The organism is Candidatus Hydrogenedentota bacterium (assembly GCA_019695095.1).
GTDB lineage: Bacteria > Hydrogenedentota > Hydrogenedentia > Hydrogenedentales > SLHB01 > JAIBAQ01.
Genome location: JAIBAQ010000018.1, coordinates 1 through 55,281, shown reverse-complemented (window position 1 = coordinate 55,281; position 55,281 = coordinate 1). Strand labels below are relative to the sequence as shown.

General features: G+C 57.1%; 45 protein-coding genes, 1 tRNA gene and 1 pseudogene. 15 read left to right on the top strand and 32 right to left on the bottom strand.

The annotated features are described in order from the left end of the window. The 7 genes from K1Y02_05270 to K1Y02_05240 form a co-directional block, all read right to left on the bottom strand. Positions 1-818, bottom strand: an 818-nt coding sequence (locus K1Y02_05270; GenBank protein MBX7255749.1) for a hypothetical protein, incomplete at its 3' end; no start/stop codon positions are given. Positions 819-1,560: 742 nt separating this feature from the next. Continuing rightward, on the bottom strand, positions 1,561-2,793 hold the full coding sequence (locus K1Y02_05265; GenBank protein ID MBX7255748.1) for a PQQ-binding-like beta-propeller repeat protein: 1,233 nt from the start codon (positions 2,791-2,793) through the stop codon (positions 1,561-1,563). Positions 2,794-2,964: 171 nt separating this feature from the next. Next, complete coding sequence (locus K1Y02_05260; GenBank protein MBX7255747.1) at positions 2,965-4,779, bottom strand: metallophosphoesterase; 1,815 nt, start codon at positions 4,777-4,779, stop codon at positions 2,965-2,967. A 234-nt stretch (positions 4,780-5,013) separates the two neighbouring features. Continuing rightward, on the bottom strand, positions 5,014-6,222 hold the full coding sequence (locus K1Y02_05255; protein MBX7255746.1) for a hypothetical protein: 1,209 nt from the start codon (positions 6,220-6,222) through the stop codon (positions 5,014-5,016). A 543-nt stretch (positions 6,223-6,765) separates the two neighbouring features. Further along, positions 6,766-7,230: a hypothetical protein gene (locus K1Y02_05250; GenBank protein ID MBX7255745.1), complete on the bottom strand. Its 465-nt coding sequence runs from the start codon at positions 7,228-7,230 to the stop codon at positions 6,766-6,768. Next, positions 7,227-8,528: a PQQ-binding-like beta-propeller repeat protein gene (locus K1Y02_05245; protein ID MBX7255744.1), complete on the bottom strand. Its 1,302-nt coding sequence runs from the start codon at positions 8,526-8,528 to the stop codon at positions 7,227-7,229. The genes K1Y02_05250 and K1Y02_05245 overlap by 4 nt, the downstream gene beginning before the upstream one ends. Before the next feature lie 101 nt (positions 8,529-8,629). Beyond that, a complete protein-coding gene (locus K1Y02_05240) occupies positions 8,630-8,887 on the bottom strand; it encodes a helix-turn-helix domain-containing protein (GenBank protein ID MBX7255743.1) in 258 nt (85 codons plus the stop codon). 143 nt (positions 8,888-9,030) lie between these two features. Between K1Y02_05240 and K1Y02_05235 the strand changes: the two genes are divergently transcribed. The 3 genes from K1Y02_05235 to K1Y02_05225 all read left to right on the top strand — a co-directional run bounded on the left by K1Y02_05235 (position 9,031) and on the right by K1Y02_05225 (position 10,500). Further along, positions 9,031-9,264: a thioredoxin family protein gene (locus K1Y02_05235; GenBank protein ID MBX7255742.1), complete on the top strand. Its 234-nt coding sequence runs from the start codon at positions 9,031-9,033 to the stop codon at positions 9,262-9,264. A gap of 61 nt (positions 9,265-9,325) precedes the next feature. Further along, complete coding sequence (locus K1Y02_05230) at positions 9,326-9,814, top strand: hypothetical protein (GenBank protein MBX7255741.1); 489 nt, start codon at positions 9,326-9,328, stop codon at positions 9,812-9,814. Beyond that, positions 9,811-10,500, top strand: coding sequence for a cytochrome c biogenesis protein CcdA (locus tag K1Y02_05225; GenBank protein ID MBX7255740.1), 690 nt, complete (start codon positions 9,811-9,813; stop codon positions 10,498-10,500). The genes K1Y02_05230 and K1Y02_05225 overlap by 4 nt, the downstream gene beginning before the upstream one ends. Before the next feature lie 65 nt (positions 10,501-10,565). Here K1Y02_05225 and K1Y02_05220 read toward each other — a convergent pair whose 3' ends face one another. The 9 genes from K1Y02_05220 to K1Y02_05180 form a co-directional block, all read right to left on the bottom strand. After that, positions 10,566-12,068: an FAD-dependent oxidoreductase gene (locus K1Y02_05220; GenBank protein ID MBX7255739.1), complete on the bottom strand. Its 1,503-nt coding sequence runs from the start codon at positions 12,066-12,068 to the stop codon at positions 10,566-10,568. Continuing rightward, on the bottom strand, positions 12,056-14,542 hold the full coding sequence (nuoE, locus tag K1Y02_05215) for an NADH-quinone oxidoreductase subunit NuoE (protein MBX7255738.1): 2,487 nt from the start codon (positions 14,540-14,542) through the stop codon (positions 12,056-12,058). Before nuoE ends, K1Y02_05220 begins: the two co-directional genes overlap by 13 nt. Then, positions 14,535-16,316, bottom strand: coding sequence for a PQQ-binding-like beta-propeller repeat protein (locus K1Y02_05210; GenBank protein ID MBX7255737.1), 1,782 nt, complete (start codon positions 16,314-16,316; stop codon positions 14,535-14,537). The genes nuoE and K1Y02_05210 overlap by 8 nt, the downstream gene beginning before the upstream one ends. A gap of 3 nt (positions 16,317-16,319) precedes the next feature. Continuing rightward, complete coding sequence (locus K1Y02_05205) at positions 16,320-17,594, bottom strand: 4Fe-4S binding protein (GenBank protein MBX7255736.1); 1,275 nt, start codon at positions 17,592-17,594, stop codon at positions 16,320-16,322. Beyond that, positions 17,581-18,201 carry a ferredoxin gene (locus K1Y02_05200; protein MBX7255735.1) on the bottom strand — a complete coding sequence of 207 codons (621 nt, stop codon included), beginning with the start codon at positions 18,199-18,201 and terminating at the stop codon, positions 17,581-17,583. Before K1Y02_05200 ends, K1Y02_05205 begins: the two co-directional genes overlap by 14 nt. Further along, a complete protein-coding gene (locus K1Y02_05195) occupies positions 18,194-18,397 on the bottom strand; it encodes a hypothetical protein (GenBank protein MBX7255734.1) in 204 nt (67 codons plus the stop codon). The genes K1Y02_05200 and K1Y02_05195 overlap by 8 nt, the downstream gene beginning before the upstream one ends. After that, positions 18,369-19,382, bottom strand: coding sequence for a hypothetical protein (locus K1Y02_05190; protein MBX7255733.1), 1,014 nt, complete (start codon positions 19,380-19,382; stop codon positions 18,369-18,371). The genes K1Y02_05195 and K1Y02_05190 overlap by 29 nt, the downstream gene beginning before the upstream one ends. Positions 19,383-19,400: 18 nt before the next feature. Further along, positions 19,401-20,873 (bottom strand): PQQ-like beta-propeller repeat protein, encoded by a 1,473-nt coding sequence (locus tag K1Y02_05185; protein MBX7255732.1) that lies wholly within the window; start codon positions 20,871-20,873, stop codon positions 19,401-19,403. Between the two features lie 357 nt (positions 20,874-21,230). Continuing rightward, positions 21,231-21,971, bottom strand: a complete 741-nt coding sequence (locus K1Y02_05180) for a hypothetical protein (protein MBX7255731.1) — start codon at positions 21,969-21,971, stop codon at positions 21,231-21,233. Positions 21,972-22,218: 247 nt separating this feature from the next. Between K1Y02_05180 and K1Y02_05175 the strand changes: the two genes are divergently transcribed. Beyond that, positions 22,219-22,443 (top strand): hypothetical protein, encoded by a 225-nt coding sequence (locus K1Y02_05175; protein ID MBX7255730.1) that lies wholly within the window; start codon positions 22,219-22,221, stop codon positions 22,441-22,443. Positions 22,444-22,539: 96 nt separating this feature from the next. Here K1Y02_05175 and K1Y02_05170 read toward each other — a convergent pair whose 3' ends face one another. The 4 genes from K1Y02_05170 to K1Y02_05155 all read right to left on the bottom strand — a co-directional run bounded on the left by K1Y02_05170 (position 22,540) and on the right by K1Y02_05155 (position 28,394). Then, the gene (locus tag K1Y02_05170) at positions 22,540-24,264 is read right to left on the bottom strand and encodes a hypothetical protein (protein MBX7255729.1); all 1,725 of its coding nucleotides are present in this window, start codon (positions 24,262-24,264) and stop codon (positions 22,540-22,542) included. A 481-nt stretch (positions 24,265-24,745) separates the two neighbouring features. Next, positions 24,746-26,329, bottom strand: coding sequence for a Gfo/Idh/MocA family oxidoreductase (locus K1Y02_05165; GenBank protein MBX7255728.1), 1,584 nt, complete (start codon positions 26,327-26,329; stop codon positions 24,746-24,748). A 296-nt stretch (positions 26,330-26,625) separates the two neighbouring features. After that, entirely contained in the window at positions 26,626-27,021 is a 396-nt protein-coding gene (locus K1Y02_05160) for a YciI family protein (GenBank protein MBX7255727.1), read from the bottom strand. Between the two features lie 110 nt (positions 27,022-27,131). After that, complete coding sequence (locus K1Y02_05155; protein ID MBX7255726.1) at positions 27,132-28,394, bottom strand: RNA polymerase sigma factor; 1,263 nt, start codon at positions 28,392-28,394, stop codon at positions 27,132-27,134. 414 nt (positions 28,395-28,808) lie between these two features. Here K1Y02_05155 and K1Y02_05150 point away from each other — a divergent pair, with 414 nt between their 5' ends. Further along, a complete protein-coding gene (locus tag K1Y02_05150) occupies positions 28,809-29,552 on the top strand; it encodes a phosphatase PAP2 family protein (GenBank protein MBX7255725.1) in 744 nt (247 codons plus the stop codon). Positions 29,553-29,700: 148 nt separating this feature from the next. On the opposite strand, the gene K1Y02_05145 is transcribed toward K1Y02_05150, so the two are convergent. Further along, positions 29,701-30,852, bottom strand: coding sequence for a glycosyltransferase (locus K1Y02_05145; protein MBX7255724.1), 1,152 nt, complete (start codon positions 30,850-30,852; stop codon positions 29,701-29,703). A gap of 932 nt (positions 30,853-31,784) precedes the next feature. Beyond that, entirely contained in the window at positions 31,785-32,144 is a 360-nt protein-coding gene (locus K1Y02_05140) for a transposase (GenBank protein MBX7255723.1), read from the bottom strand. A 1,175-nt stretch (positions 32,145-33,319) separates the two neighbouring features. Between K1Y02_05140 and K1Y02_05135 the strand changes: the two genes are divergently transcribed. Next, positions 33,320-34,360: a LacI family transcriptional regulator gene (locus tag K1Y02_05135; protein MBX7255722.1), complete on the top strand. Its 1,041-nt coding sequence runs from the start codon at positions 33,320-33,322 to the stop codon at positions 34,358-34,360. Positions 34,361-34,587: 227 nt separating this feature from the next. Here the strand turns inward: K1Y02_05135 and K1Y02_05130 are convergent, their stop codons facing one another. The 9 genes from K1Y02_05130 to K1Y02_05090 all read right to left on the bottom strand — a co-directional run bounded on the left by K1Y02_05130 (position 34,588) and on the right by K1Y02_05090 (position 47,094). Next, positions 34,588-36,588, bottom strand: coding sequence for a hypothetical protein (locus K1Y02_05130; protein MBX7255721.1), 2,001 nt, complete (start codon positions 36,586-36,588; stop codon positions 34,588-34,590). Between the two features lie 42 nt (positions 36,589-36,630). Next, positions 36,631-37,587 carry a glucosamine-6-phosphate isomerase gene (locus K1Y02_05125; protein ID MBX7255720.1) on the bottom strand — a complete coding sequence of 319 codons (957 nt, stop codon included), beginning with the start codon at positions 37,585-37,587 and terminating at the stop codon, positions 36,631-36,633. A 20-nt stretch (positions 37,588-37,607) separates the two neighbouring features. Then, entirely contained in the window at positions 37,608-38,660 is a 1,053-nt protein-coding gene (locus tag K1Y02_05120) for a Gfo/Idh/MocA family oxidoreductase (protein ID MBX7255719.1), read from the bottom strand. Positions 38,661-38,670: 10 nt separating this feature from the next. Beyond that, positions 38,671-40,056 carry a hypothetical protein gene (locus K1Y02_05115; protein MBX7255718.1) on the bottom strand — a complete coding sequence of 462 codons (1,386 nt, stop codon included), beginning with the start codon at positions 40,054-40,056 and terminating at the stop codon, positions 38,671-38,673. 24 nt (positions 40,057-40,080) lie between these two features. Continuing rightward, positions 40,081-41,382 (bottom strand): DegT/DnrJ/EryC1/StrS family aminotransferase, encoded by a 1,302-nt coding sequence (locus K1Y02_05110; GenBank protein ID MBX7255717.1) that lies wholly within the window; start codon positions 41,380-41,382, stop codon positions 40,081-40,083. Continuing rightward, the gene (locus K1Y02_05105) at positions 41,379-42,602 is read right to left on the bottom strand and encodes a hypothetical protein (GenBank protein MBX7255716.1); all 1,224 of its coding nucleotides are present in this window, start codon (positions 42,600-42,602) and stop codon (positions 41,379-41,381) included. Before K1Y02_05105 ends, K1Y02_05110 begins: the two co-directional genes overlap by 4 nt. Before the next feature lie 65 nt (positions 42,603-42,667). Then, on the bottom strand, positions 42,668-44,734 hold the full coding sequence (locus tag K1Y02_05100) for a hypothetical protein (protein ID MBX7255715.1): 2,067 nt from the start codon (positions 44,732-44,734) through the stop codon (positions 42,668-42,670). A gap of 43 nt (positions 44,735-44,777) precedes the next feature. Next, entirely contained in the window at positions 44,778-46,586 is a 1,809-nt protein-coding gene (locus K1Y02_05095) for a hypothetical protein (protein ID MBX7255714.1), read from the bottom strand. A gap of 277 nt (positions 46,587-46,863) precedes the next feature. Further along, positions 46,864-47,094, bottom strand: a complete 231-nt coding sequence (locus K1Y02_05090; GenBank protein MBX7255713.1) for an HNH endonuclease — start codon at positions 47,092-47,094, stop codon at positions 46,864-46,866. A gap of 1,449 nt (positions 47,095-48,543) precedes the next feature. Between K1Y02_05090 and K1Y02_05085 the strand changes: the two genes are divergently transcribed. The 9 genes and pseudogenes from K1Y02_05085 to K1Y02_05045 all read left to right on the top strand — a co-directional run bounded on the left by K1Y02_05085 (position 48,544) and on the right by K1Y02_05045 (position 54,909). Next, positions 48,544-49,317, top strand: coding sequence for a hypothetical protein (locus K1Y02_05085; protein ID MBX7255712.1), 774 nt, complete (start codon positions 48,544-48,546; stop codon positions 49,315-49,317). Between the two features lie 212 nt (positions 49,318-49,529). After that, a complete protein-coding gene (locus K1Y02_05080) occupies positions 49,530-49,754 on the top strand; it encodes a helix-turn-helix domain-containing protein (GenBank protein MBX7255711.1) in 225 nt (74 codons plus the stop codon). Further along, positions 49,751-50,161, top strand: a complete 411-nt coding sequence (locus K1Y02_05075; protein ID MBX7255710.1) for a hypothetical protein — start codon at positions 49,751-49,753, stop codon at positions 50,159-50,161. Before K1Y02_05080 ends, K1Y02_05075 begins: the two co-directional genes overlap by 4 nt. Then, complete coding sequence (locus K1Y02_05070) at positions 50,158-50,712, top strand: DUF669 domain-containing protein (GenBank protein MBX7255709.1); 555 nt, start codon at positions 50,158-50,160, stop codon at positions 50,710-50,712. The genes K1Y02_05075 and K1Y02_05070 overlap by 4 nt, the downstream gene beginning before the upstream one ends. Next, complete coding sequence (locus K1Y02_05065) at positions 50,705-51,676, top strand: DNA primase (GenBank protein ID MBX7255708.1); 972 nt, start codon at positions 50,705-50,707, stop codon at positions 51,674-51,676. Before K1Y02_05070 ends, K1Y02_05065 begins: the two co-directional genes overlap by 8 nt. Beyond that, a complete protein-coding gene (locus K1Y02_05060; protein ID MBX7255707.1) occupies positions 51,673-52,599 on the top strand; it encodes an AAA family ATPase in 927 nt (308 codons plus the stop codon). Before K1Y02_05065 ends, K1Y02_05060 begins: the two co-directional genes overlap by 4 nt. A 107-nt stretch (positions 52,600-52,706) precedes the next feature. Beyond that, positions 52,707-52,973, top strand: a complete 267-nt coding sequence (locus K1Y02_05055) for a helix-turn-helix domain-containing protein (GenBank protein ID MBX7255706.1) — start codon at positions 52,707-52,709, stop codon at positions 52,971-52,973. Positions 52,974-53,357: 384 nt separating this feature from the next. Continuing rightward, a complete protein-coding gene (locus tag K1Y02_05050) occupies positions 53,358-53,567 on the top strand; it encodes a hypothetical protein (protein MBX7255705.1) in 210 nt (69 codons plus the stop codon). Positions 53,568-53,571: 4 nt separating this feature from the next. After that, positions 53,572-54,909, top strand: a pseudogene (locus K1Y02_05045) (site-specific integrase). Between the two features lie 249 nt (positions 54,910-55,158). Here the strand turns inward: K1Y02_05045 and K1Y02_05040 are convergent. Beyond that, positions 55,159-55,235 (bottom strand) — tRNA-Pro (locus K1Y02_05040). Positions 55,236-55,281: the final 46 nt, after the last annotated feature.

Genomic DNA, 55,281 nt, shown 5'->3' with positions numbered 1-55,281 from the left:
AACTGCTTTGCCCCTTTCATCCACGTCCAATCGCCAGTCGAACAGTCATATTTCCATACGTCGTTAAGCGCGCCCATTTGGCTGTTCTCGTCGATGCCATACCCACCGAAGATCCAGAAAACGTCCGCTCCATCAGTCCAGGATACGGCGCCCCGACGTGAGCCGGGCGTGTTCGTTTCACCGGCCTCACCCAATTCACCGTAGACCCCAGCTTGTTCCGCGTTGCTCCTCCCCTTCATCCACGCCCAGTTGCCGCTATCCGGATCGTAACGCCACAGGTCGTTGAGGAGGTGTTGAGTCGTCGATCCGTATCCAGTCCCTCCGAATAGCCACAGGCGACCGCTTTCGTCAAACCAGGTCACCGCGTCCACGCGTCCACCTGGACGATTGCCCGTTGCGGCGACGCCCTGAGTACCATAGACGCCGGGTTGATTGATCGACGAACTGCCCTTAATCCATGTCCATCTTCCGCTTGCCGGATCAAACTTCCACAGATCGTTGAGATATCCCGTGCCTCCGCTCGCTCCATAACCGAATCCGCCGAACAACCACAGTGCGCCCGTAGCATCTCGCCACGTGGCAGCCCCGCGGCGGGCTCCGGGTGTGGTCGTTGCACTGCTCTCCCCCAGCGTCCCGTAGCTACCGTAGGCATTGACGGAATTGGATCCGTGCATCCAAGTCCATTGCGCGGCCGACGACGCTTTACCCAAAGATCTTGCTTCAGGAGCATCCAGGCCCTCCGCAGAACCACATACCATCGCAAACACACTGAACACCACAACGAAAAGACTGAGAAAGGTTCGGAATGAGAATCGCATGGCCTACCCCTCTTGCGATGGAAGTAACCATGGCCTTTCAGTCCCGCGAAAGCCTCATCTGCTTTGCGCGACAACTTGCAGCGCCCCATGCCGTACGCAGAGCCACTATGGCGTCGGGCGATTCATCCCAAGTAGATGCCCAACATCGCGGACATACTTCTGCAATCGGCTACCACGTCACGACTACACCTGGCTTCCCCCATCATTACGACGTGAATGAGTACCATTTTTGGATAATTCTAGGTGAATTGTCAATTCCTACGCAGAGGGGTGTACGTTATAAATGCGGAATCGACGATTAAGGCCAGGTAGCTTTAGACGTCCATATCCAATTGGGTTGGCGACGAAATGGGCAGGCTGTTGAGTTCATTCAGCATTTCTGGAGCGGCTCAAAGCTGCGTGAATCGGTATTGTGTACCGATCTGGGACTTGATAGACCTCAAGCCGGGTCCTGGTGTGTCGATTCTCGTTTCGAACGCGAATCTCACCCCAGTCTGGAGTCTACCGTGCCTACGGCACTCCAGAGAAGAGGTTGTCTGAGAGATTGTGAACGAAGTACAGGGAATATTGCCCAATGCCTTGTGAAGGCTGTCCAGTTGTCTTTTGTTTATACAACTGAAACCCGCGCTCGCGCGGTTCCCGGCTCAGGATGACAGTCTGGTTGCCAAGCGACACGGCTTTCTACTTGCCGTGCTTCTTCCTTCGCGACACATACCCGCAGTAGAGATTAGGACAGCGAGTACTACTTGGCCTTGACGTCGTAGGCTATCAGTGCATCGCCGTGGCGGACGTACAGACGCCCGTTGGCTATCGTTGGATGGGCCCAGTGCTGGTCGGTGCCGTCCGTCACGTCGAACCGGCCGGTACGTTCAAACGCGCTGGGTGTCGCCTTCACGAGATTCATCACGCCCGCCTTCGGCCCTTCGTAGGCGTACAGCATGCCGTCGGCGTAGACAACGGACGAAAGCTTCACTTCTTCCGTACTCCACACCAGCTTTCCCGTCGCCATTTCCAGACACACCAGCTTGCCACCGCCTTTGTAGCCGGCTCCATAAAGGTATCCATCTACGAGCACGACTCCGTGATGCAGGCAATCAAGGCTGGTGTCCGTCCACTTCGGAGTCACCGATGTGCCATCCGCCGAAAGCTCCAATGCCCCGCCGCCATAACCGTCGCCGGCCACATAGTAGAGCAGTCCATCCTTGTAGATCGGCGTCACCCCGTGAATGTCGTAGGGGGCTTTCTGCGCGAACGACCACAATAGCGCGCCCGTTTCTGCATCCGCGCCAATAAAGTGCAGCCCAAGCGCCGTCGTCACAATGCGACGGCCGTTATGAACGATAATCGTTGGCGAACAGTACGACGTTTTGTCCTCAGGTCCTTTCGTCGCCCAGATGGTTTCGCCCGTCATCTTGTCGAGCGCCACCAGAAGACCATCCTTGCCTCCCGGCGTGCAGATGATGCGGTTGCCGTCAACCAAGACCGACTCCGCGACATTCCAGATGTTGTTCTCGGCCCCGAACCGCTCCAGCACGTTCACGTCCCACATCTTCTCGCCCTTGACGAGATCGATGCAGCACAACAAACCCAGGCCCGAAATGACGTACAGCCTGTCTCCGTCGATGGTCGGTGTTGACCGCGTACCCGGGGCCTGCTTTTCTTCCGTCTCCGGCCCAAAGGGTATCTTCTTCTCAATGACGCCGTCGTTGTTGAGCACGAACACGTAGCCGGTCTTGTCGTCCAACATTCCTGTGACGTAGATCTTTTCCCCGACGACCGAAGCCGAGGAGAAGCCTCGACCCAGGCCTGTCGCGACCCACGCTTTAGCCGGTCCTCCTTCAGGCCACGTTTTTAAGAGGCCCGTCTCATCGAAGTTACCGTCCCGATGAGGGCCTCGGAACTGCGGCGAATCGCCCGCGTAAGCGGCGGTCACCATCAACACCAACACGCCTGCTACACACATGAACGCTCTCATCAGCACGTCTCCATCGTCTATTTGAATTCAATACCCAGAAAAACCAATTCAGACATCTCCTGCCTGCTGCCTTTTTCAATCCACGAAGGACTGGTAGTGGCCGCGCGAGAGCGGACGCACCGTGAGAACAGCCTGTGCTTCTTGTGTTCTATTTCGGCAACTCTGCGGCGCTTATTCTACCAGTTCAAACTCCATCTTCGGCTTCGGCCCGCCGTTAACGGGCTTCTCTGGCACGAGTTGTAGCCAATGCCGCTTCGCTTCAGGCCCCGATTTATCGAAGTCATTCATGAGCGCGTTGTATCGGAAGCGTTCTCCGGTTTTCAGCATCAGCGGCGTAAGACGATTCTTAGGAAAGGCGGCTTCGTAGACGGTCTGCGTTCCCTCGCGTTTTACCGCCAGTTTCACTTCCGTACTGACTTCTGTGCCGCCCATGTCCACGCCCCAGTACAAGAAGACTTCCGGACCCTTTTGCGTGAGTGTAATGCCCCAACTCCAATCGTTAAGGAACATTTCCACGTTGTCCGCCGACCACACCGTGTCGCCCGCAAACGGCTGATAATGCTCGTTGTCCTCGGCGCGCACTGCCAGATATAGCCAGTCCTCATCCCACATGAAGCCAAGCTCGCTGTCGAGGTCCTTCTTGTTTTTCCCATCGAATTGGGCCGGATATACCATGCGCACCATCTGCGCATCGCCCCACTCTCCAAGGTCGGCATCGATATTCACCGTGGCTTTCGCGCGAATGGCTTTTGCCGTCGGCACCAGCCGCATATCCTGCTTCACGTCCACGGCGGGACCTTCCTTCGCATTAGCATACTGCGTAGTGAAGAATGGGACGGGGAACTGCGTCTCCTCCGATTTCACGCGAAAACGCAGTTCCTGCGAGGACTTTCCGGCCACCTCATACTCCAACTGCGCGGGGCTTACACTCCACCCCGGGGTCATCTCCCACGACAACGAGGATTTCAGAGGGTTGTCAAACGGATTCGAGACCGTCACAACAAGCTCTTGATCGGCCGCGCCTCTCACAGGCACCGGCAATTCCGCCGCATGTATCCACTTGTTGCGAATGTTGTACAACTCGTCGACACGAGCCGCCGTGGCAACACGTGACGAAAACACCGACTTCGGACGAATCACCGACCAGTCCACGTTCGTGCCGCGAACTCGTACGAGCAAATAGTGATTGAAGTACCCTTCTTCTTCCGAACCGTCCATCTTGTACACCGACGACCCGCCACAGATTGTGTATCTCACACCGTCGCGCGTTCCGCAATCGCGATACAAATGCCAGTGCCCCGAAAAGACCCCGCGTACTGGATGTCCACGAAACACTTCCGCCATATTCGACCACTGCTTCTCCCACGTTTCTTCCGCCTTGTCGGGATCGCCCTCGTGAGCGAAGTATGGCTTGTGCACGAACACGAATACGTTTGCGGCATCCGATTTATCCAACTGCTCTTTCGCCCACGCGGCCTGACCGTCCGAAATCCGCGATAGCGCTCCCTGCTCTTCGCTATTCAGCAGAAGAAACAACGAATTCCCGTACCGGAATGCGTAATGTGTAGGTCCGATTCGTTCTTCCCAGATCCGTTCCGTTGCCGCGTCCGTGATATCGTGGTTACCCGGATTCGGAAAGAACGGCGGCTGAAGCTCCGAAATCGTCTTGTCGAATTCGTCCCACTGCACGGACAGATCCTCCGCGGCGCCGCCCAAGATCATGTCCCCCACATGCATCACGAGACTCGGCTGCAAGATATTGAACTCGCGGATGCACTGCCGGAACACTTCCGACTGCTCTACCGGCTCCAGCGTGTTCGAGTCACCGACAATGATGAAATCAAAGCTATCTGGCGATATCGGCGGCGACGCTTTGATCTTATCCATCGATTTCTCGATCAATGTCTTTTCGCCCCATGCCATGGAGGCAAGAACCGTTGCAGCCATTAGGGCCGACACGCCCAAGCGATAGCGATTCGCTCTCATTCATCCATCCTTTCGCGAGGTATGTAAGAAGGACCTATTTGCATCGGGGAAAGCCCGCAGCAACCGTCCCCATGATATGCGTTGAGCCGGATGAAGAGTCAATACAGACCGAGGGTTCTCGAAACGACAATGCCGAATCACCACGCGATATAGTACACGAGACGACAATTGAATTACCCAATATGCTGCGGGCAACGTCGTATCACAAGCATCCACGCCGATATGCGACAGGTACTAGGTCGCCTCGACGGAAGGCTCAAATCGTTCGGGCGAATGGATCACTTTGATTCGGTACAATTGGCAAAATGCTTCCAGAATGGCCCGGTGATCACCATAGTACATCACTTGGTGAGTGCCAAGCTTTGTGCGAACATCCTGCATTCTATCCATAGTCAACGCTACGCTTGTCCTGCATCCGCCGTCCGTGGTTGTGTCTATATTATCCACTACCGTGCCCGAATCGATAAGCATTTCCGTGGGACTCAGGAACTGCGCTACCGTGACTGGCTGACCTTTGCGCCAAATGACTTGTGTCGCTACGGCGGAACTCGTTTCCGCATGCGATCTTATGATTAACGGCTCCGGTGGCGAATTGAACCCGTTCAGACGCGTTGCACAAGTGCAATGCGCCAAGATGAGTTGGTTCTTGTAGGTCTCGGGAATGGTATTGCATATGTAGCCAGGTCTCTCGAGCAGGGAGATTCCAAGCATGAGCGAAAGAGCGCTGAGCAAATCCTTATCGCAGGCAAACGAGATTCCATTGTCCAGAAAGATTGTAGAGGCCAAGCATGGGAGCGCCTCCATAGCTTGCCTCCAATCGTTCAACATTTCGAGACAATATGGTGCTATAGCATTCGCCGAATTCTTCTGCATGACTTTCTTGCATGCCACGAAGAATCTGGCCGCATCGAGTACATCTTTCCTGGAAGGCTCTACAACTTTTGCCGCGTTTTTCCAAATGGAATGCGCCACATCCTTGGCTTCTCGCGAATTTGACAAGGCCAAGTAACTCTGAGAAAGCTCGGTTAGCGGCTGGTGGAGAACCTTCGCGCCAAGTGATTCGACGGTCTCCTCTTTTTCCTCCTTACCCTCGAGCAACAAAAATCGCGACTCTTCATAGAGCCGCTTGGACTGGACCATTCGAAAGGCATGTTCCATTGGCGCCGCTTCCGAAGAAGATATCGCATGGGCCCCCGGCCGCATCGAGAATCCCTGCATGAGTGCCGTCACAGCCGTGCCAATCGGCGCAAAGGCAATAGTGGGTATTCCGGTATCTGCGATGATTCCTGCTGAGCTCCAAGCCCAAATGTCCTGAAGATGCAACAGTATGGCATGGGGTTTCTCGCTCGCCATCCGCTTCGCAAACGCGGTAACGCTGTCTTCATCAGTCAACAAGTCAGGCGACATCTCCAATCCCACGCCCACCTTGCGCGCTATGTCCATGAACGCTTTCTCGTATGCTTTCTGTTTGCCAGCGAAATCGTACCCAAGTCCAGGCCATCCCGACCGAGCTTTTGGAAGTACTACAGCTCCCACTATTCGGACTTTAGGTCGGATTCGAAAACTCGAAAGGTCAACGTAGTCTTCACGGTCATTTGATGAACAAGCGGCCAACGATCCGGCCAGAACCGCCGCCGACGCTGATTTCATGAAACGGCGGCGCGACATACGACAACCGCCACAAGCATGCTTGTCATGACATGTACACATTGATTCCCCCTGATTCCGAGGCCTATTTCAGACTTCGCCTCTCCTGATGGACCGCTGTGATGCTTGCATCTAGAGACATTACGCGATCACTACCTCGACTTGAGACTTGCCCCCGGCTCTCTTGCCCCCAAGATCAAACGTGTGGCATTCACTTTCTCACTGAGTAAGCCATGGCAGCCCCCCCCTTCAATATAGTCTGCCACTGACCGACTTTCTTGTCAAAGGGGCAAGACTGTCTTTTGGGGGCCATTCGGTGTACAAGTGTCCCAAATGGCGTTACTCTGACCTCGCATCTAGTATTGGCGTCACCGCTTTCACGACCTTTGCCTTCACAAAGGTCAACGCGTCAAAACGATTCGCAATCCACCAACCTGCGTCGCGCTGGCTCTCGAGTTCACGCAGCGCCTCGTTAGCGGACGTGATTATCGCCGTTCTCATAGTCTCTTCTTCGGCGGCGACTTTCTTGCTCCCAACAAGTTTTTTGACGTAGTCACGGTTATGCTCCACAACCTTCAGCCGGATGACGGCCGCCCACGGCTTGTCTTGTTCAGATCCCTCCAGCTCTGGAAGATTCAATTCCTGGCTTTGATCCGCGGCTAGGGTTGACTCCTGTGCTCGCCAGCAGGCCTGACAAGGGCGTCCTTGCAGCCACTCCTTGCGCTGCTGAAGTGCCTCCTCAGGTCCCGTGTAGGCGTGTTTCGATTCATGGCCGCAGGTGTGTTGTACGGTGAACGTGCTCACGATGCGCCCTGCTCCGGCGGACTGGATCCAAACGCTGTCACGGACCCGTCTTCGCCACCTACAATGACCATGCCGTTGATTAGAGAAGGCGACGTGATTGCGTCGCTCACTTCGTAGCTCCAGATTGACTCGCCGGTTTTTGCGCTCAAGAAATGAAGCGTTCCATTTACACTCACGGCTATCTTGTCTCCCGCCGACACGGGTGACAATGGATTACCGTCAGTTTTGAATTGCCACTTCTGCTTGCCCGTCTCTGGGTCCAATGCGTAGACAGTGCCATCCTCGGACCCAAAGACGACCACGCCAGAGCACAGCGTCGGCGTACTGAATATGTCCTTCTCGCTATCTTCGTTCTGCCAGACTACACTTCCCACCCGAGCGTTAACTCGATAGAAATGTCCGCTGCGGCAACCGGAAAACACTTCATCGCCCACAAGCGCAATCCCCGCCGCGACCTGACAGTCTCCACACAGAGCCACGCTTCGCATGAGGCGTCCGTCGTAAATGGAGTAGACATGTATGGCCGCTTCGCAGCTTCCAAAAACGACCATATCGTTTCCCACCACGGCCGACCCATCTGTCCGGTTGATGGGGTCCGTACGCCATACCCTACTCCCGGTTTCGAAGTCGATGCAGTGCAACGCACCTTCCGCGCGCTCGATAACAAAAAGTCGCACGGGGTCGGCCTCGTTCGCAGGCTCGTACGCGGTCACCGTCCCAAGCACTTCGCCACCTACGTCGTACTTCCATCGTTCCGCGCCGGTCTCGCTATCCAGCGCGTAGACAATGCCCGCCGTGGACCCGATTAGGACAGTTGAACGGATGCAGGCCACTGGTGCTTCGAAGCGTTCGGGCATTTCTGCCCCGTCGGCCGGGTTGCGCCGCATTACCTGCTTGGTCCAACGCACGTTGCCGCTGAAATCGAGACCGACGACTGAGCCGGTCCGGGTAGCGACATAGACTCCACGCGCGTCACCCACGGGAGGCTGCCTTATCGCACCCTCGCCAAGATATTGCCAGACGCGCATGGGTTTTTCCGGTAGCACAGCACTTGACGTTCCTCGCAGGTCATAGCTTCCATGATAAAGTGGCCACGTATCCGTAGCATTGGTCTCTTGAACAGGCGCCTGAACATTGGCGGGGGGTGCAGCGGTCTTTTCTTCGGGGAGCGCAATGGGCGGCGATGGGGTTTCTTCATCGGCGGGAAAGAGCCACTGCTGCGCTGCCAAGTAAGAGAGCGTGATGATGCCGATTGCGGCAAAGGGCGCATAGGTACTGAGTTTCTTAATCCGAATCATATTGGAACCAAGGGGGTCCCCACGTCACTTGCGATCTCGATGGCCACTGCGCAGTCAGCCTTCCACGGGGCCGACAATCCGGATTATGGTACGCGGGAGTCCTAACAGCAACAACCTCGCCGCGACCCTGAACCATCGGCTGCAGGCGAACCCGGACTGCAACACATCTCAGGCGGGCAACATGACATGGCCAGCGGCGCGCCATCCACAAAACTCAACAACGCCCGTTTGGTCGTGCGCCACTGACCGCCAATAGTCCGGCCGACAAGGTCGCTGGACTTCAGCAAGTCCGCTACGATTTCCGGGGAGACTTTCAAGAGCTTGGCCGCTTCTTCTATCGTTAGAATCTCATCTTCCATGGCGAGTTGCCCTTGTTTAGCGTAGCCCAATTCCATAACATAAACCCGGCGAATGACTATTCCCTCCGCCAGCGGCCTTGCCCACGTATTTGGGCCTTAAACGTCCTGGACCTGAAAGAATTCCACCAGTCGGAGGTGTTTCTATGAAGAAGCTGCAGGTGCTCGGTACGGGCTGCCCTTCCTGCAACAGGCTTGCGGAATTGGCGACCCTGGCGGCTACCGAGTTAGAACTCGAATTCGAATTGGAGAAGGTCTCTGAAATTGACCGCATTCTCGCATTTGACGTTCCCGGCACTCCGGCCCTTGTTGTGGACGGCGAAGTGCGAGTTGTTGGCCGTGTACCATCCTTTAACGAACTCAAGGAGCTGATTAAGTAATCTTGCGAGCTATCGCAAACCAGGATGTCGCATGCCAGTCGACACCAATAACGAGAGCCCCATGAACGCACGGAACTGGATACGGAATCTGCTTCTCCTCTTTGCGGTGGGAAGCGTGTTCGTTTTCCTGGGGCGCGAAGCTGTGGACCGGCAGACTACCCGCAAGATGAACAATCCGTCCGATATTTCCACAGACGATCTCCCCGTTTCGGCGAAGCTCATTGTCTATTACTTCGACGAAGGCAAGGACTGCTCCACCTGTCTCAACATCCCGGAGTTCACAAAGGACGCGCTCGACACGCACTTCAAAAACGAGTTGTCGTCCGGCGATATCGTATGGCGCGCGGTCGATGTCGAAGAATCTCGAAATGCGCACTTCATCACCGACTACAGCCTCTACACAAAATCGGTAGTTCTCGTGCGCGTCAATGACGGAAAGCAAGTCAGATGGAAGAATCTCGACAAGGTGTGGGACCTCGTCTACGACAAGCCCGCGTTTCTTGACTACATTCGTGAACAAGTGCGCGAAGACTTGGACACTCCGCCATGAGGGAATTCGCGTTCGCAATTGGCGCCGCGTTCTGGTTCGGCTTTCTCACCTCGATCAGCCCCTGCCTTCTCGCCACCAACGTTGCCGCCATCTCGTTTCTCGCGCGCAGAATGAACAGCCTGCGCCACGTTTTGTTCTCGTCCCTCTGCTATATCGTCGGGCAAGCGGCGGCCTTCGTGATTCTCGCGATGTGCCTCGTGAACAGTCTTCTTTCGGCTCCGCTCGTGTCGCACTGGCTTCAGAAGTATATGTTTCGACTGTTGGGCCCTATTCTCATTCTCTGCGCTCTCTTTCTGCTGGAACTAATCAGCGTCCAATTCGGCTCAGGCAGGCTGAAAGCGTGGGCGCACCGGCATTCCAACGCGGGGGGATTCTGGATTGCGGCCTTGCTTGGCATTGTCTTTGCCATGTCCTTCTGCCCGACCACAGCCGCCCTCTTCTTCTTCAGTCTCTTGCCGCTCGCGATAGCGAATGAGTCCGCTTTGATTCTGCCCGCAGCCTATGCCGTCGGTGTTGCACTGCCGGTGATGCTATTCAGCATTCTCATCGCGACAATGGCCCACAAGGTGGCTGCCATCTTCGCTCAAGTCGGTCGCGCCGAGCGCTGGGCACGCTATGCCACCGGAAGCATCTTCTTGATTGTGGGAATCTACTTCACGCTCGCGTTTACGCTCGGCCTCGTCTGACAGGAAGCTGAAATAAACTGGCGGAGAACGTCCGCTGTCAGTAGATCAGCGAGCGGCACTGCATCTCAAAGCTCGATCCACGTCGTGGTGTGACAGCCTACGATGTCTTCCTTGTTGCGGAATGAAATAGCAGCCGTCGGACATGCGGCTACGCATTCTTCGGCAGATTTCACCAGCGCTTCGTCGAAGCTGTGATCGAACGGTACGCGAATCTCCAGGTCGAATCCGCGCCCGATGAACGCGAGACCGATATCCTCGCCGTGCTTTTCGGCAATCGCCACGCATAGACCGCAGCGGATGCACTTGCCCGGCTCGAACATCACATTCCCTTTGCCGATGATTCGGAAATCGCGCTCCTCGGTGGTGTTGTACTTGCGCTTCTCTGCGCCGTAGAAAGAGGACCATTTCCGTAGTCCGCACGACACGCGCTTCCGGCAATCGCAGTGCAGGCAACGTCCCGCTTCCTTCCGCAAATCGACACGCGGTCCGTCGATAGTGGCAACCGGCATGGATTCTTTGTTTTCGTTGTGCACCCGCAAATTCTCGAGCTCGAACTTCTCCATCTTTCCGATCTTGCTCTCGAACAACTCCGGTTCGGCGGGGCCCTCGATACTGTTCAGATACTTGTCCACCCAAACCGCCGCGGTCTTTCCATTGCCAACCGCGCGTACATTCAGCTTGTGCTCCTTCGCCTCGAATATCTTCCCGCCCGGCTTGCCAACGCCGTTACACGCGAGTATTACCGCGTCGAATTCCGCCTGAATGTCGGCCAACTCGCCATTCACTTCCTGCCCGTAGCGGAACTCCACACCCAGGCGCCGCACATTCTCAATCTCGGCGTCGAGCACTTCTTTCGGCAACTCTTCTTCCGTGAGCTTGCGCAACTTGCCGCCCGCCACAGCCTCCTTCTCGAAGAGCACCACGGCGTGGCCCCTTTTACGGAGCACCCACGCCGCCGCCATCCCCGCCATGCCACCACCGACGATTGCAATCCGCCGCCCTGTATCCGGCGGACACTCCAACAACTCGGGATTCTCTTTACGCGCCTTCTCCGCAACATTCCTGTGAAGGAAACGTATTTCCATGGTCTGGTCGTACGATTTGCGCCTGCACGGGTTTTCGCACGGGGCCGGGCACACGTGTCCGAGCGTGCCCGGAAACACGAGTCCGTTGGTGACCGTGTATGCCGCGGCATCGAAATCGCCTTCGTAGATTTGCCGCATCATCACCGGAATGTTCATCGAAGCGGGGCACGTGTGCGTGCAAGGAGCCTCACAGTCGCCGATGTGTTCACTGATGATGAGTTCCAGCACTTCCTTGCGCGAAGAGCAAACGTCTCCCGTGTCGGTCTCGACCGTCATGCCGTCCTGAACCAACGACGAACAGGAAGGCAGCAACTGCCCGGTCTTCGTGTTCCGCACCACGCACAACATGCACGAGTTCATCGCGCGCACGCCTTCCCAATAACACAGCGTGGGGATATCGATTTCCAGCGAGCGCGCCGCCTGAAGGATGGTGGTGCCGGGGGCTACCTCAATGCTGCGGTTATTGATGACTATTGTGGGCACAGAGCCTTCTCCCGTTGCTCTTTCGTGCGCGAACCCGCCTTGATCGCGTCCACCGGGCACGCAACCAGGCACGCGTCGCATCGCGTACACGTATCCAATTGAATGAAGTGCATTTTGAACGGCGCTGTATCGATGCAGTCGACCGGACACACCTGCGCACACTTCGTGCACCCAATGCAGTTGTCCTCGACCCAGTAGTCAATCAGGGCTTTGCACTTGCCCGCGGGGCAGTACCCCTTCACGTGCGCCTCGAACTCTTCCTTGAAATACTTCAATGCGGTAAGCACCGGATTTGGAGCCGTCTTGCCGAGACCGCACAGGCTCTGGTCCTTCACCACGCGACTCAACTGCTCCAACAAGTCCAAATCGCTGGCCTGTCCCTTTCCCATGGTCAGGCGCGTGAGCATCTCTTTCAGTCGCATCGTTCCAATGCGGCACGGCGAACACTTCCCGCACGACTCATGTTGCGTGAACGACAGGAAGTAACGGCACATTTCGACGATACAGTCCGAGTCGTCCAAGACGACCATGCCTCCGGACCCCATCATAGCTCCCGCTTGCGACAGGGCCTCGTAGTCTACGGGCGTATCGCCCATCGATGCGGGGATGCAACCGCCCGAAGGCCCGCCCACGAGGATTGCCTTAAACTTCCGTCCGTTGGCAATTCCACCGCCAATGCCGTTCACGATCTCATTGATGGTGATCCCCATTGGCACTTCGATTAGTCCGCCATGCCGGATCTTGCCCGCCAGCGAGAAGACTTTGGTCCCCTTGCTGCGTTCGGTGCCCAACGCGGCAAACTTCGACGCTCCATTGCGAACAATCCACGGGATCATCGAAAGCGTTTCGGTGTTGTTGATTAGCGTGGGACACCCGTGCAGCCCGCACTGCGCCGGATACGGCGGCCGTATCGTCGGCATTCCCCGCTTGCCTTCCAGCGACGCGATCAGCGCCGTCTCTTCTCCGCAGACGAACGCGCCGGCGCCTTCCTTCACATGCAGCCGGAGTGACTTCCCGCTTCCCAGGATGTTGTCTCCCAACAGCCCCGCTGCCTCGCATTCGAGAATGGAACTGCGCATGCGTTTCGTCGCCAGTGGATACTCGGCGCGAATGTACAGATACCCTTCATCTGCGCCCACGGCAAGCGACGCAATGATCATCCCTTCAAGCACTCGGTAGGAGTACGACTCCAAAATCATCCGGTCCATGAACGCGCCAGGATCGCCTTCGTCCCCGTTGCAGATGATGTACTTCTTGTCGCCCGGAGCGTCATGCACAAACTGAAGCTTTTTGCCCGTGGGGAAACCTGCTCCGCCGCGACCGCGCAAACCACTTGCCGTAATCTCATCGATGATCTGCTGCTGGGTCCACGGAGTTCCGGATGGAGGCTCGCCATGACCGTTCCCGCGATGGAACGTCATCAAAGCACGTCCGTTCGCTTTTCCGAACAGACACTTCTCCACCGCCATAAACCCGCCCCGGCGCAAGTACTCACCCAGATCGCCAGGATTTAGATCTCCTCGGTGTTCCGTCGCAATGTGATACTGTCCACCCAAGAAAGTGGAGACCACGTCTTCCCGAATTTCACCTTCGTGACGTTCGAGTATTTCACCGTCGTCCACGCCGCCGTACAGGTGCTCTGTCCATCGCAGTAATGATGATTGCACCCAACGGAAGGGATTGCGCGGCTTGAAGTGCCGCGCGACAATCGCGGACACATCTTCTTCTTTAACCTTCGTGTACAGTGTCGGCTTCTTGTTCGGCTCGATTACTTCGATAACAGGCACCGAATGGCACATATGCACACAGCTCACGTGCTTAATCGGTACGTCCGATTCGATTTCTGCCAGCGCGCGCTGAATGGCCAACTCGATGCGATCGGTTCCGCTCGCCACGCAGCAGGAGTCCAAACCGATCCGGATCTCCGCTCCGGTCTCTTTAACCTCGCGCTTCTTTTCGCCGTTCTGGCGCGACTCTTCCGCCTGCCTCTTCTCGAAATCGAGCAGGACACTGGGAATCGTCTCCGAACTCACATGGGCATACGTTACCCCGTCGATCTGCATCGCGGGCGCAAGCGAGCAGCATCCCAGGCACGCGACCTTGCGAATTGTGTATCTTCCGTCCGGGTCGGTGTCCTTCCCCTTCTCCATGCCCAGCTCAAGATTCATCGCTTCGTGCACGTCTTCCGCGCCCTTGACGTGACACGCGGTTCCGTCGCACAGGCTGACAACGTGCTTGCCGACCGGGTCTCGGCGGAATTGCGAGTAGAACGTCGCGACGCCTTCGATACTGGCCGGTGTAATCTCCGTCAGTTCGCATACGCGCATCAGCGCGGGCGTCGGCAAGTAGCGATACTTCGACTGAATCGCCTGAAGAATCGGAATCACAGCTTCCGGTCCGCGTCCGTTCTCCTCTACGATCCGGTCAATCTCGGCGAGTTCGATGTCCGCCGCTATCGTGGCTGTCTCATGCATTGGCCTTCTGCTCTATACAATACAAGTGTTTCTGTGTACGCACGTACATGCGCCCGTCCATAAACGCGGGAGTCGCAAATACCTGTTCGCCCATATCGCGCGTAGCGATCAATTCAAACGTGGAACTCGCCTTGACGATGTACATCTTCCCCCCGGTATCCGCTACGTAGATGCGGTCGCCCACCAACACCGGCGAGGAATAGAATCCGTCCGACATATCTTCTGACCAGAGTTTCTCTCCGGTCTTTGCGTTGAGACAGACCAGCGTCCCTCCGCTCGTGCCGAAGTAAAAGCGCTCTCCATCACCCACGGGGCTCGCAACTTCCGGCAAGTACTCGTCATACTCCCAGAGCACCTTCGGTTCTATCGCGTCGCCTGGCTTCTCCAGTTGGATCGCAGTAGCGACCGCGTATTCGTTCGCCGCGAAGACAATCCCGTTCTTGTAACACGGAGACGGCGCGACTTCTCCGCTCAGACATACCTGACTCCACAACTGTGTGCCCGTAATCGGGTCATACGCGTCCACCGTCTCCTCGGAATTCAGTATAAGTTGCGGGCCAAAATCCGTCTGTGCAAGAATCGGCGAGGCCCACGAAATCGTTGAGCGCTTCGCCATCCACAACTGCTTCCCGGTGGCCACATCAAGCGCCATCAGCTTCGGATCGACCTTCTGATCGAGCTGCACGTACAAGAACTTGTCGTACGCCAACAACGACGACGAATGTCCATAGTGGTTCTGCGGCACGCCGACGTTGATTCCCCATAAACGGTTCCCATCAAGGTCGTACGCGACCAAGTCCCCTTCGGCGAAGATTGCGAACACACGTCCGCCATGAGCGACCATGCTCGGCGCGGCGTAACCCGTGTCTTCGCTCACTTTCGGCGGCGCTTGCGATCCGCCCGGCAGATCCTCAACCGTCTTCGACCACAGAACCTTTCCCTCGTTGATATCGAAGCAGTAGATCTCCCGCTTGTCCTTGTCCGCACCCGATACAAACAACTTGTTTTCCCAGATCACCGGCGAATTTGCGCCAGGCAGCGGTATCTCCACTTTCCAACGCACCCCGCTCCCCGTCGCTATGTCCCAATCCACCGGCGCCGTCGTGAAATGCGCTGTCGCCAACGAGCCTGGTCCCCGGAAACTCGGCCAGTTCTTTTCCATCGAATCCCACGTAGGAAGCGCGATCTCCGCTTTCGCGACTTGTATAGGTTCTTTTCCATCGCCCGCTTTCGCGGCATCGCCTCCCTCTGGCGCAACGCTAGCGTTCGCGTTCTTCATCACGAGGCTTTCCGTCAGCAGCGCGGAAGCCATGCCTAACGCCAAGATCCCTACCCCGGCCCACGTTATCAATTGCCGTGACTGTGCAAACGCGAGAAATTCCTTGTCCGCAGTCGGCGTTTCGTCCAGCTTGGGCAGCTCGCGCTTCCAGCGAAACGCTCCCTTGAAGGAGATCATGAATATTGAAACACCGATGAATAGCAAAACGGCCCCGGTACGCAGATGATGCTGGCTCGTGAAGAACGCTTTGCGATTCAACAAGTCGAGATCGCGGATGCGCTGCGCCAACGCATCGTCTTTCTCGGGAAGCGACGCGTATTCCTGGCGCATCTGCGTTATCAACAGATTGTCGATCGGGTCAATGTTTCGAATCTGCACGTAGTTGAAAATGAGCAGTAGAAATACGATCAGAGAAAACAACCCCGATACTACGGCTACCGCACTTGACAACCGCCACAAAAAATCGTTGGTCTCGAATTCTTTCTTTTCCAGCATGGCTCAACTTCGTTTCGGTAAGGGTTCAACTGGACAGTACGGGTAACAGCGCCCGCAACTGAAACAGGTCTCTTTGTTGGGCGTATAGATGTCGCGCTTCGGCGCGGTGGAAAGACCGATCAACTTCAGACAGATAATCAGCGCGAGAAACCCGCCAAACCACGCGCCGCCGGTCTTAAAGTACTCGCGAATCTGTACCGCTTGTGCGTTCAATTCATCGACGGTCTGCTTGCCCGCGCGAAACGTTCGTGTTTCCAGCGTATCCGTCGTCAGCTTTCCAATGTTCTCGGCGGCAATACGCTCGCTCAGCGCCACCTTTGGATGCATCCGCGAAAGAGGCTCGTAGGAAAGGTATCCCAGCGTCGCGCCAACCGCAATGATCAGCGGCGAAACATACACCAGTCTGCGGATTCTCCGCTTCCCGGCTTCCGGATCGCCCACAAGATGCGATGGGATCGGCATGTTGATCGCATTGTAAGGACACGAATTCTCGCACAACCTGCATTTCACACACGGCGATGGCGGAATATCGAGGTGCCACTTGGAAAAGCGCGACATCCATCCCAGCATGATCCCGTAGGGACACAAGAACCGGCAATACGGCCGAGCCACAAAAATCCCCAACGTCAGAATCGCGCCACCCGCGAGGAGCATCCCAAAGCTATGCCCCATTCGGTAGATCCCGACAAACGGATCCCAACGGCAGATGAAGAACCCCGAACCGGTGGCAACGCCCAGCACAGCGAGACCCAAGTAGACGTACCGACCCAAGCCCAGCGTGCGGTCCAGCGCAGGTGAAATACGTATCGGTGCTATCGCCACCAACTCTTGAATTGCTCCCAGCGGACACACCGACGCGCAAAACACCCGGCCAAAGAATAACGAGAACAGCAGCGGCATCACGAAGAACGAAAGCACCGCAACCGATACACCCACGTCGGGCAAAAACACGGCAGCCATCACGTTTTGCGTGGACCCCACGGGGCAGATACACCCCGTGCGATAAAAACCGAAATAGGCCAGCGAGAAGATACTGATAATGAACAGGCCCCGCCGTGACCGCGCTTTGAACACCATCCACGTTGTCACCGACAACGCGATGAATAATATGATCGCGTCCCGGGTCCCGTTGCTGCTCACCGGAGCCGGCGAGTTCAGATCGGGGATCTTGTAGTCCGTCTGAAAGTCCGGCGGCGGAAAGCGCATCTCTGCCGCGACGCTCAGCATCGCGGGCAGAAGAAACAGTCCTACGACCAATAATGACCTAACTGTTTTCACTACGCGGACCCAGTGTAGTTTGCGGTGGATTGGGGTCGGACGACGGCTGCGACTTTGTCGTGCTTACGTCGCCCGTCAGATAGATGTACGGCTGTAACTTCGGCACGCGCTTGAACGAATCGGACGGACAGGCCTTTGCTATCGAACACTCATTGCAGTTGATGCAGATGTCCTGGCGGATTTGCAGGTAGAACGAGGCATTGCCAAAGACCAGACACGCCTTCACGCACTTCGCGCATCCAATGCACTTCTCTTCTTCAATTACGTATTCGTAGTACGGGTCTTCGATGTAGGTCCGCTTGATGGCCGCGGTCGGGCACAGCTCGTTCTCCGCCCCCGTGTCGCGGCCTCTCGACCCCGGCTGCAGATATCCAAAGCAAAGGTCGCAATATCCGCAAATGTTGAACTGATTCATGCACTTCACGGCAGAGGGATTCAGCACGCAGTGCGTGGAACAGCGGCCGCACTGCGTACACTTGTTCGGGTCTAACTGCCAGACCATTTCCTCGCCCTTGTCGCCAACGGCCGCGTAGGCTCCACCGACGAATGCAGCGGCTGCGGCGCCTCGCATGAAGTCGCGCCGATCGATTCCGTGTCCTTCACTCATTCGTCGTCTCCTTCTTTTCAGGCAGCGCGCACCCGTCATATGCCCAGCACGAAGCGCAATGGTTCTCGCTGATGCATTCGCTCACGGTCTTCTTGCCGTGAAGCGCGGCTATCGCCACGCCCAGAATACCCGCCAGCATTCCCCCTCTTCCGAGGGCCTGCAGAAAATCATGTCGGCTGATGTGTTGCGGGAACATGTGCAGTCTCCTTGAGTGCAAACACCCGAATCGCCTTCCGTTGGCCATCCAACACAAGCAGACGATTCTTCGTATCGACAACGAGGTCCCGGAGCGATTGTTCCTGTGGAAACAACTTGGAACCCGCAACCAGCCCTTCAAACGCGCCTGACGTGACCTCGAACGATTTCACGCGAACCAAACCCTTCTCGCAGGTGTACAACTCTCCCTTGCCGTCGAAGGCAATATGCGTCGGATTGCAGCAGCCCGGAAACCCCTCCAGTTTCAATGAAGGCCGGTACCACGACGTTACCAGGCTGCCGTCCTTTCGATACTGCTCCAGGCCGAGCTTGCCTGGATTCACCACCCACACGTCACCGTCTGGATTGATTGCCAGGTCAAGATACGGACTCGGCACTTCGAGCCCGGGAATGTCCCGTGCAGGATCCTTCTCTCCGATTCGCGCTTGAACGACACCTTCGCGATTGAACCGGTAAACCACTCGCTTGCCAGCGTCGGCGACGTACACGTCCTCGCCGTGAACCGCTATCGACGTGATATAACTCCGATCGGCAAAGTCTTTCGCCCACTCCGCCTTCGCAGCGCCACTCGCATCCAATACATGCACCTTGTTGCGGATGCCGGCGTATACAACGCCGTCCGGAGCCACCGCAATGCAATTCGGCGTTCCCGGAAGTGCGTAGCGGGCAATCTCGGCATCATTTCCATCAAACACAAGCACTGCGTCTTGCGCCCCGACGTACAACTTGTCCTGCGCAACCGCTAGCGCGCGCGGATTTTCCACATTAGGAACGATCGGTGTCTTCTCGTCGTAGTTGGTCTCGATTTTGTCGAGGTCTTCGAACTCCTGGATGTCGTACACCGTGTTCGCGCCGGGCTCCGGAAAATCACTCGTTCCGAGCAGCACAAAGTACGCCACCCCAATCGCCGGTATGGCGACCGCCGCTATCCACGTGTGTTTCAGTTGTCGAACCGGTTCTTTCATCTCGCGCTCAGTCTTCTCTTACGAGGCTGCACCCAACTCGACGCAGGCCAATGTGTTCATATCACGCAACAACAACCGGGATCCCGCCAATGCAAGCGGGCCCCATGCGTCGTGTCCCTTCAGCACTGGAGCCTGCGCCAGTTGCACATACTCCTGCTTCGTTGCGTCGGCCATTGTCAGTTCGCCGTCGTCTCCCAAAATGAAGAACTTATTGTCGGCAACCATAAACGGGCCTAACCCGAAGCGATTGTCCTGCCCGCTCGACCAGACCAGCGTGCCGTCCGGCTTGTAGCATACAAACTGCCCCTTCAACGCACCCGCGTCTTTCGGCATGATGCCGTACAGAAGTCCGTTGAGAAAGATGGGGGTCTGCTGCTCGCACGAGAGCACTTGGTCTGGCGGCTTGTCGTAGACCACGTTCACGCTCATCGTGTCGCCGGTCTTCGCCAATTTCAGCAACCGGCTTCCGCGTCCGTATCCTGCCGTCGCGAAGATCTCGTCTTCTCCCACCTTCACGGGGGACGGGGCAACGACCTTCGCGTCCCACGGAATCTCCCAAAGCAGCTTGCCTGCCTTGTCTGGCGCACCCGATACTCCAGCCATGCCGCCTAACGCGCCGTACACGTACATCTTCTCACCCAGCAACGTCATCGGCACGATTGACGAATGCGACATGTTCCATCCGTGCGGATTCGGCGTCTTCCACACCACCTCGCCCGTGGCACAATCCACGGCCATCATCAATACGTCCTTCCCGCACGGAGCCAGGATCACCTTGTTGTCTTCGATAATCGGACACTGCCCCGTATACCACAACGGCTCGGTGGTCCCGTAATCCTGCTGAAGATCGATCCCCCACCGAAAATCGCCCGTCGCCGTGTCCAAACAGACAACCTGACATTTCGGCCCCATAACAACGAGATAGTCTTTGGTCACGGCTGGAATTGTTCGCGACATGCCGTGATTGCGCTTAATATTGATTCCGTACGAACGCCGCCAAATCTCCCGTCCGTCGTCCAACGAAAAGCACCGAATCGCGTCCATCCGCTTTTCGACGTCATAGTCCATCAAGAACACGCGCCCATCCAGCACGACCGGGGCCGCATAGCCGTCGCCCACCGGAGTGCTCCAAACCACCTTGGGTCCTTCGGCGCCCCATGTCTCCGCCAGTTTAGGAGCGTCTTGAACGATATTGCTTGAATCCGGACCGCGAAAGTTGGTCCACGCCCCGCCCAGTTGCGAAGGCTGGCCGTCGAACGTCTCAAACACCCCCGCCAGATTGATCTTCGCAGCCTTGACGGTACCTGGCGCCGGCGCCCCATCTTTGCCCGGGATCTGCGCCTCCAATGCGCGAGTCGGGTTGCTCGAAAGCCAGACAACAATGGTCACCAGGGAGACAATCGAACAGAATGCGGTCGTTGCGCCGATTACGGCGCGGCTGGTGCGTGGATTGCTGCCCACTGTAGCGAGGTTTATCCTCAAGGACATCATGTAGCGGCTAGCTCCATGCCCGACAAATTCTGGGCAACGATAACCGGGCAGGCACAACCGAAGGATGTCGGCCGCGTAATGCGTGGGCGGCCCAAAGGAGACCTGACATCGGCACAAATCGGAAACAAAAGCTGCACGTCTCATATTCCCAAACGTACGCCCGTCGGGAATGGTTCACTTGCCGCGAACCGCAGCCTGTAGAATTGCTTAACCTGTCCGAAAACCGCAACTTACGCAACATACTTTCCAGATACGAACGAGCGGTCGCTACTCCGATCGCGATCAGCGCGCCAATTGACCGCTCAGCACCTCCTTAAGCCTATCCTCAAACGCCCCGCGTGTGCAATTCGACCCCGCTCACCTGCCCCCCTCCGCAAGCAAGGCCGTTTTGATGTCCGCACCTTCATTCACGGCCTTGTGAAGTCCCCGATTCAGTTCCGACAACTCGGCATCCGATGCCGACGCTAGCCGTTCCAAAATCAAACACAGCATCGGCTCAGGTGGACCACCCGCGTTAAACTCACGATACGTCACGTACGTCAGTTTCCAACCGTTGTTGGTCCCTGCCACCCCTTTGTCGTGCGGCCGCTTCGCATCGCTTATGAATTCCATGGTTTTGGAGGCGGTCTCAAGCGCCTGAGTTGATGCCGCAACCAATGCCTGCGCCGCAAAACCAACCGTGTTGACCGCTTTCTGAAGGGACTGCTCCGAAGGGTCGACGCTCCCCGACAGCGGCGTCAGCCAAATGACCGCTGTATCCACCGGATGCTCCGCCCCCAAACCAACAAGGTCGACGTGACACTCGAAGTCTTCCAGCGGCTGAACAAAGGACACGAACTGCCTTCCGAGGATCTCCGCCGTACCCGCAGGACGGTAACCCGCAGCCTCCACCGTCTTCACCGACTCACCCAATGTCGCAGCCGGGTCGGGTCGGTGATGGTTCCGATAATCTCGCCACCCCAGGAAGGTCAAACCGCCGGCTATCAACAGAATAACGGTCGCGATTTCGAACCACTTCTGCCTCGTTATGCGCTGCTGGTGCTCCGGTGTCGGCAACGGGATCGAGCCGGATTCGGGAACCCTGAATTGTTCTGCCATGTCGCCTCTCGACCAATATCGTCCTGCGCTCACATCGCGGCCGAGTCGCAAGACAGCCTGCTTACACCGAAGCCCAGTATCAACCCGACTTCAGAATCAATCAACACTCCCGCGCTCCAAAAGACTCCCGGTGCTCCAACTCGCTGTCTCGCGCTTCCCGCCAACAAGACAAACCCTTGCCGTTCCCGCTATCCTATTGCCTGGTCGCGCCGGACGTTTAGCCGGCGCTGTGAAGGAGCCGATGGAAGTGCGCAAACTCTTGCCCATCATCTGCCGAGTATCGTTCGCGATCTCGCTGATCTCGACCATCTACCTGCTGTTCATCTTCGGACACACCGAGGTCGCCCCACTCAGCCATGTCATAGCGGCAGCCACAGTCGCGGCTGTCAGCGCACTCGTAGGCGGCATTCTACAATGGGCAGGTATTCCGTCCGCCCCTCAGACCGCACCCCGCAAGAAGGCCCACAAATAGCGCACCCTCGCATTCAATTCGGGCACCCACAGGAAAACGGCCCCCGATGGTCGAGGGCCGTCTGATTCACTCTGCTAACCGATCGCTGCGCGATTCTTACAACAAGGGCGCGCACGCGCACGAACTGGTCGGCTTCGTCTTCACATCCTTCCACGCAATCTCGAGTCTCTTGGCATACGTTGCTGCCTCATCATCCTTGCCCTGTGCGGCCAGCGCCTGCTTCAACCCCAGCAACGACCATCCATTTCCAGGATGCTCCACCTGGTCTTCCCGATAGAGTTTCTCGGCGCGCGCATAATCGCCGGATTCCATCAACAGCGCGCCCATCGCATGCCGCACGGGAATCATCCAACCGGGCGGCTCGTCGTACAGCAGCTTGTCCTCAGCCGCAATACCGCGCTCCAGGGCTGCCCACGCGTCATCCAGGCGTCCCTCGCGATACGCAAGTTCGCCTTCTAGCATCGCGCGGCCAATTGGCAACACGTCGTGTACGCGGTTTGCGAAGATCCACCACTCGCCTGGCACATTCTTGAGTTGCGCGTCAAACCGCTTAATCTCTTTCCGCGCCTCCTTTGTGCGGCCCAACGCCGAGAAGGCAACTCCCCGCGTGTAATGGTGCATCGCAAGCATGACGGGGCGTTTGGCAGGCGGTTTCGGCTCCTTCAAGATGTCTTCCCATTTCCCAAACCGGATCATGACGTGTAGCGTCGTCGGAATTATACCTTCGATGACCGGCGCGAACTGATCGAGCGCCGCATCGGGTACCGCCTTCTCAAGCCGGCGTGCCGCGGCCAATGCCTCCTCATATTGCCCTTCCATCATCGCCGCAAACGCAAGGAAATGCAGGTTGTGCGCGTGATATATGTAGTAGAAGCCAACGTCCGTACCGACTGCGAAAAACGCGTCGTCCGCTTTCACCGCAAATTCATTCGCCGTCACCGCATTGTCGTACTGACCCACGCGCGCAAACAGGTGCGACGGCATATGCACCAGGTGTCCCGCCGCTGGCACGCGATCGCGCAGCGCCTCCGCCGCCGCCAACGCACGCGCCGGATACGGCCCCGCCTCCATCGCATGGATGTACAGATGGCAAGCTTGCGGATGATCGGCATTCAGGCGCAACGCATCCTCCAGGACGCGCACAATCACTTCGCAATTCGCCTTGGGTTGCAGCTCCGGCGTCCAGTAATCCCACGGCTGCAGGTTCATCAACGACTCGACGTAAAGCACAGCAACGTCCGGACTGCTTCCGTGCTCTGCGTACACCTGTTTCATGGCTTCCGCATACGCCTCGTCATACGGGCGCTGTTTCTCGGGTTTGGGCCACGCGGTCCGCGTCGCCACGGCCCGCACCAACGCCTGCTCGATCGGCGCTTCGTTATCCAGCAACGAAAGCGCGCGTTGTGAAGCCTCGTAGCCTTCCTTCCATTGGTCTTCCGTCACCTCAGGCCGGTTGATGTGCATGCCGTTGGCATAGGCGATTCCCCACCACGGCATTGCAGCATCACAATCGAGCGCCGCCGCCTCCCGGAAACTGCGAATGGCCTCGCCGTGATTGAACCCGTACAGCAACATCAACCCTTGGTTGAACCACTGTTGCGCCTCTTTCGACGATGTCGTGATGGGAAACCGATAGACCGTCAGACCATCCACCAACTTCGAACCCGACTCACCTGGTTTCGGCCAAGACTCTTCGGCACGTGCAGACACAATCACCGAGCACAACGTGATTGCCAACGCACGCAGGCCAATTCGGCGAAATCGTGTAACTGAAGATACGTTTACTACACTGGAAGTCGACACTGCAGATCGTATGTGCATCGTGTACACCTCTCCCGTGGTAGATACAGACCAGCCCTCATCCCTTGCAGCTTCACATTGTGGGCAACAGCCTCGCTCCGGCGATTATTTCCCCACACGTTGCACGGTTAGTGTGTAAATCGCGATTATGCGCACAATACAACCGCGATTATTGATTCACAGGGAGTTACGCTTCCTCAATTGTCCACTCCCGCATGCCGACTAGTTCCTGATGTCTTAGGTCTTAGGTCTTAAGTCTTAAGTCTTAGGTCTTAGGTCTTAGATCTGAGGTCTGGGATCTGGGGTCTGAGATCCGAGATCCGAGATCTGAGATCTGAGATCTGAGATCTGTGGTCCGGAGTCTTCGAACTTAGTACTTCGGACTCTTTCTCTTCTCTCCGGTCTCAAATCTCAAATTTGATTTCAAATTTCAGATCACCTCTCTCGATTCTCGAGTCTCGAATCCAAAATCCAAAATCTAAAATCTGAAATCCAAAATACCTCACATCTCCCACCCCGCCCGATACTCCCGCGTCAGTAACCCGTTTGCATCTTCGTTGTTGGTAATCCTCGCGCTCGCCGAATCCCACAAAAGCCGCCGCCCGCCTAGACGCAACGACACAGCCGCAAGATTCATCGCATCACAAATCGGAACCGCCAACCGGAAATCGCCAAACGTCGGCGGCCCACCCTTGAATGCCTTGACCAAAGCGGCGACTCGGTCTTTTCGCTTCTGATCATTGTCATCGCTCTCAGTAGACTGAGGCGCTTTATTCGCCGCTTCATACGCGCGCATTTTCGACTCAGGAAGCAGCCGCGCCATCTCGCAGCGAAAATCTCCGAGTATCATCCCCGTATCGCCGACGAGCAACATCCCCTCGGACTGCAACTCTCCGCCGTCGGCCATCAATTCATCTGGCACGCGTGGACGAATCCCCCCGTCATACCAGAAGATATCGATGGGACCGCGTTCCCCCTTCGCCGCGAACCGCATGCGAACGGTGCACGCAGTGGGAAATGAATAGTCGTTATCGATCCGGCGACAGACCTGATCCGCGACCGCGCACACATGCGTCGGCGTTGACTCCACGCTATACGGGGAATCCAAATCGAAGTGCTGAAAGAACGGCCACAAACTATAGTGTCCCATATCGGCGATAGCCCCGCCGCCAAACTCATACCAGCCGCGGAAATTCGTGTGCGTGTAGTTCGGATGATACGGACGATCCAACGACGGCCCCAGCCACAGCGTCCAATCAAACCCCTCCGGCACCGGCGGCGTGTCCGCAGGTATCGTCGCAAACTGCGGCCACATCGGACGGCTCGACCAATTGTGAATCTCGCGCAACGTACCGATAGCGCCGTTCTTGACCATGTCGAACACCGGCTGCTGACGCGCCCCGTTGCTCGCGGGCAGGAAATGAGTCGCGATATCCATCGCGCCCGCGGTTTCGATGACCTTCCTCGCTTCCAGCAACCGATTGCCGATGGGCTTGTGCATCACCACATGCTTCCCCTTCTTCAGCGCCGCCAAAGCGACCGTGGCATGCAGATGATCCGGCGTCATCACCTTCACCGCGTCGAGGTCCTTTTCCTTCTCCAGCAACTCGCGAAAATCGACGTACGTGGCACATCCCTTGTACCGCTTCTTGCCGCGCTGCTGCGCGTAATACGTCTCGACGACCTCCTTGCCCACGTCACGTCCGCCAGGAGGAAAGTCCTGCCCCTCGCGCCACGCCGGGTTCTTCAGAAGCATACGAATGTTGTTGCGGACCTCGCCCTTGTCCCACTCCAGATAATGCGCGCCATCCTTCTCCACGTCGCATACGGCCACAACCTGAATTTCCGGACTGGCGAGGATCATGCCGATTTCGCGAATCGCCTGTGTGCCAAACCCGATGCACGCCAGCGTGAGCTTCTCGCTCGGCGCTACATACCCGCGCCCTCCCAACACATGCCGCGGAACAATCGACACCGCCGCAACCGCCGCCCCACCATCCTTCAGAAACTGCCGCCGCGAAACGGTAGCCTGCGGTGCCTTAGCCGACGTACTCTTAGCATCCGAATTCGACGCATGGGTAGACATATCGCGCCTCCAAAGTGAATTGCATGCCATTGCGCACAAACAGGAAGGTTTCCAAAAGAAAACTCCTTCGACTTCGCTCCGGCCACACATGGACCTTAAGCGTCAGAAGCATTCTATTCCGATGGCAGGGGACTTGTAACCCCACAATCCTGCACAACGTCCATCTCGTCCATCTCGTCCACATCACCTCCGCGCCGAAGGCGCAAAACATAACAGCCTAGGGCAAAATCCTCCGAAGGAGGACGACGCCCTAAGCATATGGCACACGACCAAACTCTACTATCGCGTTGACTCGTTCACTTTTCCTTCGCGATTGCGGCATCCCGCGCGGCGATCAGTTTGTTAATCTCCTCATCGGCCGGGCGTATCTCGAAAGGACCCACCTTCACCCCGGGGTGCTTCGACATCAACGCGATTGCGTGGTTCAGGTCGCGGGCCTCCAACAGAAGGATGCCGCCAAGCGTTTCCTTGGTCTCCGCATACGGACCATCGGACACCTCGACCTTTCCGTTCTTCATCCGCAACGTGACGGCATTGCGGACCGTATCGAGGGCCTCGCCCCCGATGAAATGTCCGCCGCGTCGCAGTTCGTCGTCATACGCAAAGCACTCTTCCATCATGCGTTGCGCCTCGTCAGGCGGGACCTTGGCAAACTCCTTCTCATCGATGAACCCTAGACAGACATATTTCATGGCACATTTCCTCCTATGGTAAGTGACCCGGACTTTCTCGGCGTTGCAGCTTCGCCTTCACCCCATAGTCGAACGGGCCGCGCGGGAATCGACATCATCGGCAACTTTTTCTACGAACCGTCCAAAACCGTTAACTCACCTACGCGTGCCGCCAGAAAGCGTCTCTCGGGCTTCTGTTTGGATAGCTCGAGCGCCCTCCGGTATGCCGACAGTGCTTCGGCCGTTCTACCGGCCCGCCGGAGGAATTCGCCGCGCGCCGAGTGGGCGAAGGGATACTCGCCGAGTTCCCCTCTGCCGAGAATGCGATCAATGATCTCCAGCCCCGCCTCGGGACCGTCTCGCATCCCCACTGCAACGCCCCGATTGAGTTCAACAATCGGAGACGAATCGATTCGGAGCAGAACGGTGTACAACATCACAATCTGGTTCCAGTCCGTTTGCGCCAAGGAAGCGGCTTCGGCGTGAATGGCCGAAATGGCGGCTTGCAGCGTGTACGCGCCGAACCGCCGCGACCGAAGCGCGTGTTCGACCAGCGCCGTGCCCTCGGATATTAGTTTGCGGTTCCAACGGGACCGGTCCTGGTCTTCAAGCAGGACGATTTCGCCATCCTCGGAAACGCGCGCCCCCCTTCGCGACTCGTGCAGCAGCATCAATGCCAGTAGCCCCTGGACTTCAGGATCGGGAAACAGTTCGAGCAGCAGACGGCCCAGACGGATCGCCTCCGCCGTTAGGTCGACCCGTATCAGTGACTCGCCCTGCGACGCCGCGTACCCTTCATTGAACACGAGATAGATGGTTGCCAACACGGCATCGAGCCGTACGGGGAGATCTTGAAGAGACGGAACGACAAATGGAATCCCGGCATCCCGAATCTTCGCTTTGCCGCGCACGATCCGCTGCGCCATCGCCGCCTTCGACGTCAGGAAGGCGCGGGCGATTTCCTCCGTCGTCAGGCCACAGACTTCGCGAAGCGTCAACGGTACCTGCAACTTCGGGTCAATCGCAGGATGACAACATGTAAAGATCAGGCGCAATCGATCGTCTTCAATTTCTGCCTCCGCTCGGTTGGCGTTTTCGTCGGCCACTTCATACAACCGCGAGATGATTTCAGGTTGAAGCTCGTCAAAGCGCCCCCGCCGGCGCAGCAAATCGATCGCTTTGAATCGCCCTGTCGAAACCAGCCACGTCCGCGGATTTGCCGGGACCCCGTTGTGCTGCCAATGCTCCACAGCGGCCGCGAACGCCTCATGCATGGCGTCATCCGCAAGATCGAAGTCATTGAGCAACCGGACCAACGTGGCGAACACGCGGCGAGAATCGGACCGATACAGAGCGTCAATTTGATCATGGATGGGGATTGAGATATCCGGCATCATATCCACCGTCTTACAACGAAAGACAAACGCTGCCGGTCCCTATGAAAAGCAAAACCGCGTCGACATTTGCCTTCGCAACTAGTAACGGGATTATACGTAGAGAGACTGGTCGGGGCGACTGAGTTTGAACCGGAGGCCCCCTGCTCCCAAAGTGCCTCGGGCGTTCTGCCACGAGTTGCCGAAAAAGTCAGCTTATCCCAAATCCAGTGTGCGAATTGCGGAATTGCAGTACGGCTGATTGACAGCCAACAACCCCGAGCTTCACGGGGTGCAATTGTGGGCCAATAATCGATAGCTGTAAGCACCGCGTTGACACGCCTGGGAAGTGCATCGATAATGGCCAAGGATACCTTTGCGATAACAAAGGTCAAGTTCATGTGGAGAATTGCGGTTAAGAAGGCTTGATCTCCAATGTCACGTGAAGTTCGTGGAGAGATCCGCACAAGCGTCGCAGGGCGCCGCTGGTCGCGTTGGATTCGTGGTCGGCAAGATTTGCTTATCCTTGTCTTGTTTCTGATGCCCGTGCTGGGAACGTGGGCCTTCATCGAGTTGGCCGATGAGGTTGTGGAAGGAGAGACCCAGCGAATTGACGAGCACGTCCTGCGTCTCTTGCGGAACCCGGAGGAGCCTGCCGATCCACTGGGTCCGCCGTGGTTCGAGGAGATCGGGCGGGATTTGAGCGCGTTGGGCGGCGTCGCCGTGCTGACCCTCGTAACAGTTTTTGTGGCGGGATTCCTTGCGATGCGACGCCGGTGGGGCGCGCTTTTCTTCCTCCTTGGGTCCACGCTGAGCGGGTTGGCTCTGAGCACCGTGCTGAAGTACTTCTTTGACCGGCCGCGCCCCGACGTCGTTCCTCACCTCTCTCACGCGGCGTTGGCAAGTTTCCCCAGCGGTCACTCGATGCTCTCGGCAATTGTCTACCTCGCGCTCGGGACACTTCTGGCGCGTCTCGTTCTGGAGCTGCGGCTCAAGCTCTACATCTTGGGAATGGCGCTCACGCTGACTTTTCTCGTGGGCGCCAGCCGCGTCTATGCCGGCGTGCATTATCCCAGCGATGTGCTGGCCGGGTGGACGGCCGGTCTGGTCTGGGCCATGCTCTGCTGGCTCGCCGCCCGCTATCTGCAGGAACGTGGGTCCGTCGAGAAGCCGGACTAAGAACCTATCTCAATCCCCCTTCCAGAGGATAGGCGCCGCACCTAAACTCGCATCGACTGTGCTGCGGTGGCGGCTACAAGGTTTGGATAATTACGCTACCTCAGGGTGAGGTTTAAGGTGATGGCGCGTCTGTCCTATGGATATCTTTCTAAGCATGCGTCTGTGCCATCATTTCACCCATCACTAAATCCGTGATTCGGTATGCGGCGTCCGGCCGCGCAATCCGGCGGGCGGCTTCCCGCATGCACGCGAGCCGTTCCGGATTCTTGAGCAACTGCTCCACCTTGAACACCATATGTGCGGCTGTATGCGCCCAAACGCCGACGCCTTGTTCAAGCAGATATGTCGCGTTGCGCTCTTCCTGTCCGGGGATCGGTTTGAATACCACCATTGGCAGGCCTAACGCGAGACACTCGCTCGTCGTGAGACCGCCGCTCTTGGCAACCGCGAAATCGCTCGCCGCCATGAGCTCGTGCATATTCGTCACGAAACCAAAGGGCAGTATCTTCCCCGGATACCGCGATGCCACCCGCTCCAACTGGGCGTGAAGCCGTTGGTTCTTGCCTGCCACCGCCAGCAACTGGATGTCCGGAATGCGTTCCGCCAACAGCCCCACGACTTCGTCGGCCCGCATCATGCCGAAACCACCCGCCGAGATCAGTACCGTTGAGGACGCCGGCCTCAGCCCCAGCCGTTGCCTCATCGCGGAAGGCTCCGGAAGCCTCCGAGTGAAAACGGGAAGGATTGGAATGCCGGTCACGTGAACTTTAGCCCCTGGAGTGCCCCTCAACCGCATCGCATCCGCCATTTCCTCCGTGGCCACGAAGTAGTGGTCGACGCCTTCCTGCACCCACATGGCATGAATGTCGTAATCTGTCAGCGCCACCCCCACACGGACCGCCAACTTCCTCTTTCGCCGTGCCGCGCCAAACACCTCGGCGGGCAAGAAATGAGTGCACACAATTGCATCGGGCGCAAAGTCCTGCACCGCTTTTCGAAGTCTTCCCGCATTTAGCCGGTCGAATAGGGTCACGAGACGGGTCGTCGAACTGTGCGGCGGACGTTCCTCCAGCCGCCCATAGATCATGCCCCACACGGAAGGAAGCGATTTGATGAGCTTCTCATAGCCATCGGAAAACCCCTTACGATACGCCGCGTTCGTGTACTCCAGCGCATCAAGGTGGGCAATCTCCACCTGCGGATACCGCTCCCGAAAGGCCTCCTCCAGGGCCTGAGCTGCTCGGAGATGCCCCGCCCCAGCTGTCACCGATAGAATCAAGACCTTCTTTGGAGTACCCATTGGAAACCTCCCTTACTGCGAGGATGACACCGTCTATGATCGGAAGCCGCACCCTACGGTTCTGCGGCTTCGATTACCCAATTCTAATAACATGATAGCGCAACACGGGCGCACATTGGACATTCACTGTTTGCGCCACACCAACGCAACCATGCTTGCGCAGCAGGGCAGCGCCCAAAACAGACACATACGCAGATCGAGCAATGAATACGCGGCGGGGCAAGGATTACAGGGATTTGATAAATGGTCGGGGCGACTGGATTTGAACCAGCGGCCCCCTGCTCCCAAAACGTCCCGGACGTTTTGCCACAAATGGCAGGAAAGCGTAAGCGACTATCAACTCAACAACTTACGTCAACGGGAATTTGCCACGAATTGCCGAAAGAGTCGAGTTTTCCCACAAAATGTTACACCGCTCTGTGTCTGACTAATTGATTTCAGGAGGCGAAGAGAAGCTTCGGTGTCGAGTTGAATGCGCTGGTGCTCATTGCCTTGGTTATGATGCCCGAAGGGTTGCCACTTGTATACGAAGTCTTCTCGCAACTTCATCCGCATTTATAGCATCCAAAGTGAGGCTTAAGTTCCTTTCAACAGATGTCCATTTCCGGCGGCGCAGTCAGTGTCGCTATCTACGACTATAGGGTTGAGGTCTGAAGCACGGGCATTTTGCCATTGGACCTCAGCTTGATTGCCTCTTGCGTCGGCATTCATCGCGCCCTTGGAATCCGCTTATTGCCCAAGTCTTCTACAGGAAAGTCATCATCGAGGCATGGAGACGTGGAAAGATTAAGATGCAAGAACTGACGAAAGCCGCAGGACAGCCGGCGCCGGAATTCGATTGCTGTAAAGGAGAAGTATTGGTTCATTTTTGCCCCGCTCCGGGGACCGTTCATAAGGCAAAAGGTAGCCCAAAAGCAAAGCTAGAGTCTCAGCTAGAGTCCCTGGACGTGGTCGAGGCATTCGCGCCGGATACTGCCATTGAGATGCTCAAGGTAACCATTTTGCCACGGACATCTTCGGGCCGTGATGGCCTCCTCGATTCCCATGGCCTCAACGACGACACTAAACACACTACTGAAAGGCAGTCCCTTGCCCCAGATTAGAAACCGCGGAGCGGACTCACAGGTGAGCGCTTCCCGAACCTGCTGGGCCGTCCAAGCAGCCGTTGGATGGTCGGTGACGTTGAAATGGATGACCCTCCTGGATATGTGGCTCATAACAATGAATGTGAATAGCACCCGGAATCGCGTGGTGGGCACAACCAGAAAATCCGCCGCAACCGTCTCGCACATGTGGTTCTTTATGAACGTCTTCCAGGTTTGTGACGGCTATTGGGGACAATCTCGACGAATTATCTATGACACACTTCGTTCGGAAATCTCCAGGCCGAGTTTGCGTAATTCTCCGTGAATTCTCGGCGCGCCCCATACCGGATTGGCATTACACAATTTGACGACGAGCGCCATCGTGGCTGGGTGTATGGAGCGCCTTCCCGGCATACAGCCCCGGCACATGCGTCGCCAGAACAACTCGAACTTCTTCCGATGCCAGCGAACTACACTGAGGGGCTGGACGATTAGGAGTGATCTTTCCAGGACGACCAAAGCATAGAGAGCACAACCCAGAACAGCCGCCCCCATCGCCTGAGTCGGATTCGTTTCTGACGTCGTTTCAGGACGGGGAGCTGCTGTCGGAGAACAAGGTTTGCGGTCGTCACGTATGCGACAAGGCTAAGTGACCGAAAAGTCTGAGAGACCCGGCAAACGAAAACGATGTTCACGTGAACCCCAGATCCTGGATCATGCGAAATGCGTGTAGCTCAGGGCAGTACGCGGCACGAAAATTTGCGATCGATAGGAGTGCTGTCTCCCGCCACGTGGCATTCGGACATATACCACCGTGAGGTCCCTCGCGGCTTCAAGGGCCGCCTTGACGACATCTTGTATCGCGAGTCACATCTTCGCGTCGTCCGAGCACCGCCTCGGCACCATATCAGTCGGGCTTTCCATATCCACGGGCGCGTACCACGCAGAACGCGAGCAGCGCACCCGAGAGTGCGCAGGTCAGCGAGGGGTCGCAATACGCCGGAGAGGCGCCGACGCCATTAGGGGAACGCGACGACCATCTGCGGTTGGCCCCTTGGTCCTGTGCATCGCCATGGGTTCAGATTCCCGCTGTCGGAACATTAACGCTCGCCAAATGGATTGAACCTTCACTCAGCATCCGTCTTGCGCCCCAGAGATTGAGGTGTGTTTACGTGTCTGCGATTGAAACGCATAGAGGGACGGTGACGTGTGTGAGCAAGGTCGTTGCGGTTCATGGAGTATACACCGAACGACGAGAAGCACTGCACAGTCTATTGTTTGTCAGGCCCACCAAGTACAATAATGCGTTCTAGCGGGTGAGAATGATGATGAATAGGAAAAAGAATAGACAGGTGGTGTCCGGGGAAACACGCCGGAAGCACGTGACAATCACGGACGTGGCACGTCACGTGGGGTATTCGCCGACGGCGATTTCGTTTGTACTCAATAAGCATCCGATGGCGGAGCGAATTGCCGATGCGACGAAGCAACGCATCCTGGCCGCGGTTGAGGAGCTCGGCTACGTACCAAATACGTACGCAAGGCTGCTGCGGCAGTCGGATGTCAGCAAGATCGTCATAATATGCACCGACATTTCGGACCCTTTCTGCGCCCAAGTCGTTCAAGGAATTATGTTGCGGCTCAATAAGACGAATGCCTTTTATCAATTGGCAGATATTCAGAACAGTGTAACCGCGCTTGAAAGTACGCTACTCACGTTAAGCAGCAATCAGGTTGACGGGGCGATTGCGATACTAAATACAATCTCCTGTGACTGGGGGCGGCTCGTGAGTCTTCTGAACGAGAACACGATGTTCGTCTCCATTGGACGGATCGTGCCGGGTACCGACTTCCCCTCGGTTACGATGGACAATGGCGAGGGAGTCCGGCTGGCATTGGACCACCTCTACTCATTGGGTCATCGGGAAATTGCGTGCATATTTGGTCCGCCCGAGATTGAAGATGCGGTAATCCGCCGCGCCCGTACGCTCGAAAACTTCGAGCGCCTTGGCTTGGCTTGCCCAAACAGACTGACCGACGACGTGACGGACGTTCCTGTGACGTCGGACACGGGCGTTAGGGCCATTCAACGTATTCTGGCGTGCGGTCTTCCCTTCACCGCCGTCCTGACCTTTGACGACTACTCAGCGTACGGAGTAATTCAAGAACTTGTGCGACAGGGCTATCGTGTCCCGGAAGATATCTCGGTGGTAGGGTTTGACGACATATTTCTCTCGCGAGCCTACAACCCCGCCCTCACCACCATTCGCCATCCGATGACCGAGATTGGGACGGCGGGTGCGGAACTGTTGCTGGAATCGCTTGCCCGACGCAAGAAGGGCGTGCTTGACTCAACTCCTGCCAGTCTCGTTCTCAAGCCGGAGCTGGTTGTGCGTGAGAGTACCGCGCGCCCGCACAAGTGACTTGCAGGCGTTCGTATTGGATCATCTCAGCGTACACACGGCAAACGCGGGACAAAATGAAATGCTGCGGCGGTGCCTTTCTCGAGATAAACACACTTGCCCAGGTGAGCCGTCCTCGGAAAGCTCAAGGATAACGGTCCTTCCGCAGCAGACCAAAGCCAACACAATAAGCCTTCACGCCCACACCCCAATGACCTATGCACTTCTCCCTCGCTTACCAGTCCCGTCTACTTGTTTGCAGGCCCCTCGAGCACCTTGATTCGCTCAATGGCGTTATCCAGAGCGGGGTCATTTGGCACGGCTCTGTTATAGACTTTGATGCTGTCGCAAATCGCACGCTGCATCAGTTCAAAAGACGCTCTGCTCTTGGGCGACGCCGTCTTCTCAAGCTCGGACAACGTCTTCTTGATCGCTTTCATTCTTGGTAGAGCTTCCGTTCGCGTCGACTCAAGGGTCTTGATCACAGCACTAATGTTATCGAGCGACACCTTGCGTTCGTCGCCCACGGGCAGCGCAGAGATGCGATCAAGCTCCGCCGCCAGCGTGTGCGACTCATTGTAGTCCATGGGGCTACGGAACTCATTATTGGCCAGCGTAATGTACTGGCGCAGGTAGAGCATATCCTCCGCGACGGACCGCGGCACTTCACCCGTAAAGAAGCGTCGGTGGACACGACCGGTCATATCGTCCCAGGTCTGCCCCGGCTCCCAGCATGCTTCGCGGAACACCAATGCGGTGATGACTTCGGGGATCGCATCGACGGGATAGGGAACATCGTTGATATACCAGTCATTACTCGCAAAACCGATTTCCCAAGCGTTGGAGTATCCCAGGTAACCTTGCTCGGCGGCGATGCGCGCATGATCGAGCACGTTTTGAAGGTTCGGCCAGTACGGCTTGTCCCAATGCAGGGCGTTTCGCGAAAAGAACGGCACCGGCTTCATTTCGTTACGCGGCCCGGGCAATTGAAAGGCCTCCCAGACGACCATCCACTGGATACGCGGATCCTTGATCTCGCGGATGCGCTCGAAGTACATCGGGTCGTTAGTATGCGGGAATGTAGTGCCAGGTTTATCCAGGTGCTCGATCAGCCAGACCAGCGACAAATTGGGGTTCTTTGCCCAAGCCCCTTTAGCCAACGTCACCAGATAGTCGATCTCCGCCTGTCCATAGACACGGGACTCATAGCTGTCTAGGCGTTTCTGGCATGCGTCGCACTTGCATATGCCGCCCTCGTCGCGCGGCTCAATCCAGAGACCATCGGCCTCGGGAAACGTGTCAAGCCATTCCAGGGCATACCCTGTCATAAAGGTGCGCGAACCCGGCGCGCTTGGGCACAGCCCGGATGTTCCTTTCGCTTGGAGATCCGGGTGGGTCGACGCAAAGCCGTCCACACCGTGCCAAAAGAACCCGCCGCCGCCGACAAGAAATCTCATGCCGCGTTGGTGCGCGAACGCGATGAGCTCGTTGATGTCGGCAACCGATAACTTGGACGTGGTAATGGTGAAGGTCTCGGGATACCCCTTCGATGGGTACATGCCGGCTACCCACCAATGAACTTGGTTAATGCCGTTGTCCGCCATGCGGTCGATGATATGTTTCCAATGGTCTAGGGTGTACAGCGGGAGTTGGCCGTACTGAGGCAGCAAATACGGGCCTCGCACTTCGAGAGCCGGACTGCGCACCAAGTTCACCTCCCGCACGACCGCGTCCCATTTAGGGGGCACAAGATCAAGCAGGAAATCCCTGGTGTAAATCGCGCCATGAAAGACACCCGCGTCGGTCTTCCCAGAAATCGCCAGGAACTGAGCTTTTCCACTTTGCAGCGTGGCAATTGCGAAACCTTCGCGCCCCAGGAGAGCCACGTCCCGCAGGCAACCCGATACTTGACTGTTTGAGTCTTTGAGAGGCGGGAGACCCTCGGGCGTGCCCAGCAAAATGAAGTTGCCCTCCAGTTCCGCCGACATCTCAGACCAAGGCCTCACGGCTAACCTCGCGCCGCAATAGGTGGCTACCCATTCTACGAGTTTGTCCGCAGCCAATCGTTCCAGCGGTGTCGCTTTATCACTGACCACAATCTGGGCCAGCGGATTATGGTGCGCCGTCAGAGTCATGACCACTGGAGCGCTACCCGGCGGCAACTCCTCCGCGCTAGCGTTAGGTGCCGTCATTAAAACGAAGAAGCCTATGAACAGAGCCGCAAACTTTCCGTCGATTTTCAAATTCATGCCATGTTTCCTTCTTAGATCGGCGCGTCTCTTAAGGCTTTTTCAATGCAATTCAACCGTACATGATGCAAGAGCCGGTCGGTAGAAGTTGAATTGCACGTTAGGGTGCAACGCGAGTAGTGACATCGGCACTGCGGCGCTCGCCATGCGCTCGGCTACCATGAGGGTCGTCAATCGCATACCGAACGGAGTGTCGTGCGTGCCCGCGTGCCAGATGGAGACTTTCTCCGCTTGCCAAGTCTGCACGGGGCCGACGGTTACGGCTCGATCCGGGACAAGCGCGAGATGCCCGTTACCCGAAGTTCGTGCGTTTTGGATTAACGTAAGCGGATGAAGCTCGACTACGCGCGTGTTTAGCGCGAGGAACTCCTCCGGCGTCGGCACTCGCTCGGCGTAAGCACCCTCGCGACGCAGTGGATCATTGAAGGCCCAGTGCTTGGTTTCGCCCTGTCCTCCCTGCATCACCGCGCACCGCGCGTGCTCCCAACTCTTGATGTACTCCGCAGGATTGGCCTTGGGAAAGTGGATGTGCTCCTTCGGCATCGCCAATTCGGGCCGGATGCGATTGAAGCAAAGCTCCATGTCCGCCCGCGCAAAAGACAGCGGGTGGGTAATCGGAACCTCGCGCCCGCCCAGTACCCACTCGTCCATCCCCCAGAAGTGCGCATGCTTCAGTGATAACCCGAGTTCATTGACCAGCATAGCGACCAGAGGAAGTTGCTCGGTTGGACCAATAGGACCGCATATACCCACAGGATTGTCCGCCGAGCTCTGCCGCCAGGCATTGACGTATTCCATCGCTTCCGCCAGGTAAAATTCCTCAAGAGTGTCGTAAAATACGATGCGAAACCCCTCGCGCGACATCCCCGCGAGGTCCTCGGCGGACAGTTTTGCCGCGTCGTTAAGCAGTTCCTCGTTCAGAGTCGTGTAGTCCCACCAACCGGGAGCGATCTTGCTTATACGGTTGTGTGCGACGGGGCGGATTGGCTTTTCGTTCATGGCACCCGATACCTTCCTAGTTATTGCTGGCTGCGGTCACTCTTCGCTGCGGACTCCCTATCGCATAGCGACGTCGCGTAGGGTTCAACGCCAATCCAAGATCCCTGCCTTGCGGCGGAATCGTGAACAAGGTGAAGCAAACGGATGGTCTCGGCGGCGGAAGACCCGGAAGCTTCGTCGGGCGCCTCCCGACGCGCGACGCACCGCGCAAAGTAGCTGCATTCGGCGCGATACCCGTTCACTTCCGAGGACAGGTCTATCGCACTCCTCACATTCTCGTCATACTCTACAAGCGTGGGCTTCTGCTGGATGTCGTATTCCAACATTCCGCTCTCGAACAGTGCCCTGTATTTCATACGGAAAGGCACCGACCTCGGCATTTCGTAGCTTGCAAACGCGGTTACCGTGTACGGGGCATCGAACACCAGCGTTGTGAACACATCCGTGTACGCCTTATGGTCGCGTGTTCGCCCGCAGCAGGAAATTGCTCGTGGAAGCCCCAGAACATCCCTTGCGAAGTCGATATCGTGAACATGCAGGTCAAACAGCGCGCCACCGGACGCTTCCAGATTGCGAAACCAGTCTCCATCACTCCAGCCGGGCATTGGCGAGTAGCGCTCCATCGCCAAGTGCATCAGTGCACCCAGCCGACCACTGCGGATAGTGTCGCGCAAATAGATATACTCCGGCCAGAAGCGGATCACCTGCGCGACCATCAGAGGCACGCCTGCCGAATCCGCCTCGGCCACAAGCGCTCGGGCCCTTCGAAAATCGAGGTCGATGGGCTTCTCGCACAAGACCGGTGTTTGCTGCGCAATGGCGGCGCGGAGCAGCGACGCATGACTGGGCGTCGGTGTGCAAATATCGAGCGCGTGAATGCCCGCCTCGAACAGGGCGTCCAAACTGGTCTCGATGGCAACTATCTTGGAGTACTCGGCGGCCAATGATTTCGCTTGCGGCACGGTGTGCCGCAGCGTCAGCAGATGAATCTCCTCGACTTCGGGGATCTGCTGATAGGCTTGGCAGTGCGCTCGTCCCATAAACCCCGCGCCAACGACCCCTATTCTAAGCATGTAGCGGCCCTCATAATTGCGTCACCTCGACCAACTCCTTGAGCGTAGCGACGGTCAGCGCTTCTGCGCCCCTGGCGAAGGCGGCGGGATGACCATAGAACTTGAAAGCGTAGGCGACCTCATATCCGCCTTCATCCATCGCCTCGTCCGTCGGCAAGTAACCCACTATCGGCGAGGCATAACCGACGAGCGCGACGCAAAGCTCGGGGAAGGTCTCCTGTATAGCCAGTGCGGTCTCGGCAAAGACCTCGGCAGCGACGAAACACAGAACCACGTGTCCAATCCGCAGTACCTTGACGTCTAGCGGACACGTCCGGGCCTGGTTGCCTTCGGCCACTCCAATCTGCTCAGCGGTCCAATTGCGCAAGACACCCGCAATGTATCGCAGCATGAGCGGGTCGGGCTCCCGGCCCACTTCAACGTTCAAAATGTTAGAGAGTTCCTGCAATTCTCGCTGCGGCCCATGACCGGTCTCGGCGATCTGTTTCATGCCTTCGCCCATGGCGATGAGCTCGGAGAGGGGCAGTCCGGCCGCATAGGGAAGCGCAATACTTCGACCTGCAAGTCGGAATGGGGCCGGGTTTACCGGCGGCGACCATGCCGGTTGCTCCAATTCTTCCATGATTGACGATACGTTGCCCAGCATCTGCTCAACGCTCATGTCGCCTAACGGCGGATTGATGTTGCCGCAGCTTCCCTGAAGAAACATATAAGGATATCCATGCTTCGCGCTCAGTTGGCGACATAACTCGCCGGGGAAGTCTCCGGTGACACAATTTCCGCAGACGGTGCAGGGATGGGCGGCCCAGTGAACCAGACCCGCGACGGGAAGGCCATCCTCAGTCTCGAAGCGAAGAAGAAGCATGCGGGGCAACACAGGGCCGGCCTTGCGAACCGGCGTGCTTGGCTGTTCGGTCATGACTACGCGACCGTCGTCGAGAACGCGTCGCCGGTTGTAGGAATGTCCAGACAGCTCGATTTTCGCTACGCGCGCTTGGGCAAGGACGCACTGCGCACTGGCTTGCGCGGCAACGGAAGCAACGGCTTCACTGAGTTGGGCGATGTAGTCGGCCTCGATGACACCACAGCCCATCAGCTTCACCGCCGCCGGTGCACTGTGCGTGTGTGTGCAGCAAAACACCCTCTTCGCGCGCGGAACATCGAGCCCATCGACAGCGTCCAGGACCTCGTGCAGCCTCTCAGTCACCTCGGGCCCCAGCGCAAGCAGATCGAACGACAGAATGAGTACCCGCTCTTCCTTCTCTGCGACTATGAGCGCGTGCAGTCTCAGCGGATCGTGGATTTCCGCAAACGGCAGGTTCCGACGCGCGGCAAAACCGCACAGCGTCAACGCGCGACGTGGAGTGATATCGACTTGCGCACAACCGACGTTCATACGATTCTCACCTCCGCGAAGTCATCAGACGAAGGTATTTTTGAGGAGTTCACTCCGATTCTCCCAGACTTTCTCATATGCGCGCACAATGTCGAGCGTGTCCTCGTTAGTCCCGGAAAGCATGTCGTGAGTGATCCACATGCTCTCGGTGTGGCAGGCCCGCTCCGTAACCGGGCACTTCTCACGGTACTGGAGGAAGTCAGCTACGGGCGCGTTGCGGCCGAACTGATAGATCGACTCGGGACTGTTGAAGTCCATGCTCTGGAATAGAGGGTTTTCATACAATGGGAACGAGTACCCGCCAAAAACAGGCACACCCTCAGCAGCCAAAGCCGCGAGTACGAGACTCTTGGAAAGACCCTCCCACTTCTCCGGCAAGTAGCGAAGACAGAGGACGTAGTACACATCCTGCTCGGCCTCGGGATGCTGGCGCACGGGAAGGATCCCCGGCACCTCGGCGAGCCCCTTGCGCAGAACCTTCGCGTTGCGGCGACGTACCTCGTTTTGCGCGGGCAATTTCTCCAACTGAGACAGGAGCAGCGCGCCTTGCATCTCCGTCATTCGGTAATGCCACCCCAAACGGAAATGCTCGTACCATTTTCCCGTCCTGGTGCGCCCATAGTGACGCAGAGACCACGATGCGTCCGCCAACTCGGGGTCGTTTGTCGTGATCATGCCGCCTTCGCCGCACGTGAGCAATTTTGACTGCTGTAAACTGAAAATGCCGATGTCGCCCAGAGTCCCCGCAAACCGACCACCGCGCAACGATGCCCCGTGCGCATGCGCGGCATCCTCGATCACATGTAAGCCATGCTTGCGGGCGATGGTGTTGATGCTGTCAATGTCGCAAATGCATCCGCCGAAATGCACTGGGATGATCGCGCGCGTACGCGACGTGATGGCGCTTTCGATGCGGTCAGCGTCCAGGTTATAAGTCTCGGGGTCGATATCAACGTAAACCGGTATAGCTCCCGCATTGAGGATACACGTCGTCGTTGCAATAAATGTGTAGGGCGTGGTAATGACTTCATCGCCGGGCTTCAGGCCGAGTGCGCGGCACGCGATTTCGAGGCAGGCCGATCCGCTCGCCGTCGCATAGGCAAACTTTGCGTTGTGCATCTCCGCAAAGCGCCTTTCCCCCATCATGACACGCGAGGTGCCTTGGACCGTGCCCGCGAATTCGTCCGTCCCGTAGCTGTACATCCACCAGTTCCCGCTACGGACCACCTCCAGCACACTCTCCTCGTCTTCGCGGGAAACTTCGGGCCAACGTGGATAGGGAATCTGGCGAACCGGCTCGCCTCCATATAGAGCGAGCTTTCTCATCGGTTGATCCCTTTCTCTTCCACCCACGCGCGCAGTGCAGTTAGAAGTTCATCCGTCGTGATGTCGTACCCGAGGAAATGGACGCCTTGCGAACCGCCCGCGAGAGCCGCTTCGGCCAAGGGCGCTATCTCCTCCGGTCGCGTGCTTCCGTAGAAGCGCATACCGGTCACGATCTTTGTCCGCCCGCCCGCAGCGGCGACCGCACGCTGAGTCTCGAAACGTACAACGTCTGGTTCGTAGTGAACAATGCAGTAGATTTCATCCAGTACATCCGCATACTTCTTGTAACTCTGGATCGTCATCCAAGAGCGCGGCGATGTCATGTCATGGCCGAAGTGCGAGGGCGGCACGAAGGCGGCCTGAAGTCCGGCCTTGGGTTTGCAGGATTTCAACGCGCGCCGAATCTCGCCGACAAAGCTCACCGCCGTCTCAAAGCGGAATTGCAGAAGCTGGTAAACCAGCGGTTCCTCAAGCAGCAAAAGCGGTACTTCGGTGTCCCCCATCACTTTTGTGCCTTGGGCAGCCATGATATGTGAAGGAATGCTCAACGACTGGTTCGCAATCTCGATCGCCTTCAGCCGAATCTCTTCGAGGTCCACGTTCCTCTCTGCTGCGGCTGCTTTGCAGTGCTCACAGAAACACGCACTGCCGACAGTGCGCAGGGGCGCATCGAAAATGCCGCTAAACGCGCACTGTTCCAGCATGATCTGCGGGATCTTGTCCAGCATGAGATTGTCGAATGCATAGCGGGAGGCAAGGTCACGGACCATGGCGAGACGGTAAGCGCGCACATCCGGATTGTTGTAGCACATGAACAGACGATCTGCTGAACCGTAGAGGTTCTTCACCGCGATTTCAGGCATCTCCTGAACCAACCGCTCCCCCGCACAGACAGGGATGAGCGGATTGAACGCTAAGCCTTCGGCGTGCAAGGCCTTGCCCATCTCAGCCACCCAGTCTCTGCCCGCGAAGTCCTTGCTAAGGCCCGGTCTGATCGAGCAGTCGGCATAGAACGAAAGGTCAGGCTCGAAACAGATCCGGTCCGTCTCCAGCGAGTAGATCGCTTTGCTAGGATAACGTCGTTGGAGCAACCGATACCCGTGATACAAGCTTGTAAAAAAGAGGAGTCCCGTAGCACCGACCTTCTTCAGGTTTGCTGCGGTTTGGGCTGGACTCTCACCGTGGGCGGTTGGTCCAAACATCGACAGAACGACATCCATGACTATCTCCTCAATTCATTATTTCTGCAAACGCATTACTTGCCGTTGCAAAAGGGGGTCCGCCGCTACTGCCCTACTGGCAAAGCTTCCGGCGCATTTATCACGGGCTTTTCCGCGGACGGTTTTGGTGCGCCACGCTGCTCCTTAAGCTGATTTATCCATCCGGCGAGTCGTTCATCTTCGAACTGGGCTTGTTTGATGTTCTCTCGAGAATCCTGAATCAATTTCAGCATGCCCCGCGCCGTACTCTTCGTTTTCAAGGTACCTTGCGATTGAGCCTTGGTGACATTGCCTTCGATGCGCGTCAGCAGAGGCAAACCATCATTCACGATACCGGCAATTTGCGTAAGCTCCGCCAGAAACTGCTCCGACTGCGCATCGAACTCCGATTTCTTCAGTTGTTCCGCAGCCACGACCGCAAGCACGGGGGGCTTCAAGGTCTCCCCAATATAATTAACCAAAGGCTGGGAGTACTTCGTAATCGTTTTGCCATTCGTTACGACCCAGTCGCGTAGCACAAAGAGGTCCTTGGCCAATTCCTTGGATGCATCGACACCGAAGAAGCGCTGCTGCGCGCGTTGTTCCAGATTGGACGCAGCCAGGATGGGCTCCCAAGTGAGTTCGCGAAACGCGAATCCTGTGGCGGCGTACGGTAAGACGTCCGTCGGATAGGGGATCTCCTGGCAATAGTAGTCGGCCGTCGCGTAGCCCGGCTCGAACGCCGGTGAATATCCGGCGTAGCCCGAACGGGCAATCTTTTCGGATACTTGCACTATCTCGCCCAGCAGCCTCGAGTAAAACGGATCCCAGTGGGTCATCTTGCTCGAGAAGTAAGAACCCGGCAAACGCTCGCCCGTAGGACCAGGGAATTCCCAACTCCCGCGCACATCAAGGAATTCGAAACGCGGGTCACGCATCTCGGAAATAGCCTTGTAGAAAGCAACGTCTCTTTCATGTTCTTTATAGCCGACGTTTACACAAATGTTGACCTTGGGATGCTCTTGCCAAAGGTCGCGCGTGAATTCATGGATAAAGCTAATCTCATACTGCCCATACATCTTCGAACCGAACGTATCGATGTCCTTATTGCAGTACTCGCACATGCATTGACCGTGCTCGTCGCGTAATTCAAAGAAGAAACCGTCGGCTTCAGGCAGCGCCTCGATCATTTCCGTAAAGTATTCTTTGTGCCGCTGGCGCACCTCCGGAATAGCCGGGCACAGACCTCCCGCGCCGGTCGCCGTTCCATTGTTGGGTAGGCCTTCGCCCAAGTAATAAGCCGTGGACCAGGCAAACACGCCGCTGCCCAGATAGAACTTTAAGCCAAAGTCATGGGCTGCCTGCATCACCTCACGGATCTGAGCGACGGTGCGGATGTTGGTCCCTGTCGAGGCATCACGGTCAAATGTCCACGGGAACTTCTGACTGGGAAACATGCCTGACACCCAAAAATAGACGCGGTCCATACCGTCGCGGGCAAAAGACTCGAAGACACGGCGCCAGTCCTCGGGGGAGTATTTGGACACGACGCCGTACATGGAGAGACAGTAAACACCGCGCATGGCCATTTGCGGGCTTCGCAAGATCGGCGCGGGCATAAGCCAAACCGCCGTGCCGCGACCGTCGATGCACATATCTCGCAGCCATATCGCGCCGTTGTACACACCGCGCGGTGTCTTCCCTACCACTACCAATTGGGAAGCATCGCCGTTCTTCGATGGAACACACGCAAAACCGTGCTCATCGGCTCCATTCACACGCAGGGCTTCGGGATAAAGCTGCTCGAAGTCCGGTCGCCATTCGCGAATCGCTTTGAGCGTTCCTAAAACGACGCAGGCACCGCCGGGAAGGTCTTTAGACGTTGGTAAGACACGCACCCGGTTCAGGCCGGTACCCACCCACTCCCGAATAGGCGCGTCAATGGCATCTGCGGCACGGTCAAGGATGTCACCTGACTGTCCTCCCAGGACCACAACCGAGGACACGACTTTGCCTTGTTCAATAAGCATAAACGAGTCCTTCGGCTGCCCCATGTCCGCGGCGAACGCCGCGACGGACATATACAAAGCGGACAGCCTAATGGCTAACCCCGAAACCAACCGCCAGACTGCGGCAACGTGCTGTCGTGTCATCCCTCGATTCCCCATCCCCAGTTGGCGACCAGCTGGTCAAAACCTATTCTTTGGTGTCTCCAAATGTCCGCTGCTCAAGCACACTCATGTAACGCCCAAACATTCGCCAGAAAACAAGCATCAAAACGAGCCCAACTGCACCGATCTTCAGGGCAAACATGAACTTTCCGACAAACAGATTCGAGAGGACAAAAACTGCCGCCGCCGCCCATGCGGTTCCAAGCACTGCAATCCCGAATCCCTTAATAATCAAACTGCGGTGGGCGTGTTCATCCGGAATACCAAGTTTCTTTCGGATAGGCCCCCACCATCCGAGGGGTTGCGCGCGGCGATAGAATTCCATGAGGATCTTCTCGTCCTGAGGCGGCGTCAGCAGTGTTACGCTGACCCACAGCAAGGTCGTGAGGGCCATGGCAGCCAGAATCGCGTACCACTCTGTGATTGTTCCCCACCCATTCTTCTCAAAGGTCGGAGCGACGACAAACCGTATGAGGACGAAGATTACCGGGCCTCCAAACGAAGCAGACAGGCGGCTGTAACCGTTAAATCGCCACCACCACCACTGTCCCCAGTTAGCCGCGTATTCGGCCGCGCTCAGGCCTACGAGGAATATGGCAATCGTGATGATGCTGGAACCTTTGTAGGCAACGAACACGGACAACGCACAAATGGCAACCACGAATATGCGCCCAACGCGAACATAGTGATTCTCGGTCCCTTTTCGGTGGATGAACCTGCGATACAGGTCGCTTGTCGCGACCTGCGAACCGAAATTGTAGTTTGCGCTCAACGTGGACATCAGTGCGGCCATCAGCGCAGCAACCGCCAGTCCGAGAAAAGCGGGCGGCAAATACGTCTGGAGCAACAGGCCATATACGGTCTCGCGCACGCTGCGGGTGGCTGTATGCAGTTCGGGCCACTTGGCAATGGCTACAAGACCGGGTAGCGTTATCGTAACGAGTAGAAGCCATAAAACGCACTCGGTCCAGACAAACATCTTGGCGGAGTCGCGGTATGTTCGGCACGAGAATACCCGCTGTCCTTCCATGGCGCTTCCCATCGGTGCCACGTCGCCTCCATAGCCAATTCCCGTCCCCAGAAACAGAATCAAAATCGCTGCCATCCCAAGTTCGGGGTGGTCAAACGGTGGTAGGCTGCCTGTCACATCCGGACCGGCCGCCTGGGTAAGCTTGGCCAGCAGCTCCGCTGGCCCGCCGATTTGCACTAGCCCGAATACGCACAGCGCGATTCCGGAGAAAATCATCACGGTCGTGTGAAGAATGTCCGTCGCCACGACCCCCAAGTACCCCGACATAAGCACGTAGACCAGTACCATTGGGATTACGATCGCGAAGGTCTCTGTTTTGTCCCACCCGAAGACCGGTTCGGTGACCTTACTCATTCCAAGCAGTCCAGTTCCCGACCAGGCCACCACAGCGATGAATGCGCTGCGAAATGCGATCCAACCCCGGACTGCGGACCCCGCCCTGCCAGGAAAGCGAAGCTCATAGAACTCGGGAGCGGTGAACAGGTTCAGTTTTCGCCAGAATATTGCAAAGAGGGTACCGGCAATCATGAATGCCAGCCCGAACCGAGCGATGTAAAACCAGCCAATGAAAAGACCCGTGCCGACGGTCCATGCGATATAAGCGGGGGCCACGTCGGAGTTCATGCACGCCGCCGCGTAGGAAAATCCGTTGGCCCAGCCCGGCAGCCGGCGGCCTCCAAGAAAGTAGCCTTCCATGTTCTTGGCCGAGTAACGCTTGAGAATATACCCCAGCACCAACACCGCAGCCATATAGGCCACGATAACGGCAATATCGACCGCTTCTGCCTTGCCCGTTGCCTGCATACCCCCATCCTCTATCTGTGCTGTCCTCACGCACCTCGCAGAGTTCCTGAAAAAGAAAGCTTCTCGGGCCAACAAAAGACTACCCAAGACGTCTGCCTGCGATTTTGCGCCTCGCATGAGGACCTATTCACTGTGCGTTAAAAGGTTTTATCAGTTTAAATTGTCGCTTGTCAAGCACCAAATCGACCGACATGTACACACTTCTCATCCCGTCGCCGTTTCAGTAACTTAAGCCCCGGCTGCTTCCCGTCCTCCCTAGGTCGAATCCTTTTTCCATCTAATTGCCCATAGGGAGTGCCTTGAAGCGAGTATCAATTACCACCACCAACGAATCCGGGTTTATGCGAATCAGCCCAGCATCAAATAACGTAAGCAAGTCCGAACGCATAAGGAGTCCGTTGTCGAGTTCATTTATGCCGAACCCAGCGTGCGGCAAGATATGAACAGCCTCAAGAACCTCGGAAGGCCCATGCTTGGAGATTACGCACCGATTGCCATAGGCGACCAGTAGGTTCCTTCTGAAAGCTGCCTGTCCCCGGCGACCCCTGGCGGCAAACTCTTGGAGTTCCTCAGGGCATCATTTGCAGCATCTTCAAAGTCGACCTAGGTGGTTTTGGGAGAGTCCAGTGCTGTATTTCGCACAAGCTCAGTAAGCCGCTGGGGCCTATTAGGCGTAATCAGAGAATTCGATTACTACATTAGTTTGAGAATTCTACGGTCTAAAGAGATAGGGTTCTTCTTCAACCAGTCTTTACAGACCTCTTCTTTGGAGGTAAGGCATCTATATTGAATCACCCCACGCACCTGAAAAGCCCTGCCAGACCAATCCTCTCCACGCCACAGGACTCTTGGGGCTTCGTCTTTTTCCAACGCCTCAGCACGACTCGTCAGTTCACCAAGACCCACGATCCCAGATACTGCCATCTGCAAACCTGTCGCCTTCCGTATAACAACGTGGCCTCCAGGCATCATCTTCTCCACAAGATGCTATTGCCGAACTGTTGAGACAATAGTCGAACATTGCCGAAAGTAAGTATCAATGTCGAACGTGTCGAGATTGGCTTGAATTATCCAGCGTTTCATCTCTTGCATTCTGATGGTTCTTGATTCGATGAAGACTGAGCTGTTTAGGAAGATACGTATACCATCGAGCCTGGTCTTTAGGCGAATGAGACGGAGCAATGCTGACACTGTGAGGCTCACTTGGCAGCGAGATGAACGTACAGACTTAACTGGAATTCGATACAAGGTAAGGCCCGATGTGTGGTGTGGACTGGAGAAGGAATCCATCGAGTCGGGCATATGGCGGGCTTACGACGTCAAAATCACCGTAAATTTGATTTCAGTGAGAAACCTATAAGCATTCTGGAATGAATGCATAAGAATGGTCGGGGCGACTGGATTTGAACCATCGGCCCCCTGAAGCAAAAGCAGGTGATACAGTCGCACAAGTAGTTGAACCGAAAGACGTTACACAACCGAATTCCTGCGATTACACCGGAGATTACACCAACGCACCGGGAAACGTCGAATCAAACCGGCTCGAAGTGCTTGCGGCGGCGCTCCGCAGTCTGACTGCGGATGAACGAAACGCACTGATACACATGCTTGGGGAGTATCCCGCGCCCAGCGGTGGGAATGCGGATACCAATACATCCGAAACGGGACCATGAGGGTAGGGGGATCGGATTCTCCCAAAGCCATGCAATGGACCGACGCGCAAATGCGGAACACGAGGGCGAGGGTTAGAGTTTCCTTGGTTCTCGGTCTGCTATGGAAAACATGCTTCATGGATGACCGGCGAATCGCCAAATCTCAATTCATGCTGCATTAGTTCTTGCAGACCACAACAGTACCGATATAGTCTCTCAGCGGGGACTAGGTAGCGCAACCGAAAGCGGCGACCTTGGCCGTTGTCCCCGCTTCATTCAAGGGCAAACTAAAGGGGTTTGCATGCATGTCTTATTCCGAATTCCTGCATTCCGTGAAGTGCCTTGCCAAACGCATGAGAGAAGAGCAGCCATTCGACAAGCTGGACCCGCTCATACGGCAAATCGAAGAAATGGCAAGATCACTGGGGTTGCCTGTCCCATTGATCGTAGAGAAGGAGATACACTTCGGGGAGAAGAAGCCGTCCAAAGCGGGGGTACCCTGCGGCATATTCACTGAGGCACATGTATATGACTCAGCACTGAAGAAAACGGAGCGGCACGAAGTCGATAAGATGTACTTTTGGCATAACAGCTATCGAGAATCGCACCCTGCCGCAATAGCGAAAGAACTTGGTAATTCGAGCTTTCAAAATGCGGTGCGCCATCTCATCTATCGAGAAGCGGAGATTGCTGAAGTCGAAGCGGAGATTGCTGAAGTCGAAGGGGATCAGCGGGTGATACATGATAAGGGCATGAGTCCGGAGCATATGGAGGCCCGAAATGTGGTAGCAAACCGGCTCGAAGAATATCTTGAACTATGCAAAAGAACCCCGCTTACTGAAGCCCTACCACCTACATCTAAGAAGCGCAAACCGGGAAGAAAGCCGCTTTCCCCTGAACAGGCCAGTCTCTACATGAAGATTGTCAATCTTCGCAAGGAAGGATATTCATACGACAACATAGTCGATACTCTGAACGCGGACAAAAGCCGGGGAGCGATAAAGGTATCAAAGGATACTGTTGGAAAGGCTATCGATTGGGGTAGAAAGCAACAGAGGAAAAAGCAAGCACAGCACTAGGCACGCTCGCCGTTTTGGTATCGTGTCAAGTACTTTCAATTTATCCGTGACGCGAGACCAAACCATACAAAAGCTGGCATTAGAGACACTTGCTGTGCAAGCACTCGGATAAATCATAACGGAAGAATCTTTGAGAAATTATCTGTCTGAATCGCATCGATGATCTGTGTACGGCAAGCATAGGGCTTGCCGACAGATTGGAGAATCAGCAGATGCGAATCGAACAGACAGACCCATCTCCCAGGCTCCTAGACGTGCGCGGCGTGGCCGCGCTGCTCGACTGCTCCCCGCGCCACATTTACCGAATGTCCGATGCCGGACGCATGCCCGCGCCGATACGCATTGGCGCGCTCGTACGGTGGCAACGCGCCGCCATTGACGCATGGCTCGCCGACGGGTGCCCGCCGATGCGCGTACCGAAAGGCGGTGCCCGATGACAACAATGGAACGGCAAGACGCGGCAGAAGGCGAACGACTGAAGCACGAAGAATTCGAGTTGCTTTCGGTCACCCGCGAATACTACATCCGGCGAGGGCGGCGGGCGTTGCTTCGGCATTTGATGCTCACCGGGCAAGCCACGGCGGACGTGGTACGGGATGCGGTATCCCTTCCGCCCGATATTGACCCTGTTCTCTTCGGGGCTGTCCCCAATGCGCTGGCACGGGCGGGGATTATCCGCCGTATTGGGTTTGCCCCTTCGACCCGGCGACAGCGACACGGGGCACATATGGCCGTCTGGGAGCTGGCAGACCATGACGCCGCGGCGCGCTGGCTGCGGGACTTCCCAGAACCAGCGCACCCCGACGCGGCCCCCAAAGCCGACAGCAAGGAATCCCAGATATGAACACGCCAAAATCGTTGACCGAAATCCTGCAAGGGCACCGCGAAGACATACAGCGCGCTTGGGACACAACCGAAGCGGCTCAGGACTTTGCGCCGTTGCCCGCGGGCACCTACATTTGCCGAATCGTATCGGGCGAACTGTTTGAATCGAAGAACGGGAAACCCGGCTACAAGCTGACATTCCGCGTACTCGAAGGTGAATACGCGGGGCGGATGATCTGGCATGACGTGTGGCTCACCCCGCATGCCTTGCCAATGGCAAAGCGCGACTTGGCGCGGTTGGGCGTTTCGGCGCTCGTGCAATTGGAGCGACCGCTACCGCAGGGCATGCGCACCGCGGTAAAGCTGGCACTGCGGCGCGACGATGACGGCACCGAACGAAACCGGGTGCGCTCGTTTGAAGTGCTAGGGATCGATGCGCCGGACGTGGACCCCTTCGCACCGCAGGACACCCAGGCGGTACAAGACGGCAACACCAGCGCGCCGGGGGCACCTGTTCAAGCAAACCTGATACCGCCGGACCCGGCAAGAGCGGTGTCACGCTATGAGTAACGAAACCTACCGTTATGGGTTTCGCATTCTCGGACCGTGCAGCGGCGAGCGGCGCTTGGTTGACGCCGCCGCTTTCGGCGGCTACGCACAATGCGACCCAAGAGCAGAAATACACCGCGAAGCGTACCTATCCGCGTTTCAATTCGGCGGTGAATTCGCAGAACAATTGCGCCGCACCGGCACCACCAAGGGCTACAGCGGGACGTGCTGGACGGCATGGCTTTGGTTCGACATTGACCGCGACAGCGATTTACCGCGGGCGCTGGATGACACCCGGCGGCTTGTGGTGCGATTGACCGGGCACTATGGCATGACGCCGGAATCCCTGCTCGTGTTTTTCAGCGGGGCAAAGGGCTTTCATGTGGGCATACCTTCGGCGCTCTGGACGCCGGAACCCGGCACGGACTTTCACACGGTGGCGCGCCGCATGTGCGAAGCAATTGCGGATTCCGCGGGCGTGGTGATTGACAGCGCCGTCTATGACCGGGTGCGGGCCTTTCGCGCACCGAATTCACTACACCCGCGGACGGGACTGCACAAGCGCCACATAGACGCAGACGCGGTGCTTGCGCTGTCTGCTTCGGCGGTGCTCGATATGGCGCGGTTGCCGGAACCCTTCGAGATGCCCGCGCCGGACGCGGGCACATTCTCGTTTGCGCTGGCCGGTGAATGGGAAGCGGCACGCAATCAGGTATCCGCCAATTCAGAGCGGACCAAGCAACGCCGGAACACGCCGGACGGCGCACAAAGATTGAACCGGGCAACCCTTGAATTCATTCGGGACGGCGCGGCGAATGGCGAGCGGCATATCCGGCTGTATAGCGCCGCGGCAAACCTGCGGGAATTCAATTGCCCGGTGGCGCTGGCACACGCACTGCTCACGGAAAGCGCGCTTGATTCGGGGATGACACCCACCGAAGTGCGCCGCCAAATCGAATGCGGTTTGAATGGGGGTGCGGCATGAGCACGGCGAACTACTGCACGGCATTGGACGCGCTCGAATTGTGGCGCGATGACGTGTTGACCGGGGCACCGCCGGTGCTTTACCCCGTTGGCCGCGGCGAACTGGAACGAATCGAGATTGGGCCGGGCCTTGTCACGTTGCTGGGCGGCGCGCCCGGTGCGGGCAAGACGGCGCTTGCCATGCAATTCGTGATTGACGGTTTACGGCTAACGCCGGGGTTGCGTGCGCTCGTGTGCAATATCGAGATGCGCCCGGCGGCACTGCTTGACCGGCAATTGGCGCGGCTATCGGGAATCGACCTTACCACGATCCGATACCGGCGCTTCGGACCCGAACACGCGGACCGGCTCGACCAGGCGATCAACACGCTGGCGGCGCTGGCGGACCGGCTTTGCTTTGTACGTCCCCCATTCGACTTGGGAAACGCCGCGGCTTCTGCGGACGCATTCGGGGCTAACCTGCTCGTGCTTGATTACATTCAGCGAATCGCGCCGCCCGGCGACCATGCGGACAAGCGCGGCTCTGTAGACGCCACCATGAACTACCTGCGGCAATTCGCGGACGCGGGCGTTGCGGTGCTCGTGATTTCGGCGGTTGGACGCGGGAAAGACAGACAAGGCCGAAGCAGCTATGACGCGGACGCGCTCAGTCTTGCATCGTTCCGCGAATCAAGCGAGTTGGAATTCGGCGCGGACTCTGCATACATCATTGCGCCGGACGGCGGGCACGATGACGCCGGGGTAACACTTCGGCACCTTAAAGACCGGCACGGCGAATTGCGGGACTTTCACTTACGCTTTGACCGCAAGCGTCAATCTCTCACGATTGACGCCATGCCGGAGACGAAAGCGAAGCGGACCGCGCTGCAATCGACCCTGCGAAACATGTGGGCACCGGCGGGAAATGAGGAATCGGAACCATGAAGGGCGCGCCAATTCTCGAAGGGGCGGACGTGCTGGAACCGCTCGAAGCAAACCCGCCACCGAAGAGCAACTCGAAGGCAATACGCCACACCGGGAACCGCTTCGCGGTGCTGAATACGTTTGTTGACTTCGCGCTTGCTACAGTGGAACGTACAGACGCCGCGGTGTGGCTCGTGCTATACCGAGATACCCGCCGGGATGGTATTGCGCGGACAAGTAAGACTGCGATTGCCCGGCGCGCCGGTGTCGGCATTCGCACGGTTGCGCGGTCCGTCAAACGGCTCGAAGCAAGCGGACTGCTTCGAGTGGTGCGGCGTGGTGGCCTCAACCGTGGACCTTCGGCATACCGCGTCCAAGGGGTGCCGAATGAATAGTCTGCATTGGACTGAAACCCCTTTTTTCTTGGAACCTTCGATAGAGGGCACGGCGCAATTCATGCGCGTCCGGTTCAAGGTGATATTGTCTTGTCTCGCACACACCGGGATAGGGGGTGCAAATCTCTACAGAGCAGACCGCCGACAGCGCGACAAAGCAAACAACACATGAAACCAAGAATGATAATTGATTATCAAGTAGCACTGGTGCCATATCGTGGCACAAGCACTGGTGCCAAACCGCGCCATTTACCGGTGCCAATAGGTGGCACATATCCCATAAGGGACCATAAGGCGGGTGCGCAATCAGCGGCGCTCACGCGCCTTGCGCACCCGCTACAGAACAGTGTTGACTCTGGAACACCCGGCGGAGATAATTATCACATGACAAAGAAACGAGTACAGAGCATTACAGAGACACTCAGGGCGGCAATCGTCGAATCGGGCGTATCGCACCGAGCGATTGAAACTGCAACCGGCGTACAGCGGGCGTCTATCATGCGATTCGTGCGGGGCACGCAATCACTACGGCTCGATATTGCGGACCGCCTGGCGGAATTCTTCGGCATTGAATGCCGCAGGAAAGGCGAATAGGACAATGGGCAGTATCTACCGGCGACGATTCACGCGCCCGTTACCCGACGGTGCCCGAATCGAAAGAACGAAGAATAGAGCGGTTGCCGTGTGGACCGATACCGCGGGAAAGACCCGGCGGCAAACCGCAAAGCAGATAAAGGGCGGCGAATGGCGGCTCGTTTATGAGTCTGCATTCTGGTTTGCGAAATTCCGCGGGCCGGACGGGGTGCTCGTGGAACGTCCCACCGGCTGCAAGACGCTGGACGCGGCGCGCTCCGTGCTTGCGGACCTTGAACGAGAAGCAGAGCGGCAACGCATTGGGGCGGTGTCACCACAAGAACGGGTAATGATCGAACATGGCAAGCGCCCGCTACAGGACCACATTGACGATTACGTTGCGGCGCTCAGGGCGCGGGGCGTCACCGGCAATCACGCGGATGAGCGGGCGCGCTATCTGGGCTTCATGAAAGACGGGTGCGGCTGGAACATTCTGAGGGATGTGAACCGGGCCGACTTCGAGAAATGGATCGGACACCTTCGCAGTGAAAACACCGGGGCGCGGGCGCTAAACGTGCGGCTTGCTTCGGGCAAGGCATTCTGTAACTGGCTCGTGCAAACAAACCGACTGACACAGAACCCGCTTATTGGTATTCGAGCGGCTAATGAAAAGGCGGACCGGCGGCGGGAACGGCGCGCTCTTACGCTCGAAGAATTGGCGGCATTGATTGACGCCGCGGAAAAGCGCCCGCTTGACCGGCGCGAAAACGGGAACCGTGGGAAAGAACCGGCAGAACTGTCCGAGCGCACCCGCGGCGTTTACGCGGCGAAAGGCAAAGAGCGGGCAACCGTATACCGCGTACTTGCGTTTACAGGGTTGCGGTTTGGCGAATTACGGAGCATTACAGTTGGACAAGTGCGGCTCGAAGCGAATCCGCCGCTTATCGTCTTGCACGCGGCGGATGAAAAAGCCCGGCGCGGCGCTCAGATTCCGCTAAGGAAAGAGCTTGTTGCGGCATTACGGGAACACCTTGCCGACAAGCTGAAAGCGGCACAGCGGGGCGCACAGGAAGCGGGCAAGCCTATTCCGCTGGCGCTTTCACCAGCAACGCCGATATTCGACCTTCCGCGCTCTATGAAGAAGGCATTTGACTTGGACTTGGTGGCGGCGGGACTGGCAACCCGCGACAAGGAAAAGCGAATTCACAAGCGCGATATGCACGGGCGCACATTGGACATTCACTGCTTGCGCCACACCTACGCAACCATGCTTGCGCAAGCGGGCGTACCGCTCCAACAGACGCAACGCCTAATGCGGCACAGCGACCCCAAGCTAACCGCGGGCGTCTATACGCACCTTACCGTGTTAGACGGCGCGGCGGCGGTGGCGAAATTGCCGGGCCTACCCGCACCTGAAAAGCGGCAAGAATCACTGGCTGCGCAAGCCAATTCGATTACACCACCGATTACACTAACCACAGGCAATTGTGGTGTAATCGAAGCAATTCCAGACCATTCCGCTACACAAAAGCAGAACAGCGAACAAAACAGGCGCACATGCAGATCGGCCAATAAATACGCGGGTTTTAGGGGGATACAGGGATTTGATAAATGGTCGGGGCGACTGGATTTGAACCAGCGGCCCCCTGCTCCCAAAGCAGGTGCGCTACCGGGCTGCGCCACGCCCCGACACGAGGATGGTTAGTTTAGCACATTGAGGATTGACGGGCCAACT

Bases quoted from the DNA above. Each gene is read 5' to 3' on its own strand.
- K1Y02_05165 (MBX7255728.1), bottom strand. From the start codon at position 26,329: ATGTCTACCCATGCGTCGAATTCGGATGCTAAGAGTACGTCGGCTAAG.
- K1Y02_05190 (MBX7255733.1), bottom strand. From the start codon at position 19,382: ATGAAAGAACCGGTTCGACAACTGAAACACACGTGGATAGCGGCGGTC.
- K1Y02_05210 (MBX7255737.1), bottom strand. From the start codon at position 16,316: ATGCTGGAAAAGAAAGAATTCGAGACCAACGATTTTTTGTGGCGGTTG.
- K1Y02_05245 (MBX7255744.1), bottom strand. From the start codon at position 8,528: ATGATTCGGATTAAGAAACTCAGTACCTATGCGCCCTTTGCCGCAATC.
- K1Y02_05075 (MBX7255710.1), top strand. From the start codon at position 49,751: ATGACAACAATGGAACGGCAAGACGCGGCAGAAGGCGAACGACTGAAG.
- K1Y02_05060 (MBX7255707.1), top strand. From the start codon at position 51,673: ATGAGCACGGCGAACTACTGCACGGCATTGGACGCGCTCGAATTGTGG.
- K1Y02_05100 (MBX7255715.1), bottom strand. From the start codon at position 44,734: ATGACACGACAGCACGTTGCCGCAGTCTGGCGGTTGGTTTCGGGGTTA.
- K1Y02_05200 (MBX7255735.1), bottom strand. From the start codon at position 18,201: ATGAGTGAAGGACACGGAATCGATCGGCGCGACTTCATGCGAGGCGCC.
- K1Y02_05085 (MBX7255712.1), top strand. From the start codon at position 48,544: ATGTCTTATTCCGAATTCCTGCATTCCGTGAAGTGCCTTGCCAAACGC.
- K1Y02_05050 (MBX7255705.1), top strand. From the start codon at position 53,358: ATGACAAAGAAACGAGTACAGAGCATTACAGAGACACTCAGGGCGGCA.
- K1Y02_05150 (MBX7255725.1), top strand. From the start codon at position 28,809: ATGTCACGTGAAGTTCGTGGAGAGATCCGCACAAGCGTCGCAGGGCGC.
- K1Y02_05180 (MBX7255731.1), bottom strand. From the start codon at position 21,971: ATGGCAGAACAATTCAGGGTTCCCGAATCCGGCTCGATCCCGTTGCCG.
- K1Y02_05115 (MBX7255718.1), bottom strand. From the start codon at position 40,056: ATGAACGTCGGTTGTGCGCAAGTCGATATCACTCCACGTCGCGCGTTG.
- K1Y02_05260 (MBX7255747.1), bottom strand. From the start codon at position 4,779: ATGAGAGCGAATCGCTATCGCTTGGGCGTGTCGGCCCTAATGGCTGCA.
- K1Y02_05140 (MBX7255723.1), bottom strand. From the start codon at position 32,144: ATGTGCGAGACGGTTGCGGCGGATTTTCTGGTTGTGCCCACCACGCGA.
- K1Y02_05120 (MBX7255719.1), bottom strand. From the start codon at position 38,660: ATGCTTAGAATAGGGGTCGTTGGCGCGGGGTTTATGGGACGAGCGCAC.
- K1Y02_05125 (MBX7255720.1), bottom strand. From the start codon at position 37,587: ATGAACGAAAAGCCAATCCGCCCCGTCGCACACAACCGTATAAGCAAG.
- nuoE (MBX7255738.1), bottom strand. From the start codon at position 14,542: ATGCATGAGACAGCCACGATAGCGGCGGACATCGAACTCGCCGAGATT.
- K1Y02_05160 (MBX7255727.1), bottom strand. From the start codon at position 27,021: ATGAAATATGTCTGTCTAGGGTTCATCGATGAGAAGGAGTTTGCCAAG.
- K1Y02_05130 (MBX7255721.1), bottom strand. From the start codon at position 36,588: ATGAATTTGAAAATCGACGGAAAGTTTGCGGCTCTGTTCATAGGCTTC.
- K1Y02_05110 (MBX7255717.1), bottom strand. From the start codon at position 41,382: ATGAGAAAGCTCGCTCTATATGGAGGCGAGCCGGTTCGCCAGATTCCC.
- K1Y02_05225 (MBX7255740.1), top strand. From the start codon at position 9,811: ATGAGGGAATTCGCGTTCGCAATTGGCGCCGCGTTCTGGTTCGGCTTT.
- K1Y02_05070 (MBX7255709.1), top strand. From the start codon at position 50,158: ATGAACACGCCAAAATCGTTGACCGAAATCCTGCAAGGGCACCGCGAA.
- K1Y02_05185 (MBX7255732.1), bottom strand. From the start codon at position 20,873: ATGATGTCCTTGAGGATAAACCTCGCTACAGTGGGCAGCAATCCACGC.
- K1Y02_05230 (MBX7255741.1), top strand. From the start codon at position 9,326: ATGAACGCACGGAACTGGATACGGAATCTGCTTCTCCTCTTTGCGGTG.
- K1Y02_05195 (MBX7255734.1), bottom strand. From the start codon at position 18,397: ATGTTCCCGCAACACATCAGCCGACATGATTTTCTGCAGGCCCTCGGA.
- K1Y02_05255 (MBX7255746.1), bottom strand. From the start codon at position 6,222: ATGGACATAGCGCGCAAGGTGGGCGTGGGATTGGAGATGTCGCCTGAC.
- K1Y02_05155 (MBX7255726.1), bottom strand. From the start codon at position 28,394: ATGCCGGATATCTCAATCCCCATCCATGATCAAATTGACGCTCTGTAT.
- K1Y02_05145 (MBX7255724.1), bottom strand. From the start codon at position 30,852: ATGGGTACTCCAAAGAAGGTCTTGATTCTATCGGTGACAGCTGGGGCG.
- K1Y02_05105 (MBX7255716.1), bottom strand. From the start codon at position 42,602: ATGGATGTCGTTCTGTCGATGTTTGGACCAACCGCCCACGGTGAGAGT.
- K1Y02_05170 (MBX7255729.1), bottom strand. From the start codon at position 24,264: ATGCACATACGATCTGCAGTGTCGACTTCCAGTGTAGTAAACGTATCT.
- K1Y02_05080 (MBX7255711.1), top strand. From the start codon at position 49,530: ATGCGAATCGAACAGACAGACCCATCTCCCAGGCTCCTAGACGTGCGC.
- K1Y02_05240 (MBX7255743.1), bottom strand. From the start codon at position 8,887: ATGGAAGATGAGATTCTAACGATAGAAGAAGCGGCCAAGCTCTTGAAA.
- K1Y02_05095 (MBX7255714.1), bottom strand. From the start codon at position 46,586: ATGCAGGCAACGGGCAAGGCAGAAGCGGTCGATATTGCCGTTATCGTG.
- K1Y02_05235 (MBX7255742.1), top strand. From the start codon at position 9,031: ATGAAGAAGCTGCAGGTGCTCGGTACGGGCTGCCCTTCCTGCAACAGG.
- K1Y02_05065 (MBX7255708.1), top strand. From the start codon at position 50,705: ATGAGTAACGAAACCTACCGTTATGGGTTTCGCATTCTCGGACCGTGC.
- K1Y02_05265 (MBX7255748.1), bottom strand. From the start codon at position 2,793: ATGAGAGCGTTCATGTGTGTAGCAGGCGTGTTGGTGTTGATGGTGACC.